This is a genomic window from Pseudomonas akapageensis, from assembly GCF_011355085.1.
In the GTDB taxonomy this organism is placed as follows: Bacteria; Pseudomonadota; Gammaproteobacteria; order Pseudomonadales; family Pseudomonadaceae; genus Aquipseudomonas; species Aquipseudomonas akapageensis.
Window position 1 is genome coordinate 114414 of record NZ_VXCP01000014.1, and the last position, 55832, is coordinate 170245.

At 60.6% G+C, this 55832-nt stretch carries 55 protein-coding genes (2 of these 55 cut by a window edge); 27 read left to right on the top strand and 28 right to left on the bottom strand.

The window, feature by feature from the left end; all coding sequences use genetic code 11:
* The 8 genes from F2S13_RS11340 to F2S13_RS11375 form a co-directional block, all read right to left on the bottom strand.
* Positions 1 to 789, bottom strand: partial view of a helix-turn-helix domain-containing protein gene (locus tag F2S13_RS11340; protein WP_166360721.1) — the 5' portion only. The gene continues 21 nt to the left of window position 1, outside the view; only the first 789 of its 810 coding nucleotides appear in the window; its start codon is at positions 787 to 789; its stop codon lies beyond the left edge, outside the window.
* A 190-nt stretch (positions 790 to 979) separates the two neighbouring features.
* Entirely contained in the window at positions 980 to 1948 is a 969-nt protein-coding gene (locus tag F2S13_RS11345) for a peptide ABC transporter ATP-binding protein (protein ID WP_166360723.1), read from the bottom strand.
* Positions 1948 to 2916 carry an ABC transporter ATP-binding protein gene (locus F2S13_RS11350; RefSeq protein ID WP_166360726.1) on the bottom strand — a complete coding sequence of 323 codons (969 nt, stop codon included), beginning with the start codon at positions 2914 to 2916 and terminating at the stop codon, positions 1948 to 1950. The genes F2S13_RS11345 and F2S13_RS11350 overlap by 1 nt, the downstream gene beginning before the upstream one ends.
* 10 nt (positions 2917 to 2926) lie before the next feature.
* Positions 2927 to 3838 (bottom strand): ABC transporter permease subunit, encoded by a 912-nt coding sequence (locus F2S13_RS11355; protein ID WP_166360728.1) that lies wholly within the window; start codon positions 3836 to 3838, stop codon positions 2927 to 2929.
* 9 nt (positions 3839 to 3847) lie between these two features.
* Positions 3848 to 4858 (bottom strand): ABC transporter permease subunit, encoded by a 1011-nt coding sequence (locus F2S13_RS11360; RefSeq protein ID WP_166360730.1) that lies wholly within the window; start codon positions 4856 to 4858, stop codon positions 3848 to 3850.
* Between the two features lie 38 nt (positions 4859 to 4896).
* The gene (locus tag F2S13_RS11365; RefSeq protein ID WP_166360732.1) at positions 4897 to 6492 is read right to left on the bottom strand and encodes an ABC transporter substrate-binding protein; all 1596 of its coding nucleotides are present in this window, start codon (positions 6490 to 6492) and stop codon (positions 4897 to 4899) included.
* A gap of 264 nt (positions 6493 to 6756) precedes the next feature.
* Positions 6757 to 8382 (bottom strand): ABC transporter substrate-binding protein, encoded by a 1626-nt coding sequence (locus tag F2S13_RS11370; RefSeq protein WP_166360734.1) that lies wholly within the window; start codon positions 8380 to 8382, stop codon positions 6757 to 6759.
* Between the two features lie 252 nt (positions 8383 to 8634).
* Positions 8635 to 9342 carry an SIMPL domain-containing protein gene (locus F2S13_RS11375; protein ID WP_166360736.1) on the bottom strand — a complete coding sequence of 236 codons (708 nt, stop codon included), beginning with the start codon at positions 9340 to 9342 and terminating at the stop codon, positions 8635 to 8637.
* 201 nt (positions 9343 to 9543) lie between these two features.
* Here F2S13_RS11375 and F2S13_RS11380 point away from each other — a divergent pair, with 201 nt between their 5' ends.
* The 5 genes from F2S13_RS11380 to F2S13_RS11400 all read left to right on the top strand — a co-directional run bounded on the left by F2S13_RS11380 (position 9544) and on the right by F2S13_RS11400 (position 15722).
* Complete coding sequence (locus F2S13_RS11380; protein ID WP_166360738.1) at positions 9544 to 10806, top strand: ATP-binding protein; 1263 nt, start codon at positions 9544 to 9546, stop codon at positions 10804 to 10806.
* Positions 10799 to 11359, top strand: coding sequence for a response regulator transcription factor (locus F2S13_RS11385; protein ID WP_166360740.1), 561 nt, complete (start codon positions 10799 to 10801; stop codon positions 11357 to 11359). The genes F2S13_RS11380 and F2S13_RS11385 overlap by 8 nt, the downstream gene beginning before the upstream one ends.
* A 72-nt stretch (positions 11360 to 11431) precedes the next feature.
* Positions 11432 to 13171: an ABC transporter ATP-binding protein/permease gene (locus F2S13_RS11390; RefSeq protein ID WP_166360742.1), complete on the top strand. Its 1740-nt coding sequence runs from the start codon at positions 11432 to 11434 to the stop codon at positions 13169 to 13171.
* A 174-nt stretch (positions 13172 to 13345) separates the two neighbouring features.
* A complete protein-coding gene (locus F2S13_RS11395) occupies positions 13346 to 14287 on the top strand; it encodes an AEC family transporter (protein WP_166360744.1) in 942 nt (313 codons plus the stop codon).
* Positions 14288 to 14339: 52 nt separating this feature from the next.
* Positions 14340 to 15722, top strand: a complete 1383-nt coding sequence (locus F2S13_RS11400) for an amino acid permease (RefSeq protein WP_166360746.1) — start codon at positions 14340 to 14342, stop codon at positions 15720 to 15722.
* A 21-nt stretch (positions 15723 to 15743) separates the two neighbouring features.
* Here F2S13_RS11400 and F2S13_RS11405 read toward each other — a convergent pair whose 3' ends face one another.
* From F2S13_RS11405 to gatC, 6 genes are all read right to left on the bottom strand, one after another.
* The gene (locus F2S13_RS11405) at positions 15744 to 16124 is read right to left on the bottom strand and encodes a carboxymuconolactone decarboxylase family protein (RefSeq protein WP_166360748.1); all 381 of its coding nucleotides are present in this window, start codon (positions 16122 to 16124) and stop codon (positions 15744 to 15746) included.
* A 10-nt stretch (positions 16125 to 16134) separates the two neighbouring features.
* On the bottom strand, positions 16135 to 17187 hold the full coding sequence (locus tag F2S13_RS11410; RefSeq protein ID WP_166360862.1) for a calcium/sodium antiporter: 1053 nt from the start codon (positions 17185 to 17187) through the stop codon (positions 16135 to 16137).
* A gap of 53 nt (positions 17188 to 17240) precedes the next feature.
* Positions 17241 to 17612, bottom strand: a complete 372-nt coding sequence (locus tag F2S13_RS11415) for a septal ring lytic transglycosylase RlpA family protein (RefSeq protein ID WP_166360750.1) — start codon at positions 17610 to 17612, stop codon at positions 17241 to 17243.
* A gap of 182 nt (positions 17613 to 17794) precedes the next feature.
* On the bottom strand, positions 17795 to 19240 hold the full coding sequence (gatB, locus tag F2S13_RS11420; RefSeq protein ID WP_166360752.1) for an Asp-tRNA(Asn)/Glu-tRNA(Gln) amidotransferase subunit GatB: 1446 nt from the start codon (positions 19238 to 19240) through the stop codon (positions 17795 to 17797).
* Positions 19241 to 19251: 11 nt separating this feature from the next.
* Complete coding sequence (gatA, locus tag F2S13_RS11425) at positions 19252 to 20703, bottom strand: Asp-tRNA(Asn)/Glu-tRNA(Gln) amidotransferase subunit GatA (protein WP_166360754.1); 1452 nt, start codon at positions 20701 to 20703, stop codon at positions 19252 to 19254.
* Positions 20704 to 20719: 16 nt separating this feature from the next.
* Entirely contained in the window at positions 20720 to 21007 is a 288-nt protein-coding gene (gene gatC, locus F2S13_RS11430; protein ID WP_166360756.1) for an Asp-tRNA(Asn)/Glu-tRNA(Gln) amidotransferase subunit GatC, read from the bottom strand.
* A 212-nt stretch (positions 21008 to 21219) separates the two neighbouring features.
* Here gatC and mreB point away from each other — a divergent pair, with 212 nt between their 5' ends.
* From mreB to tldD, 8 genes are all read left to right on the top strand, one after another.
* Positions 21220 to 22257, top strand: a complete 1038-nt coding sequence (gene mreB, locus F2S13_RS11435; RefSeq protein ID WP_008371426.1) for a rod shape-determining protein MreB — start codon at positions 21220 to 21222, stop codon at positions 22255 to 22257.
* A 200-nt stretch (positions 22258 to 22457) separates the two neighbouring features.
* Positions 22458 to 23561, top strand: a complete 1104-nt coding sequence (gene mreC, locus F2S13_RS11440; protein ID WP_425500225.1) for a rod shape-determining protein MreC — start codon at positions 22458 to 22460, stop codon at positions 23559 to 23561.
* Complete coding sequence (mreD, locus tag F2S13_RS11445) at positions 23561 to 24049, top strand: rod shape-determining protein MreD (RefSeq protein ID WP_166360758.1); 489 nt, start codon at positions 23561 to 23563, stop codon at positions 24047 to 24049. The genes mreC and mreD overlap by 1 nt, the downstream gene beginning before the upstream one ends.
* A 48-nt stretch (positions 24050 to 24097) precedes the next feature.
* Positions 24098 to 24709 (top strand): Maf family protein, encoded by a 612-nt coding sequence (locus tag F2S13_RS11450; RefSeq protein ID WP_166360760.1) that lies wholly within the window; start codon positions 24098 to 24100, stop codon positions 24707 to 24709.
* Positions 24710 to 24801: 92 nt separating this feature from the next.
* Positions 24802 to 26259 (top strand): ribonuclease G, encoded by a 1458-nt coding sequence (gene rng / locus F2S13_RS11455; protein WP_166360762.1) that lies wholly within the window; start codon positions 24802 to 24804, stop codon positions 26257 to 26259.
* A 105-nt stretch (positions 26260 to 26364) separates the two neighbouring features.
* The gene (locus F2S13_RS11460) at positions 26365 to 30174 is read left to right on the top strand and encodes a YhdP family protein (RefSeq protein ID WP_166360764.1); all 3810 of its coding nucleotides are present in this window, start codon (positions 26365 to 26367) and stop codon (positions 30172 to 30174) included.
* A 16-nt stretch (positions 30175 to 30190) separates the two neighbouring features.
* Positions 30191 to 31042: a carbon-nitrogen hydrolase family protein gene (locus tag F2S13_RS11465; RefSeq protein WP_166360765.1), complete on the top strand. Its 852-nt coding sequence runs from the start codon at positions 30191 to 30193 to the stop codon at positions 31040 to 31042.
* 2 nt (positions 31043 to 31044) lie between these two features.
* Entirely contained in the window at positions 31045 to 32487 is a 1443-nt protein-coding gene (tldD, locus tag F2S13_RS11470; RefSeq protein WP_166360766.1) for a metalloprotease TldD, read from the top strand.
* Positions 32488 to 32535: 48 nt separating this feature from the next.
* Here the strand turns inward: tldD and yjgA are convergent, their stop codons facing one another.
* Positions 32536 to 33060 carry a ribosome biogenesis factor YjgA gene (yjgA, locus tag F2S13_RS11475; RefSeq protein ID WP_166360767.1) on the bottom strand — a complete coding sequence of 175 codons (525 nt, stop codon included), beginning with the start codon at positions 33058 to 33060 and terminating at the stop codon, positions 32536 to 32538.
* Positions 33061 to 33168: 108 nt separating this feature from the next.
* On the opposite strand from yjgA, the gene pmbA reads away from it, so the two are divergent.
* The gene (gene pmbA, locus F2S13_RS11480) at positions 33169 to 34515 is read left to right on the top strand and encodes a metalloprotease PmbA (protein ID WP_166360768.1); all 1347 of its coding nucleotides are present in this window, start codon (positions 33169 to 33171) and stop codon (positions 34513 to 34515) included.
* A 210-nt stretch (positions 34516 to 34725) separates the two neighbouring features.
* Here pmbA and F2S13_RS11485 read toward each other — a convergent pair whose 3' ends face one another.
* The 10 genes from F2S13_RS11485 to F2S13_RS11530 form a co-directional block, all read right to left on the bottom strand.
* Positions 34726 to 34998, bottom strand: a complete 273-nt coding sequence (locus F2S13_RS11485) for an HPr family phosphocarrier protein (RefSeq protein WP_166360769.1) — start codon at positions 34996 to 34998, stop codon at positions 34726 to 34728.
* Between the two features lie 20 nt (positions 34999 to 35018).
* On the bottom strand, positions 35019 to 35873 hold the full coding sequence (gene rapZ, locus F2S13_RS11490) for an RNase adapter RapZ (RefSeq protein ID WP_166360770.1): 855 nt from the start codon (positions 35871 to 35873) through the stop codon (positions 35019 to 35021).
* A gap of 2 nt (positions 35874 to 35875) precedes the next feature.
* Positions 35876 to 36340, bottom strand: coding sequence for a PTS IIA-like nitrogen regulatory protein PtsN (ptsN, locus tag F2S13_RS11495; RefSeq protein WP_166360772.1), 465 nt, complete (start codon positions 36338 to 36340; stop codon positions 35876 to 35878).
* Between the two features lie 11 nt (positions 36341 to 36351).
* Positions 36352 to 36660, bottom strand: coding sequence for a ribosome hibernation-promoting factor, HPF/YfiA family (hpf, locus tag F2S13_RS11500; protein ID WP_166360774.1), 309 nt, complete (start codon positions 36658 to 36660; stop codon positions 36352 to 36354).
* Between the two features lie 91 nt (positions 36661 to 36751).
* Positions 36752 to 38245, bottom strand: a complete 1494-nt coding sequence (locus F2S13_RS11505; protein ID WP_166360776.1) for an RNA polymerase factor sigma-54 — start codon at positions 38243 to 38245, stop codon at positions 36752 to 36754.
* Between the two features lie 184 nt (positions 38246 to 38429).
* Positions 38430 to 39155, bottom strand: coding sequence for an LPS export ABC transporter ATP-binding protein (lptB, locus tag F2S13_RS11510; RefSeq protein ID WP_166360778.1), 726 nt, complete (start codon positions 39153 to 39155; stop codon positions 38430 to 38432).
* Positions 39156 to 39683, bottom strand: a complete 528-nt coding sequence (gene lptA, locus F2S13_RS11515) for a lipopolysaccharide transport periplasmic protein LptA (RefSeq protein ID WP_166360780.1) — start codon at positions 39681 to 39683, stop codon at positions 39156 to 39158.
* Positions 39670 to 40242, bottom strand: coding sequence for an LPS export ABC transporter periplasmic protein LptC (lptC, locus tag F2S13_RS11520; RefSeq protein WP_166360782.1), 573 nt, complete (start codon positions 40240 to 40242; stop codon positions 39670 to 39672). Before lptC ends, lptA begins: the two co-directional genes overlap by 14 nt.
* Positions 40243 to 40250: 8 nt before the next feature.
* Positions 40251 to 40775, bottom strand: a complete 525-nt coding sequence (locus F2S13_RS11525; protein ID WP_166360784.1) for a KdsC family phosphatase — start codon at positions 40773 to 40775, stop codon at positions 40251 to 40253.
* Positions 40775 to 41749 (bottom strand): KpsF/GutQ family sugar-phosphate isomerase, encoded by a 975-nt coding sequence (locus tag F2S13_RS11530; protein ID WP_166360786.1) that lies wholly within the window; start codon positions 41747 to 41749, stop codon positions 40775 to 40777. Before F2S13_RS11530 ends, F2S13_RS11525 begins: the two co-directional genes overlap by 1 nt.
* A 231-nt stretch (positions 41750 to 41980) precedes the next feature.
* On the opposite strand from F2S13_RS11530, the gene F2S13_RS11535 reads away from it, so the two are divergent.
* From F2S13_RS11535 to hisC, 10 genes are all read left to right on the top strand, one after another.
* Positions 41981 to 42790, top strand: a complete 810-nt coding sequence (locus F2S13_RS11535; protein WP_166360788.1) for an ATP-binding cassette domain-containing protein — start codon at positions 41981 to 41983, stop codon at positions 42788 to 42790.
* Complete coding sequence (gene mlaE, locus F2S13_RS11540; protein WP_166360790.1) at positions 42790 to 43587, top strand: lipid asymmetry maintenance ABC transporter permease subunit MlaE; 798 nt, start codon at positions 42790 to 42792, stop codon at positions 43585 to 43587. Before F2S13_RS11535 ends, mlaE begins: the two co-directional genes overlap by 1 nt.
* Entirely contained in the window at positions 43587 to 44054 is a 468-nt protein-coding gene (mlaD, locus tag F2S13_RS11545; protein WP_166360792.1) for an outer membrane lipid asymmetry maintenance protein MlaD, read from the top strand. Before mlaE ends, mlaD begins: the two co-directional genes overlap by 1 nt.
* A gap of 11 nt (positions 44055 to 44065) precedes the next feature.
* A complete protein-coding gene (locus tag F2S13_RS11550; RefSeq protein WP_166360794.1) occupies positions 44066 to 44713 on the top strand; it encodes an MlaC/ttg2D family ABC transporter substrate-binding protein in 648 nt (215 codons plus the stop codon).
* On the top strand, positions 44710 to 45015 hold the full coding sequence (locus tag F2S13_RS11555) for an STAS domain-containing protein (RefSeq protein WP_166360796.1): 306 nt from the start codon (positions 44710 to 44712) through the stop codon (positions 45013 to 45015). Before F2S13_RS11550 ends, F2S13_RS11555 begins: the two co-directional genes overlap by 4 nt.
* A 118-nt stretch (positions 45016 to 45133) precedes the next feature.
* Entirely contained in the window at positions 45134 to 45385 is a 252-nt protein-coding gene (locus F2S13_RS11560) for a BolA family protein (protein ID WP_166360798.1), read from the top strand.
* A gap of 23 nt (positions 45386 to 45408) precedes the next feature.
* Positions 45409 to 46674, top strand: a complete 1266-nt coding sequence (gene murA / locus F2S13_RS11565; RefSeq protein WP_166360800.1) for a UDP-N-acetylglucosamine 1-carboxyvinyltransferase — start codon at positions 45409 to 45411, stop codon at positions 46672 to 46674.
* 110 nt (positions 46675 to 46784) lie between these two features.
* On the top strand, positions 46785 to 47420 hold the full coding sequence (gene hisG / locus F2S13_RS11570) for an ATP phosphoribosyltransferase (RefSeq protein WP_166360802.1): 636 nt from the start codon (positions 46785 to 46787) through the stop codon (positions 47418 to 47420).
* 297 nt (positions 47421 to 47717) lie between these two features.
* A complete protein-coding gene (gene hisD / locus F2S13_RS11575) occupies positions 47718 to 49043 on the top strand; it encodes a histidinol dehydrogenase (RefSeq protein WP_166360804.1) in 1326 nt (441 codons plus the stop codon).
* A gap of 2 nt (positions 49044 to 49045) precedes the next feature.
* Complete coding sequence (hisC, locus tag F2S13_RS11580; RefSeq protein ID WP_166360806.1) at positions 49046 to 50089, top strand: histidinol-phosphate transaminase; 1044 nt, start codon at positions 49046 to 49048, stop codon at positions 50087 to 50089.
* Between the two features lie 73 nt (positions 50090 to 50162).
* On the opposite strand, the gene F2S13_RS11585 is transcribed toward hisC, so the two are convergent.
* The 3 genes from F2S13_RS11585 to algW form a co-directional block, all read right to left on the bottom strand.
* Positions 50163 to 50966, bottom strand: a complete 804-nt coding sequence (locus tag F2S13_RS11585) for a carbohydrate binding domain-containing protein (protein WP_166360808.1) — start codon at positions 50964 to 50966, stop codon at positions 50163 to 50165.
* Positions 50967 to 51147: 181 nt separating this feature from the next.
* The gene (locus F2S13_RS11590; RefSeq protein ID WP_166360810.1) at positions 51148 to 51441 is read right to left on the bottom strand and encodes a DUF6124 family protein; all 294 of its coding nucleotides are present in this window, start codon (positions 51439 to 51441) and stop codon (positions 51148 to 51150) included.
* A 453-nt stretch (positions 51442 to 51894) separates the two neighbouring features.
* Positions 51895 to 53055 carry a Do family serine endopeptidase AlgW gene (algW, locus tag F2S13_RS11595; protein WP_166360812.1) on the bottom strand — a complete coding sequence of 387 codons (1161 nt, stop codon included), beginning with the start codon at positions 53053 to 53055 and terminating at the stop codon, positions 51895 to 51897.
* Between the two features lie 233 nt (positions 53056 to 53288).
* On the opposite strand from algW, the gene F2S13_RS11600 reads away from it, so the two are divergent.
* From F2S13_RS11600 to cysN, 3 genes are all read left to right on the top strand, one after another.
* Complete coding sequence (locus tag F2S13_RS11600) at positions 53289 to 54047, top strand: Nif3-like dinuclear metal center hexameric protein (RefSeq protein ID WP_166360814.1); 759 nt, start codon at positions 53289 to 53291, stop codon at positions 54045 to 54047.
* A gap of 137 nt (positions 54048 to 54184) precedes the next feature.
* A complete protein-coding gene (gene cysD, locus F2S13_RS11605) occupies positions 54185 to 55102 on the top strand; it encodes a sulfate adenylyltransferase subunit CysD (RefSeq protein ID WP_166360816.1) in 918 nt (305 codons plus the stop codon).
* Between the two features lie 14 nt (positions 55103 to 55116).
* Positions 55117 to 55832: the start of a sulfate adenylyltransferase subunit CysN gene (gene cysN, locus F2S13_RS11610; protein ID WP_166360818.1), read on the top strand. 1186 nt of this gene lie beyond the right edge of the window; only the first 716 of its 1902 coding nucleotides appear in the window; its start codon is at positions 55117 to 55119; the stop codon falls past the right edge of the window.

The following is a 55832-nucleotide window of genomic DNA, read 5'->3' on the forward strand; positions in this document are numbered from 1 at the left end:
AATCTGTTTCAGGTAAGCACTGGGCGAGAGGCCGGTGTGCTGACGGAAACATTTGTAGAAGGCCGACAACGAGTTGAAGCCGGCGGCAAAGGCCATGTCGTCGATGCGCACGGCGGGGCCGGCGTGTTCCAGGGCGTTGAGCAGGTGCTGCAGGCGGGCCTGGTTCACATAACGGTAGAAGCTCTGGCCGAGCACTTGATTGAGCAGGTAGGAAATCTGGTTGCGGCTGTAACCACATTCTCGGGCCACTTGTTGCAGGTCCAGATCGGCATTCAAGTAGGGCTGTTGGCGCTGGAAGTACTGTTGCAGGTCCTCGGCCATGAAACTGAGCTGGCGGGGCGACAGACCCAGCCGGCTGACTGTCGGACGCAGGTTGGCGCTGGCCTTGTTGTCAGCGTTCTCGCGCACCAGCGAGGCATATTCATTGACGCGCCAGATCAAGCCGTCACGGACCGTGATCGCCTCGCTTGCGCGAAACGAAACCAGCCCCTGGCCGCCGCGCAGGGTGACCTGGTACTGGATAAAGGCGGTGTTGCCGTCGATGCGGATGCGGTCGCTGTGTTCCAGGGCTTCATCGGGATCGCGGGGCATGCTGACGCGCACGTACTCACGCAACTCATCGAGGTGCAGCACGCGGTTCTGGAAGAAGTCGTTGTACTGGATGTCCGGGTGGTAGAGCGCCATGACCCCGTCCAGGTCGCGGTGTTTCCAGCACAGGTGGTAGCGCATTACGGTGGCGGCGGTTGCCGGGGTCTGGGCCGGGCCGTCATCGTCGGGGAGTGAAGCCATGGTGGTGCTCGGGGGCGGGTGGAGAGTAGAGAGTGCCGTAAGCCGGTTCCGCCTTCAACGACCTCGTTCCCACGCTCTGCGTGGGAACGCAGTGGTAGACGCTCTGCGTCGAGCAGTCCGCGATGTGACGCGGAGCGTCTGGGGAGGCATTCCCACGCGGAGCGTGGGAACGAGGGGGAAGGCGGGCGAGTTAGAGAAACTGCTCCGCGTAATGGCAAGCCACCAACCGCGTATCCACCTTGCGAAACTCCGGCACTTCAGCCGCACAGCGCTCGGTCGCATACGGGCAGCGCTTGTGAAACGCGCAGCCGCTTGGCGGGTTGAGCGGGTTGGGCAGCTCGCCGACGATCTTGATCTTCGGCTTGAGCGGATCCTGGTGGATGGTCGGGGTCGCCGACAGCAGTGCGCGGGTGTAAGGGTGCAGCGGACGGGTGTAGATGTCCTCCTTGGGGCCCATTTCTGCCGGGCGGCCCAGGTACATCACCAACACATCGTCGGCCACGTGCCGCACCACCGCCAGGTTGTGCGAGATGAATACGTAGGCGGTGTGGTACTGCTGCTGCAGGTCCATGAACAGGTTCAGTACCTGGGCCTGGATCGACACGTCCAGCGCCGAGGTCGGTTCGTCCGCCACCAGCACTTTCGGTTGCAGCATCATGGCCCGGGCCAGGGCGATACGCTGGCGCTGACCGCCGGAGAACATGTGCGGATAACGCTGGTAGTGCTCGGGGCGCAGGCCGACTTGCTGCATCATCGCCTGGACTTTCTCGCGACGTTCGGCGCGGGAAAGGTTGGTGTTGATCAGCAAGGGTTCGCCCAGTTGGTCGCCGATCTTCTGCCGAGGGTTGAGCGAGGCGTAAGGGCTCTGGAACACCATTTGCACGTCCTGGCGCATTTGCTTGCGCTGGCTCTTGCTGGCGCCGGTGACTTCATGGCCGGCGATTTTCAGCGAGCCGGAAGACGGTTCTTCGATCAGCGTCAGGGCACGGGCCAGGGTGGACTTGCCGCAGCCCGATTCGCCGACCACGGCCAGGGTCTTGCCGGCTTCCAGTTCGAACGAAACGCCATTGAGGGCGCGCACCAGTGCATGGCCCTTGAACATGCCACGGGACACTTCGTAGTGACGGGTAAGGTCGCGGGCGGTAAGAACGACGGCCATCACGCCACCTCCTGATTCAACGGGTAGAAACAGCGCGCAAGGCTGTGGGCTTTGGGATCGAGGCCGGGGCGTTGTTGCCGGCAGCTTTCCTGCACGTAAGGGCAGCGTGGCGACAACAGGCAGCCTTGCGGCCGGTCATAGCGGCCGGGAACGATGCCCGGCAGGGTGGCCAGACGCTCTGCGCCTTCACTGTGCTCGGGGATCGCCGCCAGCAGCGCTTCGGTATACGGATGCGCAGGAATGTCGAACAGTTGCGGCACGTGACCGACTTCCACCGCTTGCCCGGCGTACATCACGCAGACGCGCTGGGCGGTTTCGGCGACCACGGCCAGGTCGTGGGTGATCAGGATCAGCGCCATGTTCTGTTCTTTTTGCAGGTGCAGCAGCAGCTCCATGATCTGCGCCTGGATGGTCACGTCCAGGGCGGTGGTCGGTTCGTCGGCGATCAGCAGTTTGGGTTCGCCGGCAATGGCCATGGCAATCGCCACCCGCTGGCTCATGCCGCCGGACAATTGGTGCGGATAAGCGTTGAGGCGGCTTTCCGGTGCGGGAATCTCGACCTTTTTCAGCAGTTCAAGTGCGCGCTGGCGCGCCGCCTTGCCGGACAGGCCTAGGTGCTGGCGCAGCACTTCCTCGATCTGAAAGCCGACGGTGTAGCTCGGGTTCAACGCGGTCATCGGGTCCTGAAAGACCATGGCCAGGTCCTTGCCGACGATCTTGCGGCGCTGGCTCGCGCTGAGCTTGAGCATGTCCTTGCCATCGAAGTTGAGCGAGTCGGCGGTGATGATGCCGGGCGCATCGATCAGGCCCATCAGCGCCATCATGGTCACCGATTTGCCCGAGCCGGACTCGCCGACGATTGCCAGCACTTCGCCTTTTTCCACCGAGAGGTCGAGGCCATCGACCACCGGGACAGCCTTGGGGTCGCCAAAGCGGACGTTGAGATTCTTGATTTGCAGCAGTGACATGGGAATCTCCTCAGGCGGCGTTCTTGAGTTTCGGGTCGAGCGCATCGCGCAGCCCGTCGCCCATCAGGTTGATTGCCAGCACGCTGAGCAAAATGGTCAAGCCAGGCAGGCTCACTACCCACCAGGCGCGTTCGATGTAGTCGCGGGCCGAGGCCAGCATGGTGCCCCACTCAGGCGTCGGCGGTTGTACGCCCAGGCCGAGGAAGCCCAGGGCGGCGGCATCAAGGATGGCCGAGGAGAAGCTCAGGGTTGCCTGCACGATCAGCGGCGCCATGCAGTTGGGCAGCACAGTGATGAACATCAGGCGTGGCAGGCCGGCTCCGGCCAGGCGCGCGGCGGTCACGTAGTCGCGGTTCAATTCGCCCATCACCGCGGCACGGGTCAGACGCACGTAGGACGGCAACGAGACCACGGCAATGGCGATCACGGTGTTGATCAGGCCTGGGCCGAGGATGGCGACGATCGCCACGGCCAGCAGCAGCGAGGGCAGAGCCAGCATGATGTCCATCAGGCGCATGATCGAAGGCCCGAGCACGCGCGGGAAGAACCCGCCCAGCAGACCCAGCAGGATGCCCGGGATCAGCGACATCACCACCGAGGACAAGCCGATCATCAGCGACAGGCGCGAACCTGTGATCAAGCGCGAGAGCAGGTCGCGGCCCAGTTCGTCGGTACCCAGGATGAACCGGCTCTGGCCGCCTTCGAGCCAGACCGGTGGGGTCAGCAGGGCGTCGCGAAATTGCTCGCTGGGGTCATGGGGGGCAACCCAGGGCGCAAAAATTGCGCAGAAAATGATCAGGAGCATGAACAATAGGCCGGCGACGGCGCCCTTGTTCCTGGAAAAGGCTTGCCAGAATTCTTTGTACGGGGACGGGTAAAGCAGGCTTTGGTCGACTGCTACCGCTGGAGTATTCGTAGTCATGGGAGTCTCTCAGCGCTGATGACGGATGCGTGGGTTGACCAGGCCGTAGAGGATATCCACAGCGAAGTTGACCATGATCACCAGGCACGCAATTAGCAGGATGCCGTTCTGTACCACCGGGTAGTCGCGGGCACCGATGGCTTCGATCAGCCATTTGCCGATGCCGGGCCAGGAGAAGATGGTCTCGGTCAGTACCGCGCCGGAGAGCAGGGTGCCGACTTGCAGGCCGAACACGGTCAGTACCGGGATCAGTGCGTTGCGCAGGCCGTGGACGAACACCACGCGCGACGGCGACAGGCCTTTGGCCCGGGCAGTGCGGATGTAGTCTTCGCGCAGCACTTCGAGCATCGAGGAGCGGGTCATCCGGGCGATCACCGCCAGCGGAATGGTGCCCAGGACGATGGACGGCAGAATCAGGTGCATGAGGGCGTCCTTGAATGCGCCTTCTTCATCGCTGAGCAGCGTGTCGATGAGCATGAAGCCGGTTTTCGGCTGGATGTCATAGAGCAGGTCGACCCGTCCGGACACCGGGGTCCAGCCCAGGTGAACCGAGAAGAACATGATCAGGATCAGGCCCCACCAGAAGATCGGCATCGAGTACCCCGCCAGGGAGATGCCCATCACCCCGTGGTCGAACAGCGACCCTCGCTTGAGCGCCGCGATCACTCCGGCCAGCAGGCCCAGTATGCCGGCGAAGATCAGCGCGCAGATGGCCAGTTCCAATGTGGCGGGGAACAGCGACGTAAATTCGTGCCAGACGCTTTCCCGTGTGCGCAGCGATTCACCCAGGTCGCCGTGAGCCAGCTTGCCGACATAGTCGAGGTACTGGGCGTACAGGGGTTTGTTCAGGCCCAGCCGTTCCATGGCCTGGGCGTGCATTTCGGGGTCGACCCGGCGTTCGCCCATCATGACTTCCACTGGGTCGCCAGGGATCAGGCGTATCAGCGCGAAGGTCAGCAAGGTGATGCCGAAGAAGGTCGGGATTAATAATCCCAGGCGTCGGGCAATAAAACTAAACATCTTCTGTGGTACCTCATCAGCCGGTAAGGCGTCTCGATCTACTTCGCTCGGGTGGTCGCGAAGTTATTATTGGTCAGGGGACTAATGTGATAGCCCTCGACATTCTTGCTTACAGCGGTAAACAGTTTCGGATGCGCCAGGCTGATCCAGGGTTGTTCGTCATGGAAGACCTGTTGGGCTTGCTCATAGAGTGCAGCACGTTCGGCCGGATCTGTCCTGGCGCGGGCCTCGGTTATTGCTTCATTGAAGGCCTTATTGCACCAGCGGGCATAATTTTCGCCGCTGATGGTCGCGTCGCAGCTCAGGTTCGGGCCGAGGAAGTTGTCCGGGTCGCCGTTGTCGCCGGCCCAACCGGCAAAGACCATGTCGTGTTCGCCGCGCTTGGCGCGCTTGAGCAATTCGCCCCATTCGAGCACGCGGATGTCCAGCTTGATACCCACCTTCGCCAGATCGGCCTGCAGCATCTGGGCGCCGAGCAGCGGGTTGGGATTGGTCGGGCCGCCGCCGTTGCGCACGAACAGGGTCAACACCTGGCCGTCCGGTACACCGGCTGCCTTGATCAGGCTGCGGGCCTTGGCCGGGTCGTAGGGCAAGTCCTTGATGGCGCTGTTGAAGCCCAGCAGGGTCGGCGGATAGGGATTGATCCCGGGTGTCGCCTTGCCTGCGCCAAATAGCGCCTTGATATAGGCCTGCTTGTCGAACGCCATGTTGATTGCCTGGCGTACGCGCACGTCGCCGAGGTATTGGTGCGTGGTGTTCATGGCCACATAACTGGTCATCAGGGCTTCCATTTCATCGACCCGCAGGTTCGGATCGGCCTGGATGCTTTCGATATCGTCGGGTTTCGGATACAGCGCGATCTGGCATTCGTCCGCCTTGAGCTTCTGCAGGCGCACGTTGCTGTCGGTGGTGATGGCGAAGACCAGCACATCGCTTGGCGGCTTGCCCTTGTAGTAATCCGGGTTGGCCTTGTAGCGGACCTGAGCGTCCTTGTTGTAGCGGGTCAGGATGAACGGGCCGGTGCCGATCGGCTTGCTGTTGATGTCGGCGGTCTTGCCGGCCTTGAGCAGCTGGTCGCCATACTCGGCCGAGTAGATGGAAGCGAAGCCCATGGCCATGTCGCGCAGGAAGGGCGACTCAGGCCGGGTCAGGGTGAAGCTGACCGTCATGTCATCGACTTTGTCGATGCGCTTGAGCAAATCCTTGAAGCCCATGGCTTCGAAATAGGGGAAGCCCACGGAGGTTTTGTCATGCCAGGGATGCTTGGGGTCGAACTGGCGCTCGAAGCTCCAGAGCACATCGTCGGCATTGAATTCACGGCTGGGCTTGAAGTAGTCGGTGGTCTGGAACTTGACCCCGGGGCGCAGGTGAAAGGTGTAGGTCAGGCCATCGGGGCTGATGTCCCAGCGCTCGGCCAGGCCTGGCTGGATGTCGGTGGTGCCGGGCTTGAAGTCCACCAGCCGATTGAACAGGGTTTCAGAAGAGGCGTCGGCAGTCGTCGCCGCTGTGTACTGGACGATATCGAAGCCTTCTGGGCTGGCCTCGGTGCAGACCACCAGCGGTTTGGCCGAGATGCCAGCGGCGACGCTCAGCAGTGCGGCTGTCAGGACAGCCTGTAGCGATAGCAGGTTCATGTAACCCTCTGCGGTCAATAGCCAGATTAGCTTCTGCGGCTGATTCGTCGAATCACCTTCAGCGGCATGGCTCACAGAATGTTGAGCGCGAGCAACCCTTCGACGGTAAGGCCGTGAAAGGATTGGATACAGGCGCAAAGGCTTTAGGGTCTAAAGGAAATTTCCGACAGGATTGAGGATTTTTCCGAAGCAGTTGTTTTTTTGTCCGTACAAAAAGGCAAAGCCCCCGGTTGCGCCGTCAGGCACAACCGGGGGCCAGGACCCTTACTTGCTGATGCTGACGCCGTAGAAGGAGTTCAAGCCGAAAGGGCTGATCTTGAAGTCTTCCACGTTTTTACGCATCGGCTGGAACACCGTCGAGTGGGCGATCGGGGTGATCGGCACCTGTTCCTTGAGGATGTGTTGCGCCTGTTTGTACAGCTCGGTGCGCTTGGCCTGGTCCGGGGTGCGCTTGGCTTGCTGGATCAGGTCGTCGTAGGGCTTGTAGCACCACTTGGAGAAGTTGTTGCCATTCATGGCGTCGCAACCGTACAGGGTGCCCAGCCAGTTGTCCGGGTCACCGTTGTCGCCGCTCCAGCCAATCAGCATGGCCTGTTGCTCGCCACCCTTGGAGCGCTTGATGTACTCACCCCATTCGTAGCTGACGATCTTGGCCTTGATGCCGATTTTGGCCCAGTCGGACTGCAGCATTTCTGCCATCAGCTTGGCGTTGGGGTTGTACGGGCGTTGCACCGGCATGGCCCAGAGGGTGATCTCGGTGCCTTCCTTGATGCCGGCTTCCTTGAGCAGCGCCTTGGCTTTCTCGGGGTCGTAGGCCGGATCCTTGATGGACGTGTCATAGGACCACTCGGTCGGCGGCATGCCATTGACGGCCAGCTGGCCGGCGCCCTGGTACACGGAGTCGATGATCTGCTGCTTGTTGATCGCCATGTCCAGTGCTTCGCGCACCTTCAACTGGGACAGAGGGTTAGGCTGGTCGCTGTCCTTGATCTTGTCCATCACGTTGTAGGCGATGTAGCCGAGGTTGAAGCCGGCCTGGTCAGGCATCTTCAGGGTGGTGTCTTCCTTCAGCGGCTTGATGTCGGCCGGGCGCGGGAAGAGGGTGATCTGGCATTCGTTCTTCTTGAGCTTCTGCATGCGCACCGAGGCGTCGGTGGTGATGGCGAAGATCAGGTTGTCGATCTTGACGTCTTCGGGCTTCCAGTAGTCCTTGTTGCCGGTGTAGCGGATGTTGGAGTCTTTCTGGTAGCTCTTGAAGACGAAAGGACCGGTGCCGATCGGCTTCTGGTTGATGTCCTGAGGCTTGCCTTCCTTGAGCAGCTTGTCGGCGTATTCGGCCGACTGGATCGAGGCGAAGCTCATGGCCATGTTCTGGATGAACGCGGCGTCGACATCCTTGAGGGTGAACTTGACGGTCTTGTCGTCAACCTTCTCGACCTTGGTGATGTTGGCGTCCATCCCCATGTCGGTGAAGTACGGGAATTCGGTTGGATACGCCTTGCGGAACGGCATGTCCTTGTCGAGCATGCGGGTGAAGGTGAACACCACGTCGTCGGCGTTGAAGTCGCGCGTCGGCTTGAAGTAATCGGTGGTGTGGAACTTGACCCCGTCACGCAGATGGAAGGTGTAGGTCTTGCCGTCTTCGGAAATGTCCCAGCTGGTGGCCAGGCCCGGAATCACGGCGGTGCCGCCACGCTCGAACTGGCTGAGCCGATTGAACATGGTTTCGGCGGAGGCGTCGAAGTCGGTTCCGGTTGTGTACTGGCCTGGGTCGAAGCCTGCAGGGCTGCCTTCGGAGCAAAACACCAGGTTGGTCGCCGCAGAGGCGAAGGGGGCGCTGGCAAGCAGGCTGGCGCCAACTAGAAACGGAATGACCGCGTTTTTGAGCATGGTGGCCTCATTGTTGTCATTTTTTAAGTGAGGGCAGCCTTGTGGGCCGACCTGACGATACTTATGCAGGCCCCATACCCAATGCAACTCTTTCGGAGGGGCGAGCACCAAAAGAGTGGGACGTTCGTACACTTTTGTCGCATAGGTATAATTTTCAAGAAGTTGAACGTTTGCTCCTGTGTTTTCCCTGCGTTGGAACGGTGCGACGTCAATATGTGTCGCACCAAAATGGGGCTGATGTCCGTCAGGCCGTCAAGGCATCAAGACTTCGATGGTGCCATCGACATTGACGCGGACCTCGCTGGTACCCGCCTCGACCTGGGGCGTGACCGCTTCGGTATCCATGGCAGCTTTCATCATCATAGGCGCACGCACGTAAGGTTGTGGGTACCCGCTGCTGTTCAGGTTCAGGCTGACCACCTTGTAGCCTTTGCCACCGAGCGCTTCGGTGGCCATTTGCGCACGCTCCTTGAATGCCGCCACGGCTTCCTTGAGCAAGGCATCCTCGCTGGCCTTGCGGGTCGGCGTGGCGATGGTGAAGTCCATGCCGCCCAGCGTCAGGTTCTGCAGCATCTCTCCGGTCAGCTTGGACAAGGCGGCGAAATCGCTGCTTTCCATCCGCAGTTCGGCGCGTTCACGCCAGCCAATGATCTTGCGGCCCTTTTCTTCGTAAACAGGGTAGCTGTTGCGACTGCCCTGGCTGAGCTTTATGTCCTTGACCTGGCGCGCCTGCTCCAGCGCCTTGTTCATGGTCGTGGTGATTTCAGCGGCGAGTTTGGCCGGGTCGGTGTTTTGCGCTTCGGTATAGAGGGTGACCAGCATCAGGTCGCGCGGCACTTCCTGGCTGACTTCGGCACGCAGGGAAACCTGGTTGAAGCGTGGCTCATCGGCCAGGGCGGGCAGGCTGGTGAGCAGGCCGGCAGCCATGACAAGGGCGGCGCTGCGACTGAGGTTTTGCATGTAAAGCTCCTTGAGAACGAGGGCGCCCAATGTCTCATGCACTGCGCGCGGTCTCTTCAGACTCTAGCTCCTGAGAGAGGGTTCACAACGAGGTCGAGGCCATGTATGACAAAGTGTGGCCGTTTGCCGCAGTTTCCCAGTCATGGCCATGCCTTGGTTATACTCAGCGCGATCCGCCTGGAGCGCTCATCAGGAGAGCTCATGCTCGCCCCCGTACAAATGCTGTCCGCTACGCGTCAGAACCTCTGGCGCCTGACCTTCATCCGCATCCTGGTGCTGGCCGCTCAAGCGGGCTCGGTGGGCGTCGCCTACTGGACCGAACTGCTGCCGCTGCCGTGGCTGGCGCTGTGCATCACCCTGGGTTGCTCCATGGTGCTGTGCCTGCTGACCGCCGTGCGCTTGCGCACCTCGTGGCCCGTGACCGAACTGGAATACGCGGTGCAGCTGGCCTGCGACCTGCTTATCCACAGTGCCTTGCTGTATTTTTCCGGGGGCTCGACCAACCCCTTCGTCTCGTATTACCTGGTGCCCCTGACGATCGCCGCGGTGACCTTGCCGTGGCTGTACTCGCTGATCCTCACCGGCATTGCCCTGACCGCCTATACCTTGCTGCTGGTGCAGTTCTACCCGTTGGAAACCTTTCCGATGTCGCGGGAGAAGATGCAGATCTACGGCATGTGGCTGAGTTTTGCCCTGGCCGCGGCGGTCATCACCTTCTTCGCCGCGAAAATGGCCGAAGAGTTGCGCCGTCAGGAGCAATTGCGCGCAGAACGGCGCGAAGAAGGCCTGCGCGACCAGCAATTGCTGGCGGTAGCGACCGAAGCGGCCGGGGCTGCCCATGAGCTGGGCACGCCATTGGCGACCATGAGCGTGCTGATCAAGGAAATGCGCCAGGACCACTCCGATCCGGCCCTGCAGGACGACCTTTCAGTGCTTCAGGACCAGGTCAAGTTGTGCAAGGACACCTTGCAGCAGTTGGTCCGGGCAGCCGAGGCCAATCGTCGGCTGGCAGTCGAGGAACAGGATGTGACCTTCTGGATCGACGCGGCGCTCAATCGCTGGCACCTGATGCGCCCCGAAGCCAGTTACCGCTTCCAGCAACTGGGCCAGGGCAGTGTTCCTCGCCTGGCACCACCGCCGGACTTGACCCAGGCCCTGCTCAATTTGCTCAACAATGCCGCCGATGCCTGCGCGGAAGGCCTGGAAGTTCACCTGAACTGGGATTTCCAGGACATTGTCATCAGCATTCGCGACCATGGCCCCGGCGTTCCGCTGGCGATTGCCGAGCAGATCGGCAAGCCATTCTTTACCACCAAGGGCAAAGGTTTCGGCCTGGGCCTGTTTCTGAGCAAGGCCAGCGTGACACGCGCCGGCGGCTCGGTGAAACTCTATAGTCATGAGGAAGGTGGCACGCTCACCGAGCTGCGCCTGCCTCGCGACGCCCGAGGAGACCAACATGAGTGACGAAACCCAGATCGAAGGCGAAGAGCTGCCGCATCTGTTGCTGGTGGACGATGACGCCACCTTTACCCGGGTCATGGCCAGGGCCATGAGCCGTCGCGGTTTCCGGGTCAGCACCGCAAGTTCAGCCGAAGAAGGTCTGATCCTGGCGCAACAGGACCTGCCGGATTACGCGGCGCTGGACCTGAAAATGGACGGTGATTCAGGCCTGGTGTTGCTGCCCAAGCTGCTCGAACTGGACCCGGAGATGCGCGTATTGATCCTGACCGGCTACTCGAGCATCGCCACGGCGGTCGAAGCCATCAAGCGCGGCGCTTGCAATTACCTGTGCAAACCGGCGGACGCCGATGACGTGCTGGCCGCCTTGCTCTCCGAGCACGCCGACCTGGATACGCTGGTGCCGGAAAACCCCATGTCGGTGGACCGCCTGCAATGGGAGCATATCCAGCGCGTGCTGACTGAACACGAAGGCAATATCTCTGCCACCGCAAGGGCATTGGGGATGCACCGACGGACATTGCAGCGAAAGTTGCAGAAACGCCCCGTACGGCGCTAAAAAGGGTTCCTGAATTCCGGGGGATCGGCATCGATCCACCCGGAGCCGCGTCCACTCTGTCGAGTTTGAACCATGGAACTGAACGCTGAATACTCTGCGGTCAACGATGAGGTGCGCGGACATTTCTGGCGCCGTGTCTGGAGTCTGGTCACGCCCTACTGGCGTAGTGAAGAGAAGGGCAAGGCCTGGCTGCTGCTGATTGTGGTGATTGCCCTGTCGCTGTTCGATGTCGCCATCTCGGTGGTCATCAACAGCTGGTACAAAGACTTCTACAACGCCCTGCAAAACAAGGACCTCGCGGCCTTTACCCACTTGATGCTGTTTTTCTGCGGCATTGCTGCGGTGGCGATTCTGGCGGCGGTCTATCGACTTTATCTGACCCAGATGCTGACCATCCGCTGGCGGCGCTGGTTGACCGAGCAGCACTTCGCGCGCTGGCTGCACCACAAGAACTACTACCAGCTGGAGCAGGGCGGCTACACCGACAACCCGGACCAGCGCCTGAGCGAAGACCTCCACGCCTTTACCACCGATACCCTTAGCCTGACGCTGGGGCTGCTGAGCAATATCGTCAGCCTGGTGTCATTCTCGATCATTCTCTGGGGCGTGTCGGGCAGCCTGGAAGTTTTTGGCCTGACGATTCCCGGCTATATGTTCTGGTGCGCACTGGTGTACGCCGGTGTCGGCAGTTGGCTGGCGCACTTGATCGGCCGGCGCTTGATCGGTCTGAACAATAACCAACAGCGCTTTGAAGCCGACCTGCGTTTCGCCATGGTGCGCGTTCGCGAAAACGCCGAAAGCATTGCGTTGTATGACGGCGAGTCGGTCGAAAACCAACGGCTCAGTGCCCGTTTCGGCAAGGTGTGGAGCAATTTCTGGAGCATCATGGGCGTGCAGAAGCGCCTGAAGTTCTTCACCACGGGCTATGGGCAGATCGCGATCATCTTTCCCTTTGTCGTCGCGGCACCGCGGTATTTTTCCGGCAAGATCGAGCTGGGTGAGCTGATGCAGATCAACTCGGCGTTTGGCAACGTTCAGGAGAGCTTCAGCTGGTTCATCGATGCCTACGTCACCCTGGCCAGTTGGCGGGCGACCTGTGACCGGTTGCTCAGCTTCCGCCAGGCCATGAGCGATAACGAAGAGCGGGTCAGCGCGGTCAATGTCCGTCATCAGGGTCAGGCGCTGAAGATAGAAGGCTTGAACCTGGATCTGGCCAATGGCCGGCAATTGTTGAACGGTGCCAACCTGGTCGTGGCGCCGGGCGAGCGACTGATGCTCAGCGGGCGTTCGGGCAGTGGCAAGAGTTCGCTGCTGCGAGCCATGGGTAACCTCTGGCCCAATGGCAAGGGGCGCATCGACATGCCCGCCGGCCGCTCGCTGTTTCTGCCGCAAAAACCCTACCTGCCAATCGGCACTCTGCGCGAAGCCTTGAGTTATCCACAGCCGGCACAGGCATATACCGCGCAGCGCTACGCCGAGGTGCTGGAGACCTGTCGTCTACCGCACTTGATTCCGCGACTGGATGAAAGCAATCACTGGCAGCGCATGCTTTCGCCGGGTGAGCAGCAACGCCTGAGCTTCGCCCGCGCCTTGCTGTTCGCGCCGCAATGGCTGTACCTGGATGAAGCCACTGCGGCCATGGATGAAGAAGACGAAGCGTCGATGTATCAGGCGCTGATCGATGAGCTGCCGGGGGTGAGTATTGTCAGTGTCGGCCATCGCAGCAGCCTCAAGCGGTTCCATCCAAGGCATGTGCGCATCGAGGGTGGGCATCTGGTGGCGCAGCCGGCGAGTGAGCCTTCGGCCGTATAACCACCTCGTTCCCACGCTCCGCGTGGGAATGCCGTGCAAGACGCTCCCGCGTCGACCCGCCACGACGCGGAGCGTCGCCTGATGCATTCCCACGCGGAGCGTGGGAACGAGGTCGCGCTGTGTATTCCAGCCCGCCGTGGCTTATCATTAGGGACCTAACGACGGTTCCTCGGCATGCTCGCACTCTTCATACAAACCCTCAACATCACCGCCCCCGTCTTTGCGATGCTGTTCATGGGGGTGTTTCTCAAGCGTATTCACTGGATCAACGACGGCTTCATCCAGACCGCCTCTTCGCTGGTGTTCAATGTCTGCATGCCCGCGTTATTGTTTCTCGGGATCTACCATGCTGACCTGAGCACGGCGGCCAAGCCGCAAGTGCTGATCTACTTTACTCTGGCCACGCTCATCGGTTTTGCCGGCTGCTGGCTTGTTGCTATCTGGCGTTGTCCGCGTGAAGACCGGGGTATCTATACCCAGGGGGCGTTTCGCGGTAATAACGGCGTGATCGGCCTGGCGCTGGCCGCGAGCATGTACGGCGACCAGGGCATTTCCATCGGGGCAATCCTGGCGGGGCTGGTCATCCTGCTCTACAACTCATTGGCGGCGGTGGTGCTGGCGATTTACAGCCCGAGCATCAAGTCCGACCCCTGGAGCATCTTCAAGAGCATTTTATGCAACCCGTTGATTATCAGTGTGCTGTCGGCAGCGCCCTTGGCCTACTGGCAGATCGGCCTGCCGAACTGGTTGCTGACCTCGGCGGATTACCTGGCGCAAATGACCTTGCCGCTGGCCTTGATCTGCATCGGCGGGACCTTGTCTCTGGCGTCCCTGCGTGCCAGCGGCAAGCTTGCAATCAGCGCCAGCCTGATGAAAGTGATCTGGCTGCCGCTGCTGGGTACGCTGGGTGCCTGGTTGTGGGGATTTCGCGGTGCCGAGCTGGGCATCCTGTTTCTCTATATCGGCAGTCCGACGGCCGCCGCCAGTTATGTCATGGCCCGGGCGGCCAATGGCAACCATGAACTGGCCGCCGCGATTATCGTGATCACCACCCTGGCAGCGGCAGTGACGACAAACATCGGGATCTTCCTCTTGCAGTGGGGCGGCTGGATCTAGATCCTTGTCACAAAGAACGAATACTGCGGTCCGCAGAACCTGAGGAATTCCAATGTCAGAACAACCCGCACCCGAGCGCTTGCGCCGGGGCCTTAAAAACCGCCACATCCAGTTGATCGCCTTGGGCGGCGCCATCGGTACCGGGCTTTTCCTCGGGATCGCCCAGACCATACAACTGGCCGGACCTTCGGTGCTGCTGGGCTATGCCATTGCCGGTGTGATCGCCTTCTTCATCATGCGCCAGCTTGGCGAAATGGTGGTCGAAGAGCCGGTATCGGGCACCTTCAGCCATTTCGCCCACCGTTACTGGAGCGAGTTCGCCGGCTTCATGTCCGGCTGGAACTACTGGGTGCTATACGTCCTGGTGGGGATGGCCGAACTGACCGCGGTAGGTATCTACATCCAGTACTGGTGGCCGGGTTTCCCGACCTGGGCTTCGGCGGCGGTGTTTTTCGTGATCATCAACCTGATCAACCTCACTCAGGTGAAGGTGTTCGGCGAGATGGAGTTCTGGTTCGCCCTGATCAAGGTGGTCGCGATTGTCAGCATGATTGCCTTCGGCACCTGGATGCTGGTGACAGGTACCGGCGGCCCGGATGCGAGCGTGGCCAACCTGTGGCAACACGGCGGCTTTTTCCCCAATGGGGTCAGCGGTCTGATGATGGCCATGGCCGTGATCATGTTTTCTTTCGGCGGGCTGGAGCTGGTGGGCATCACCGCGGCCGAAGCGGACGATCCCAGGCACAGCATCCCGCGCGCCACCAATCAGGTGATCTACCGCATCCTGCTGTTCTACGTGGGTGCGCTGGCGATTTTGCTGTCGCTGTACCCATGGCAGAAAGTCGCCCTGGGCGGCAGTCCGTTCGTGATGATCTTCCATGCCCTCGATAGCAATGTGGTGGCGACGGTACTGAACCTGGTGGTGCTGACTGCTGCACTGTCGGTCTACAACAGCTGCGTGTACTGCAACAGCCGCATGCTCTTCGGCCTGGCCGAGCAGGGCGATGCGCCACGGCGCTTGCTGCGGGTCAATCGTCGCGGCGTGCCGCTGGCGGCACTGGGCGTCTCGGCCACGGCGACCGGCTTGTGCGTGCTGATCAACTACCTGATGCCGGGTGAAGCTTTCGCTTTGTTAATGGCGCTGGTGGTTTCGTCGCTGGTAATCAACTGGGGCATCATCAGCATCACCCACCTGAAATTCCGCCGGGCCAAGCAGCTGGAAGGGGAGACGACCTTCTACCAGAGCCTGGGCTACCCGTTCACCAATTACCTGTGCCTGGCGTTCCTGGCGGTGATTCTGGTGATCATGTACCTGACCCCGGGCATCCGTATTTCGGTGCTGTTGATTCCGGTCTGGTTGCTGGTGCTGGGCGCTGCCTATTGGGTCAAGAAGCGCAACCGGAAGGCTGGCAAAGCCCCGGCCATTGCTGACTGAGGCTTGCACGAAGGTGATCGATCAGCTGTTCTGGTAGCTGTCGATCACCTCCTGGGCGGCGCGAAAGGCATCGATCGCCGCAGGTACGCCGGCGTACACGGCGCAATGCAACAAGGCCTCGCGAATTTCCTCGACCGTGCAACCGTTGTTCAAGGCGCCGCGTACGTGGCCCTTGAGCTCCTGTGGGCACTTGAGTGCGGTCAGCGCGGCGAGGGTGATCAGGCTGCGGGTCTTGAGCGGCAGCCCTTCGCGGTTCCAGACGCCGCCCCAGGCGTGTTCGTTGACGAAGTCCTGCAGCGGTTGGGTGAACTCGGTGGCATTGCCCAGGGCGCGGTCGACAAAGGCGTCGCCCATGACCTGACGACGTACGCTTTCACCCGATTTGCTCTTGTTATCGCTCATCTGCATTTTCCTAGTGTTGGCGGCGCCAGGCGCTCAGCGTGGTGTACAGCAATACCGCGGCGAGCACCGGCAGGATATAAAACATCATCAAGTGTTCGAGCCTGGTGGCCAGCGGCATGCCGGTGGTGAAGGACACCACGTGCAGGCCGTAGGCCAGATACAGGCACAGCAACAGAAAGCCTTCGGAGCGTGTCACTCGATAACCGGAATAGAACACCGGCAGGGTCAGGAAGGCCACGCCGAGCATCACCGGCAAATCGAAATCCAGGGCATTGGGTGAAACCGATAACGGCTGCGGTGCGATGACGGCGGTCAGGCCGAGCACGCCCAGCAAGTTGAACAGGTTGCTGCCGATCACGTTGCCCACGGCGATGTCGCGCTCGCCCCTGATCGCGGCGATCAGCGAGGTGGCCAGCTCCGGAAGAGAGGTGCAGACCGCGACGACGGTCAAGCCGATTACCCGTTCGGACAGGCCCAGGTCGACAGCGACTTCGACGGCTGCGTCCAGCAGCAAGTGGCCGGCCAGAATCAGCAGTCCGAGACCGCAGAGCATCAATACCAGGCTGCTCAGCCAGGGGGCTGGACCATGCCTGACGCCTTCTATGACCGCCGGGTAGGTGCGGCCATGGTGGCGCGACTGGTGCAGTACCAGGCTGAGGTAGACGGCCAGCATGACCAGCAGCAGCACCCCTTCCAGGCGCCCCAGTTCTTCGTTGAATGCCAGGACGAACACCAGGAGGCTGGCGCCGATCATCAGCGGAATGTCCAGGCGCACCACCTGACTCGATACGCGCAGGGGGATAATCAGTGCGCACAGGCCGAGCGTGACCAGTACGTTGAAAATATTGCTGCCAATGACGCTACTGACAGCGATGTCCGGTGCGCCGTTGATAGCGGCTTGAACACTCACCGCCAGTTGTGGGGCGCTGCTGCCGAACGCGACCACGGTCAGGCCGATGATCAGCGGGCGGACTTTCAGACTGGCAGCCAGGCGTAGCGAGGCACGCACCAGCAACTCGGCACCGCAGATGAGCAGCAGCAAGCCGACTGCCAATTGCAGCAGGCTGAAGGTGGGTAATGTGGCGAGGTCGAAAATGGTTCGGGCTCCGCAAGAGATCAGTCGCTGAGACTTTGTACCCGGACTCGCGCCGTTCCGCTACCGAGCATGCCCAATTGTGCGGCAGCCGCGTGGGACAGGTCGATCAACCGGCCACGGGTATGCGGGCCGCGATCGTTGATGCGGACCACGACGGATTTGTCATTCTTGAGGTTGGTGACTTTCACCCGGGTGCCGAAGGGGAGCTGGCGGTGGGCGGCGGTCAGGGCATTCTTGTTGAAGCGTTCACCGCTGGCAGTGCGTTTGCCGTGGTGCCTGGAGCCGTAATAGGAAGCCGTGCCTTTTTCGTCATAACCGTGGGGGTCGATGTCGTGGCTGGCGCAGCCGGCCAGGAAAGTGAAAAGCGCGAGAGCGCAAGTTTGACGCAACATAACGGTGAATCTCCAAGTTTGCGACCGCTACGCGCCCGATCGCTGGCAAGCCAGCTCCCACAGGAATTCAGTAATTCCACCATTTTGTGAACACTGAAGATCCCCTGTGGGAGCGGCGGTTCGACGCCTCGACTTGCCCGCGAAAGGGTCCCTGATCAGGGACCCTCTATGACGCCAGCACCTCAGCCTTCGAGTTTGCTTTTGAGCAATTCGTTCACTTGCTGCGGGTTGGCTTTGCCTTTTGACGCTTTCATCGCCTGGCCGACGAAGAAGCCGAACATCTTGCCGCGCTTGGCTTCGTCTGCCGCACGGTACTGCTCGACCTGCTCGGCGTTGGCCGCCAGCACTTCATCGAGTACCTTCTCGATTGCGCCGCTGTCGGTTACTTGCTTCAGGCCGCGGGTCTCGATGATCTGGTCGGCAGTGCCTTCGCCTGCGGCCATCGCTTCGAAGACCATCTTGGCGATCTTGCCGCTGATAGTGTTGTCACGAATGCGCAGCAGCATGCCGCCGAGCAGCTCGGCGCTGACCGGTGCCTGGTCGATTTCCAGGCCCAGCTTGTTGAGCAGGCTGCCCAGTTCGACCATGACCCAGTTGGCCGCCAGCTTGGCGTCGCCGCTGATGCTCACGACCTTCTCGAAGTAATCGGCCTGTTCACGGCTCGAAGCCAGCACGCTGGCGTCGTAGGCCGACAGGCCGAACTGCGCCTGGAAGCGCTCGCGCTTCTGCGGTGGCAGTTCCGGCAGGGTGGCGCGAGTGGCATCCAGGAACGAATTCTCGATGACCACTGGCAGCAGGTCCGGGTCGGGGAAGTAACGGTAGTCGTTGGCTTCCTCCTTGCTGCGCATGGCGCGGGTTTCGTCCTTGTTCGGGTCGTACAGGCGCGTCTGCTGGATGACTTTGCCGCCGTCTTCGATCAGTTCGATCTGACGCTGGACTTCGCTGTTGATCGCGCGCTCGATGAAGCGGAACGAGTTGACGTTCTTGATCTCGCAGCGGGTGCCGAACTCGGCCTGGCCTTTCGGGCGGACCGAAACGTTGCAGTCGCAGCGCAGCGAGCCTTCGGCCATGTTGCCGTCGCAGATGCCCAGGTAACGCACCAGCGCATGGATCGCCTTGACGTAGGCCACGGCTTCCTTGGCACTGCGCATGTCCGGTTCGGACACGATTTCCAGCAGCGGGGTACCAGCGCGGTTCAGGTCGATCCCGGTCGAGCCGCTGAAGTCTTCATGCAGGCTCTTGCCGGCATCTTCTTCCAGGTGCGCGCGGGTCACGCCGATGCGTTTGACCGTGCCGTCTTCCAGGGTGATGTCCAGGTGGCCCTTGCCGACGATCGGCAGCTCCATCTGGCTGATCTGGTAGCCCTTGGGCAGGTCGGGGTAGAAGTAGTTCTTGCGCGCGAACACGTTGTGCTGGCCGATCTCGGCATCGATCGCCAGGCCGAACATGACCGCCATGCGCACCGCTTCCTGGTTCAGCACCGGCAACACGCCGGGCATGCCCAGGTCGACCAGGCTGGCCTGCGTGTTCGGCTCGGAGCCGAACGTGGTGGCGCTGCCGGAGAAAATCTTCGACTGGGTGGCAAGCTGGGTATGAATCTCCAGCCCGATGACAACTTCCCATTGCATGTGTTTTCTCCTTAGAAGCCTGCAGGGGCGCGGGTATGCCAATCAGTCACTTGCTGATAGCGGTGCGCGACGTTGAGCAGGCGGCCTTCCTGGAAGTACGGGGCGAGCAGTTGCACGCCAACCGGCAGGCCTTCGACGAAACCGGCCGGCATGGACAAGCCAGGCAGGCCCGCGAGGTTGGCGGTGATGGTGTAGACGTCTTCCAGGTAGGCGGCGACCGGGTCGTTGTTCTTGGCGCCGATTTTCCAAGCCGGGTTCGGCGTGGTCGGGCCGAGGATCACGTCGACATCGTTGAAGGCTGCCATGAAGTCGTTCTTGATCAGGCGACGGATTTTCTGTGCCTGCAGGTAGTAGGCATCGTAGTAACCGGCCGACAGGGCGTAGGCCCCGACCATGATCCGGCGCTGCACTTCGGCACCGAAGCCTTCGGCGCGGGAACGTTCGTACAGGTCGGTCAGGTCTTTCGGGTTCTCGCAGCGATAGCCAAAGCGTACACCGTCGAAACGCGACAGGTTGGAGGAGGCTTCGGCCGGTGCGATCACGTAGTACGCAGGGATGGCGTGCTGCATGTTCGGCAGGCTGATTTCCTTGATCACCGCGCCGAGCTTTTCCAGTTCCTTGACGCTCTGGTGAATCAGCTCGGCGATGCGTGGGTCCAGGCCAGCACCGAAGTACTCCTTCGGCAGGCCGATGCGCAGGCCTTCGATCGAACCGTTGAGCAAGGCGCTGTAGTCGGGCACCGGCTCATCGATGCTGGTCGAATCCTGCGGGTCGAAGCCGGCCATGCCTTGCAGCAGCAGGGCGCAGTCTTCGGCGGTGCGGGCCAGCGGGCCACCCTGGTCCAGGCTCGAGGCGTAGGCGATCATGCCCCAGCGCGAAACACGACCGTACGTCGGTTTCAGGCCGGTCAGGTTGGTCAGTGCGGCTGGCTGGCGAATCGAGCCACCGGTGTCGGTACCGGTCGCGGCCGGCAACAGACGAGCGGCAACCGCCGCGGCCGAACCACCGGACGAGCCGCCGGGGACGTGTTCGAGGTTCCACGGGTTCTTCACGGCGCCGTAGTAGCTCGATTCGTTGGCCGAGCCCATGGCGAATTCGTCCATGTTGGTCTTGCCCAGGCTCACGGCGCCAGCGGCGGCGAGGCGGGCGACGACCGTGGCATCATAGGGAGCCTTGAAGTTGTCGAGCATCTTCGAGCCGCAGCTGGTGCGCACGCCCTGGGTGCAGAACAGGTCCTTGTGGGCCAGCGGTGCGCCGAGCAGGGCGCCGGTTTCGCCGGCGGCGCGGCGGGCATCGGCAGCCCGGGCCTGGGCGATGGCCAGCTCCTCGGTCACGCTGATGAAGCTGTTGAGCTGAGGGTCGAGCTGGGCAATACGCGCCAGCAGGACGCGAGTCAGCTCCTCGGAGGAAAACTTCTTGTCGGCGAGTCCGCGGGCGATCTCGGCCAGAGTCAGTTGATGCATGGCAGGCTCTATTCCCTTACTCGATGACTTTCGGTACCAGATACAGGCCGTTTTCCACCGCAGGGGCGATGGCCTGATAGGCTTCACGATTGTTGCGCTCGGTTACAATGTCAGCGCGAAGGCGCTGGCTGGCTTCCAGCGGGTGAGCGAGCGGCTCGATGCCGGTGGTGTCGACCGCCTGCATCAGGTCGACCAGCCCGAGAATGCTGTTCAGGGCATCGGTGGTGCGTGGGAGATCGGCTTCATTGAGGCCCAGTCGGGCCAAATGAGCGATTTTTTCCACGTCGGAGCGTTCTAGCGCCATGGGGGGATCTCCAGTGGAAACAAAACGGAATCAAATCCGTGTGTTAAATTGTCGGAACACAAATGCAATTCTACGGTCATAAGGCCGCGATTGTGCGGAGGCGTGCTCGGAAAAACTGCCAATTTAACATATTGGCGCCTTGCCCAAAATCCCCGCCGTTGTTAGAGTTTGCCGCACTTTTTTACCCACGCGTTGCCTAGGGTCACTTTCCCATGTTCAAGAAACTGCGTGGCATGTTTTCCAGCGATCTGTCTATCGACCTGGGCACTGCCAACACCCTTATTTACGTGCGTGAGCGCGGTATCGTCCTGAATGAGCCATCGGTTGTGGCCATTCGCACCCACGGCAATCAGAAAAGTGTCGTCGCTGTCGGTACCGAAGCGAAGCGCATGCTTGGCCGTACTCCTGGCAATATTGCTGCCATTCGTCCGATGAAGGACGGCGTGATCGCCGACTTCAGCGTCTGCGAAAAAATGTTGCAATACTTTATCAACAAGGTTCACGAGAACAGCTTCCTGCAGCCCAGCCCTCGTGTGCTGATCTGCGTGCCGTGCAAGTCCACCCAGGTGGAGCGTCGGGCCATTCGTGAATCGGCCCTCGGTGCCGGTGCGCGTGAAGTGTTCCTGATCGAAGAGCCGATGGCTGCTGCGATCGGCGCCGGTCTGCCGGTTGAAGAAGCGCGCGGTTCGATGGTCGTCGATATCGGTGGTGGTACCACCGAAATCGCACTGATCTCCTTGAATGGTGTCGTCTACGCCGAGTCCGTACGTGTCGGTGGCGACCGTTTCGACGAAGCGATCGTGACCTACGTTCGCCGCAACTACGGCAGCCTCATCGGTGAGTCCACCGCCGAGCGCATCAAGCAGGAAATCGGCACCGCCTATCCGGGTGGCGAAGTCCGCGAAGTCGATGTGCGCGGTCGCAACCTGGCCGAAGGCGTACCACGTGCTTTCACCCTGAACTCCAACGAAGTGCTTGAAGCACTGCAGGAGTCCCTGGCGACTATCGTCCAGGCCGTGAAAAGCGCGCTGGAGCAGTCGCCGCCGGAACTGGCTTCCGACATCGCCGAGCGTGGCCTGGTCTTGACCGGTGGTGGCGCCTTGCTGCGCGACCTGGACAAGCTGCTGGCCCAGGAAACCGGGCTGCCGGTGATCGTCGCCGAAGACCCGCTGACCTGCGTGGCGCGTGGCGGTGGCCGTGCGCTGGAAATGATGGACAAGCACACCATGGATCTGCTCTCCAGCGAGTAATCGTTGCCGAGTCGATACCCTGCCGCCCCGTTTACAGGTTGCGCCAACGGTGCTACCTGTATGCGTCGGGTTGACGCCTGCCGGGCGTTGTTTACTGTCTATCTGCATCCAGGCCGGTTGCCGTATGAATGACCAATTGATCCATAGCCTCAGAGGAGCGGCTTATTAAACCGCTTTTCGCAAAAGGCCCCTCATTGGGCGTGCGCCTGCTGGTGCTGGTCGTGCTGTCGGTTGCCCTGATGGTGGTCGACTCCCAGTTCACGGTGCTCAAACCCGTGCGCAGCCAGATGTCGCTGGTGTTGATGCAATCCTACTGGATCACCGATCTGCCGCAGCGCTTGTGGCAGGGCGTGGCCAGTCAGTTTGGCAGCCGCACCGAGCTTGTGGCCGAGAACGAGAAACTCAAGACCGAAGCCTTGCTGCTGCAAGGTCGCCTGCAAAAACTGGCGGCCCTGACCGAGCAGAACGTACGGCTGCGCGAGTTGCTCAACTCCTCGGCGCTGGTCAACGAGAAGGTCGAGGTGGCCGAGCTGATCGGCATGGACCCGAACCCCTTCACCCATCGCATCCTGATCAACAAGGGCGAGCGTGATGGTGTCGTGCTGGGCCAGCCCGTGCTCGATGCCCGTGGCCTGATGGGCCAGGTGGTCGAGCTGATGCCTTACACCTCGCGGGTCCTGTTGCTCACCGATACCACCCACAGCATTCCGGTGCAGGTCAACCGCAACGGCCTGCGCGCGATCGCCAGTGGCACCGGTAATCCGGAGCGCCTGGAACTGCGGCACGTGGCCGATACCGCTGACATCAAGGAAGGCGATTTGCTGGTCAGCTCCGGCCTGGGGCAGCGCTTCCCGGCAGGCTACCCGGTGGCGACGGTCAAGGAAGTGATTCATGACTCGGGCCAACCCTTTGCCATTGTTCGCGCCGTCCCCACGGCGGCGTTGAACCGTAGCCGTTACCTGTTGCTGGTGTTTACCGACAGCCGCTCGCCCGAACAGCGTGCCAGCGATGCCGCCCAGGCGCAGGAAGCGGCGGATCGCCAGGGGCTGACACCTGCCATCGATGCCGCTGCACCGGCCAACCCGGCCGCCGTGGTCAGCCCGATCCCGACTGCAACTTTCCCGATTGGCGCACCGGTTACCGGTACACCATCGGCGCCGGTGCACGCACCGAAGCCCCCCGCAGCTCCCGCGCCCGCTGCAGCACCTGCACCTTCTGCACCTTCTGCACCTGCGGCATCCGTACCGGCGGCCCAGGCCGGCGGTCGTGGTGCTGCATCGACCACCCATAGGGAGAGGCACTGATGGTCGGTACTCGCGCCAAGAATGGCTGGGTTGTCTGGCTGACATTCGCGATCGGATTGCTGCTCAGCGTATCGCCACTGCCCCAGTTCATGGAAATCCTGCGTCCGCTCTGGCTGGCTCTGCTGCTGGCCTTCTGGGCGTTGGCGCTGCCACACAAGATCGGCATGACCACTGCCTGGGTCCTGGGTCTGGCCGAAGATGTACTGTATGGCACATTGCTGGGGCAGAATGCCCTGATCCTCACGCTGATCACCTTCCTGGTGTTGTCGTTGCAACAGCGCATGCGTATGTTCCCCATGTGGCAGCAATGCCTGGTGATCCTGGTCATTTTCGGGCTGGCGCAATTGGTCCAGCTCTGGCTCAGTGCCTTGACCGGCAATCGTCAGCCAACCCTCGCCCTGGTCTTGCCGGCATTGGTCAGCGCTTTGCTCTGGCCCTGGGTCAATTACGGCCTGCGGGGCTTGCGACGCCGTCTGAGAATCAATTGACCGGAGCTGAGCCGCTTGCCAAGTGCTCGGCTCCGACAGGGAGATGTCATGAACAATCCGCTCTACCTGGCCTCTGGTTCGCCACGGCGGCGTGAACTGCTGACCCAGATCGGTGTACCGTTCACGGTCGTCATCGCCGATATCGATGAAACCCCTCTGCCTGATGAAAGCCCCGAGGCCTATGTCGAGCGTCTTGCACGCGGCAAGGCCGAGGCCGGCTTTGCCGTGCTTGCCGCGACTCAGGCCCAGGCCCCCCTGGTGGTATTAGGCGCTGACACGGCGGTGATCCTCGATGGCCGTATCCTCGGCAAACCGCTTGATGCAGCCGACGCTCTGGCCATGCTTGCCGCACTGTCCGGCCGTGAACATGAAGTGCTCACGGCGGTGGCCGTGCTCGATGGCCAACGTTGCGAAACGCGCAGTGTCAGCAGCCGGGTCCGTTTCCGTCCAGTCAGCACGCAAGAGGCTCAGGCCTATTGGGATACTGGCGAACCCCGGGACAAGGCCGGCAGTTATGCCATCCAGGGGCTGGCGGCTATCTTCGTGGAAGGCCTGCAGGGCAGTTATTCGGCGGTGGTCGGCCTGCCCCTGAGCGAAACCGCAGAACTGCTGGGCAGTTTCGGCATACCCTGTTGGCAGGGAATCGCGCAGCAAGGCTGAACGGTTACGTCGGCTGTCCCTCGATCGAAGTCTTCGACGGCAGCCAATACGCGATCCAAGATTATCGTGAACACCTTTGACGAGACCGAGCCATGAGTGAAGAGATCCTGATCAATATCACGCCGATGGAATCGCGCGTGGCAGTGGTAGAAAACGGTGTTCTGCAAGAGGTGCATGTCGAACGGACCCAGCGTCGCGGGATCGTCGGCAATATCTACAAGGGCAAGGTGGTGCGGGTGCTGCCGGGCATGCAGGCGGCCTTCATCGACATCGGCCTGGAGCGCGCGGCATTCATCCATGCCTCGGAAATTTCCATGCGCGAGGGGCCGGCGGTCGAAACCATCAGCGCCCTTGTGCATGAAGGGCAAAGCCTGGTGGTCCAGGTCACCAAGGACCCGATCGGCTCCAAGGGCGCCCGACTGACCACCCAGCTTTCGATTCCGTCGCGCTACCTGGTGTACATGCCGCGGACCAGTCATGTCGGCATTTCCCTGAAAATCGAAGATGAAGCCGAACGCGACCGTCTCAAGCAGGTGGTCAGCGATTGCGTGGCCCAGGAGGGCATCGTCGAAGCCGGCGGTTTTATCCTGCGTACGGCGGCGGAAGGGGCGGGTGCCGATGAAATCCTCATGGATATCCGCTATCTGCGTCGCCTATGGGACCAGATTGGCGCGCAAATCAAGACCGTCGGCGCGCCCAGCGAAATCTACGAAGATCTGGGCCTGGCCCTGCGTACCTTGCGCGACCTGGTCAGTCCGAAGATCGAGAAAATTCGTATCGATTCGCGGGAAACCTTCCAGAAGACCACGCAGTTCGTCGCCGAATTGATGCCGGAGATTGCCGATCGTCTGGAACATTATCCAGGTGAGCGGCCGATTTTCGACCTGTATGGTGTCGAAGACGAAATCCAGCGCGCCCTGGATCGCAAGGTGCCGCTCAAGTCCGGTGGCTACCTGGTGGTCGATCCGGCGGAAGCGATGACCACCATCGACGTCAATACCGGAGCGTTTGTCGGCCATCGCAACCTCGAAGAGACCATCTTCAAGACCAACCTGGAAGCCGCAACCGCGATTGCCCGGCAACTGCGCCTGCGCAATATCGGTGGGATCATCATCATCGACTTCATCGACATGGAAGATGAAGAGCACCAGCGCCAGGTGCTGCGTACCCTGGAAAAGCAACTGGAACGCGATCACGCCAAGACCAACATCATCGGTATCACCGAGTTGGGACTGGTGCAGATGACCCGCAAGCGCACCCGTGAAAGTCTCGAGCAAGTGCTGTGCGAACCCTGCAACAGCTGTCAGGGGCGCGGCAAATTGAAGACCCCCGAGACGATCTGTTACGAGATTTTCCGGGAAATTCTGCGCGAGGCCCGTGCTTATCAGGCCGAAGGCTATAGAGTGTTGGCCAATCAAAAGGTGGTCGACCGTCTGCTGGACGAAGAGTCGGGCAACGTCGCCGAACTCGAAGCCTTTATCGGACGAACCATCCGCTTTCAGGTCGAATCCATGTACTCCCAGGAACAATACGACGTGGTGTTGCTCTGAATCATTGCATTGGACAGCACAAGGTCGCCGGGACCGCTGCATCGACTCTGGCAAATGTCCGGTGTCGGGCCATAGTTATTCCAGCACAACTCGGGGACCTCTGACATGGAGCGTCTGACTCGCATTCTGGCCGCTACGACCCGATGGGGCCTGGAATTGTGTGCGCTACTGGTGGTGCTGGTGGCGCTATACGTCAGTCTCGGCCGTGAATTGGTACCGTTGGTCGCCGAATACCGTGACGAAGTCCAGAGCAAGGCTGAGAAGGCCTTGGGCATACCTTTGAGCATCGGCAGCCTGGAGGGGCGCTGGAGTGGCCTGGCGCCCATACTGCTGGTCCACGACGTGATGGTCGGCGAAGGTGCCAGTGCGCTGCGTCTTGACCAGGTGCGGCTGGTGCCGGACCTGTGGGCCAGCCTCACCGAGCGTGAACTGCGTATTGCCCACCTGGAAGTCAATGGGCTGCAGGTGAGCCTGAAGGAAGACCGGGACGGGAATTGGGCGCTCAAGGGGCTGCCGGTTCAGGAAGGGCCCATCGATCCCGAACAGTTACTGACCCGAATGCGCGCTGTTACACGCCTGTCGGTGCTTAACAGCCAGGTCACACTGGAGCCTTTTGACCGCGACCCCATGACGCTGACCTACGTTGGCCTCGGCTTGCAGACGGGCAGCGTGCGGCAACGGTTGGACGTACGCCTGACCTTGCCCGATGGGCAGCCGTTGGCCATGAGTGTGCGCAGCCGGATTCGCGCCACGAAATGGCGCGAGGCCGAGGTCCAGGCTTACCTGAGCCTGCCCCAGAGCGATTGGGCGCGTTGGCTGCCCTCGCGCCTGACCCGTGAATGGAAGATCGAGCAGTTACAGGCCGGCGGAGAATTCTGGCTGGAGTGGGGCAATGGCACCGTTCAGAGCGCAGTGGCGCGATTGAATGCACCGCAGTTTCGCGGTGCCTATGCCGATCGCAAGGCAACTGATATCAAGGACCTGGCGCTCAGTGCCTGGTTCCAGCGCAACGAGCAAGGCTTCGATGTGTCGGTCGACTCGCTCGCCATGAGCCTGGGCGAGACCCGCTGGGAGTCGCATCTGCAGCTCAAGCAGCTGGCTGCGACCGACAAGGCCGAGGAAACCTGGCATGTGCAGGCCGACCGGCTGGACCTGACGCCTGTGACGCCCTTGCTCGATGCCCTGGTGCCGCTGCCGGAAAAAGTCGCGGCGGTCGTCGATGGCCTGAAGGTCACCGGCGGTTTGCGCAATGTCTTGCTCGACTACCGGCCCAAGGCAACGGGCGACCAGCGCCTGAGCTTCGCTGCCAACCTGGAAAGGGTCGGCTTCAACGCCTACCACGGGGCTCCGGCTGCAGGAAACGTCAGTGGCAGCATCAGCGGTGATCTAGGTCAGGGCGAGCTGCGCCTGGATACCGATAAATTCATGCTGCACCTGGACCCGATATTCGCCAAACCCTGGCACTACCTCAAGGCCAACGCCCGCCTGACCTGGCGCCTGGACGACGAAAGCTTCACCCTGATTGCACCCTACCTCAAGGTCCTGGGCGAAGAAGGCAAGATCGCCGGCGACTTCCTGATCCGCCTGCTGTTCGATGAAAGCCGCGAAGACTACATGGACCTGCGCGTCGGCCTGGTCGATGGCGACGGGACCTATACCCCCAAGTACCTTCCGCAGATGTTGAGTCCGGCGGTGGACGAATGGCTGCGCAAGGCCATCCTCAAGGGCGCTGTCGATGAAGGCTACTTCCAGTACCAGGGCTCGCTGAATCACGGCGCGCCGGATCATGCCCGCAGTATCAGCCTGTTCTTCAAGGTCCACGACGTCACCCTGGACTTCCAGCCCGGCTGGCCGCCGGTGCAGAAGGTCGATGGCGATGTCTTTATCGAAGATGGCGGCGTGCGGATCAACGCCAGCAAGGGCCAGTTGCTCGACACCCAGGTGCGCAATGTCAACGTCAATATTCCCCATGTGCCGGCGGGCGAGCAAACCCACCTGTTCCTGGACGGCGAATTCGATGGCGGGCTGGGTGACGGTCTGAAGATCCTGCAGGAGGCACCGATAGGCACCGGCCCCACCTTTGCCGGTTGGGAAGGCGAAGGCAGTCTCAATGGCAAGTTGAAGCTGGATATTCCATTGGCCAAAGGCGAACGGCCGAAAGTGCTGGTGGATTTCAACACGGATCGCGCGCGCCTGAAAATCCCTGAGCCGGAACTCGAGTTGACCCGGCTCAAGGGCAACTTCCGTTTCGATTTCGACAAGGGCCTGAGCGGGCAGGGCATTACTGCACAGGCATTCGACAAGCCGATCACTGCGCAGATTTTCGCCGAAGGCAAGCCTGGCGAGCCGCGTACACGAGTGACTGCCAAAGGCCAGGTAGCGGTGAAGAAGCTTACCGACTGGTTGCATGTGAATCAGACGCTGCCGTTGTCGGGCGAGCTGCCGTATCAACTGCAACTGGTCCTGGGTGGTGCCGACAGCTATTTGAATGTCGACTCAAGCCTCAAAGGACTGGCCATCGACGTGCCGGCCCCTTTCGGCAAGCTGGCGGGCGATTCGCGTGACACCAGCTTTCGCATGACCTTGCAGGGCGACGAACGCCGTTACGATGCGAGTTATGCAGGCCTTGCCAATCTCGCCTATGCGGCGCCTGTCGGCAAGCCCGGACAAGGTCGTGGCGAGCTGGTGTTGGGCCAGGGCAATGCGCAATTGCTGCCGGGGCAAGGCGTGCGGGTTCGCGGCGAGCTCGCGGCGTTGGACCTGGATGACTGGCAGCAGCAGGCCGGGCGCTATGCCAGCGAAGGTACGGGCGACAGCGCCAGGCAGATGTTGCGCAGTCTCGACCTCAAGGTCGGGAAGCTCAAGGGCATGGGCATGACTCTGGACCAGGCAGCCTTGCAACTGCGCCGCAATGGCGATGGCTGGCTGCTGCGGGTCGATAGCCAGCAGGTCACTGGCGATGTTCGTCAGTCCGATGCCAAGGGCGTGCCCATAGCGATCAATTTGCAGACAGTGCGTCTGCCGCCGGGTGATCCTGGCGCCGTGGTGGTGGAAAATCCACCCGATCCACTGGCCAAGGTCGATCCAAGAAAAATCCCGGCCATGGACGTCAAGATCAGCAAGCTGTACCAGGGCAATGACCTGGTGGGTGCATGGTCGGTGAAGATGCGTCCGACCGACAAGGGGGTTGCCTTCAATAGTCTGGACCTGGGCCTCAAGGGCATGCTCCTGCAGGGCAGTGCAGTCTGGGAGGGGGCTCCAGGGGCCAGCAGCAGCTGGTTCAAGGGGCGGTTGCAGGGCAAGAACCTGGCGGACGTACTCAAGGCCTGGAATTTTGCACCTTCGGTCACCAGCAAGAATTTTCGCATGGACGTGGATGGCCGCTGGCCTGGCTCGCCGGCCTGGCTCGGGCTCAAGCGTTTTTCGGGCACCCTCGATGCAAGCCTGCGCGAAGGCCAGTTCGTCGGGGTGGAAGGCGGCGCCCAGGCGTTGCGGGTGTTCGGTCTGCTCAACTTCAACTCGATCGGTCGCAGGTTGCGCCTGGACTTCTCCGACCTCTTCGACAAGGGCTTGAGCTATGATCGGGTCAAAGGCTTGCTGGTGGCCAGCAACGGTGTCTACGTGACCCGCGAGCCGATTACCCTTACCGGCCCATCGAGCAACCTTGAGCTGGACGGGACCCTGGACATGCTCCGCGACAGGATCGATGCGAAGTTGCTGTTGACCTTGCCCGTGACCAATAACCTGCCACTCGCCGCATTGATTGTGGGTGCGCCGGCAGTCGGCGGGGCGCTGTTCCTGGTCGATCGCCTGTTGGGCGACCGGATCGCTCGCTTCGCCAGCGTGCAATACCGCATCGTCGGGCCCTTGAAAGAGCCTAAGATTACCTTTATCAAACCTTTTGAAAAGAACTGACAGGCCGGAGCCCAGCATGTCGTTAGCGGTGATTCAAATGGTCAGCCAGAGCGATGTGCTGGCCAATCTTGCCCAGGCGCGCAACTTGCTCGAACAGGCGGCCGAGGGTGGTGCGCAGCTGGCGGTGCTGCCGGAAAACTTCGCGGCGATGGGGCGTAGCGACAGTGCTGCCATCGGCCGCGCCGAAGCTCTGGGCCAGGGGCCGATCCTGCCCTGGTTGAAACAGACTGCCCGCGACCTCAAGTTATGGATAGTGGCCGGAACCCTGCCCTTGCCACCCAGTGGCCAGGCCGATGCCAAGGCACATGCGTGCTCGCTGCTGGTCGATGATCGCGGCGAACAGGTTGCGCGCTACGACAAGCTGCACCTGTTCGATGTGGACGTGGCCGATAATCGTGGGCGTTACCGTGAGTCCGATGACTATGCCCATGGTCATAATGTCGTGGTGGCCGACACGCCAGTCGGCCGACTGGGCCTGACGGTGTGTTATGACTTGCGCTTCCCGGAGCTCTACAGTGCACTGCGCGAGGCCGGAGCGGAACTGATTACGGCACCGGCAGCCTTTACCGCGGTCACCGGCGCTGCGCATTGGGAGGTGCTGATCCGCGCCAGGGCCATCGAGACTCAGTGTTATATCCTGGCAGCTGCCCAGGGCGGCATTCATCCCGGGCCGCGTGAAACATTCGGGCATGCGGCCATTGTCGATCCCTGGGGGCGTATCCTTGCCGAACAGGATCGAGGCCCGGCCGTGCTGCTGGCCGAACGTGACAGCAGCGAACAGGCGTCCATTCGGGCGCGGATGCCGGTGTCCACTCACCGGCGCTTTTTCTCGCAGGGCGCCTTGCGGCCTGCGCATACCTCGGAGTGACTATGAGCGAGTTGTTATCCACTGTCAGCGACCATCTGCTAGCGCCGGGTGGCCTGACGATCGAAAGCCTGCAGTCGGTGCTGGGTGAACTGGCCGGCCCGGGCATCGATGCAGCCGACTTGTACTTCCAGGGGCAGATTTCCGAGTCCTGGGCGCTGGAAGACGGCATCGTCAAAGAAGGCAGCTTCAATCTCGACCAAGGCGTGGGCGTACGTGCCCAGTCCGGCGAGAAGACCGGTTTCGCCTACAGCAACGCCATCACCCTGGATGCACTGCAACAGGCTGCGCGCGCGGCGCGCTCGATTTCCCGTGCTGGCCAGAACGGCAAGGTGCAGGTGTTCTCACACTCCGATGTGACACGCCTGTATGGTTCGGACAATCCGCTTGAAGTCATCGGTCGTGCGGAAAAGGTCGAACTGTTGAAACGCATCGATGCGGCTACCCGGGCCCTGGATCCGCGCATCCAGCAGGTCACGGTGAGCATGGCCGGGGTCTGGGAGCGCATCCTGATCGCCGCGGCCGATGGTAGCCTGGCGGCTGATGTGCGTCCCCTGGTGCGATTCAATGTCAGCGTAATCGTCGAGCAGAATGGTCGCCGCGAACGTGGTGGTCATGGTGGCGGCGGCCGGACCGATTACCGTTATTTCCTCAATGAAGACCGGGCCATGGGCTACGCTCGCGAAGCATTGCGCCAGGCCTTGGTCAATCTTGAGGCCGTTGCGGCACCGGCGGGCACTCTACCGGTGGTGCTGGGCTCCGGCTGGTCCGGCGTGTTGCTGCACGAAGCGGTCGGCCACGGGCTGGAAGGCGATTTCAATCGCAAGGGCGCTTCGGCCTTCAGCGGGCGCATGGGCGAGCTGGTGGCGTCGAAGCTGTGCACCATCGTCGATGATGGCACCTTGGCTGGCCGGCGTGGTTCGCTGAGCGTCGATGACGAGGGTACGCCGACCGAGTGCACGACGCTGATCGAGAACGGTGTGCTCAAGGGCTATATGCAGGACAAGCTGAACGCCCGGCTGATGGGCCAGGCCTGTACCGGTAACGGGCGGCGTGAGTCCTATGCGCACTTGCCGATGCCGCGCATGACCAACACCTACATGCTGGCAGGTCAGAGCGATCCGGCAGAAATCATTGCATCGGTGAAGAAGGGTATCTACTGCGCCAACCTCGGTGGTGGTCAGGTCGACATCACCAGCGGCAAGTTCGTGTTCTCCACCAGCGAGGCTTATTTGATCGAAGACGGCAAGATTACCGCGCCGGTCAAGGGGGCAACCCTGATCGGAAACGGGCCTGAAGCCATGGGCAGGGTGTCGATGGTCGGCAACGACCTGTCCCTGGACAGTGGCGTCGGCACTTGCGGCAAGGATGGTCAGTCGGTTCCGGTGGGGGTTGGCCAGCCGACCTTGAAGATCGATGCGATGACCGTGGGTGGCACGGGCGCGTGATGCACGCGAGCCTGGGTGGGCTGCAGGGCGGCCCACCCGGTTCGAAGACTAACGCAGACCGCGTTGTGTCTCGTCCAGCTCGCGGATGTACTTGAAGATTTTGCGGCTCGAAGCCGGTGGCTTGTTATGCGCAAGCTCATGCTGGGCCTGACGGATCAGGGAGCGCAGTTGTTGGCGATCCGCTTGCGGGTATTCGCCGACAAACTTTTCCAACACGTCGTCGGCGCCGCTGATCAGGCGATCACGCCAGCGTTCGAGGCCGTGGAAGCGTTCGTTGTACTGCCGCGTGGAGGCATCGAGTTGATCGAGCAGAACCAGAATGGCGTCAGTGTCCTGATCGCGCATCAATTTGCCGATGAACTGGATATGCCGTTTACGCGCGATGTGCGCGGTGTGCTTGGGCGCATCGGCCAGGGCCCGGCGCAAGGCGTCGGTCAATGGCAGCTTTGCGACCAGGTCCGGCTTGAGTGTTGTAAGGCGCTCGCCAAGGTCTACCAGAGCATGCAGCTCGCGTTTGACCTGGGATTTGCTTTTTTCGCCCTCGTCGAGGGAGTCGTCGTAAGAATCAACCATGGGGGCAGTCCGCTAATAAACGCCGCCATGATAACCAGTCAGGGGCCGCTTGTCCGGCCCAGTCGTAGGTTGACCCCTGCACAAAGCAGATTTTGAGTGGAGAAAACTATGAGCGCAGTCCAAAGCGTCGGTCCGCAGGCCTTGCCGGCACTGCAAGAGCAGGTCGAGCAGATTATCGCCGAGGCCAGGCGTCAGGGGGCCAGCGCCTGCGAAGTGGCTGTTTCGCTGGAGCAAGGCTTGTCGACGACGGTTCGCCAACGCGAAGTGGAAACCGTTGAGTTCAATCGTGACCAGGGTTTCGGCATTACCCTGTATGTAGGGCAGCGCAAAGGCTCGGCCAGCACCTCGGCCAGCGGCAGCGATGCCATTCGCGAAACGGTCGCTGCTGCATTGGCAATCGCCAAGCATACTTCCGAGGATGAGTGTTCGGGGTTGGCTGATCCGGCCCTGATGGCGCGCGACCTGCCGGATTTCGATCTCTATCACGCCTGGAACATCAGTCCCGAACAGGCCATCGAGAAGGCCCTGGCCTGCGAAGCGGCGGCGTTCGCGGCCGATGCGCGGATCAAGAACGCCGACGGCACTACCTTGAATACTCATCAGGGTTGCCGTGTTTATGGCAACAGCCACGGTTTTATCGGGGGATATGCGTCAACCCGGCATAGCCTGAGCTGCGTGATGATCGCCGAAGGCGACGGGCAGATGCAGCGCGACTACTGGTATGACGTGAACCGCCAGGGTGAGCTGCTGGCCGACCCGGTCAGCATCGGCGTTCGTGCTGCGCAACGTGCCGCAAGCCGTCTGGGCGCGCGCCCGGTGCCAACCTGCGAAGTGCCGGTGCTGTTCTCGGCGGAGTTGGCCGGCGGCCTGTTCGGCAGTTTCCTTTCGGCGATTTCCGGCGGCAACCTGTATCGCAAGTCGTCGTTCCTCGAGGGGGCCATGGGGCAGCGCTTGTTTCCCGGGTGGCTGACCCTCGATGAGCGTCCTCATCTGCAGCGCGCACTGGGCAGTTCGGCGTTCGATGGTGATGGTCTGGCGACTTACGCCAAGCCGTTCGTCGAAAATGGTCAGTTGGTGTCCTATGTGCTGGGCACCTATTCGGGACGCAAGCTGGGCTTGCCGAGTACCGCCAATGCCGGCGGCGTGCACAATCTGTTCGTTACCCACGGCATCGAAGACCAGGCGGCGCTGCTGCGCAGAATGGGTCGGGGCTTGCTGGTGACCGAGTTGATGGGGCAGGGTTTGAACATGGTGACCGGCGACTATTCGCGCGGTGCCGCAGGTTTCTGGGTCGAGAACGGGGAGATTCAGTTCGCGGTTCAGGAAGTGACCATCGCCGGCAACATGAAGGATATGTTCCAGCAAATTGTCGCGATCGGTAACGATCTGGAGACGCGGAGCAATATTCACACGGGTTCGGTGCTGATCGAGCGGATGATGGTGGCGGGTAGCTAACCCCTGATTTTGGGGGCATGCGGCGGCCCATGTAGCCGCTGCCGCATGGCTGCGCTCGCGCGCGAAGCGGGCGCAAGATCTCAAGATCGCCGGGGAACCCCTGCGGGACTCCAGCGCAGCCTGCGGCAGCGGCTACAGGAATTCGGCCCACAAAAAAGGCGTGTCGCCCTTGAACGACACGCCTTTTTTGTAGGCGGGTTTTACCGGCGCTTACTCGCCTTCGTCGAAGAAGTTGTTGATCAATGCAACCAGCGCTTCCAGCGCTTCCTGCTCTTTCTCGCCTTCGGTTTTCAAATGGATCTTGGTGCCTTTGCCGGCAGCCAGCATCATCATGGCCATGATGCTTTTACCATCGACCATGGATTCGGGGGTGCGCCCGGCTTTTATCTGGCAGGGAAACTGGCCTGCGACGCCAACGAATTTAGCCGACGCTCGTGCATGCAAGCCGAGCTTGTTGATGATTTCGATTTCAAGAGCGGGCATCGCGGGTGGAGTCCTTTGGGCTAAAGGTCGCGGTGGCGGACCTGAACATTCTTGAGCGATGACTGCAGTGCCTGGCCCAGGCGTTCGGTCAGGTAGACCGAGCGGTGGTGGCCTCCGGTGCAGCCAATGGCAATTGTGACATAGGCGCGGTTGCTTGCGGCGAAGCGCGGGAGCCATTTGAGCAGGTAGCTGGAGATGTCCTGATACATTTCTTCGACATCAGGTTGGGCTGCCAGGTAATCGGCAACCGGCTGGTCGAGGCCGGACAGCTCTCGCAGCTCCGGTTTCCAATACGGGTTGGGTAGGCAGCGGACATCGAAGACCAGATCGGCATCGACCGGCATCCCGCGCTTGAAGCCGAAGGATTCGACCAGAAATGCCGTGCCGGGTTCAGGGGCATTGAGCAGGCGCAGCTTGATGGTATCGCGCAGCTGATACAGGTTCAGGCTGGTCGTGTTGATCTTGAGGTCGGCCAGGTCCGCAATGGGGCCCAGCAGCTCGCTTTCCACGCGGATGGCTTCGGCCAGCGAACGATTGGCGCTGCTCAGCGGATGGCGGCGACGGGTTTCGGAGAAGCGTTTGAGCAGCGTCTCTTCATCGGCATCCAGATACACGACATCGCACTGGATATGCCGGCTGCGGGCTTCTTCGAGCAACTGGGGGAAGCGCGACAGATGGCTTGGCAGGTTGCGCGCATCGATGGACACCGCCACCATCGGCTGCATCAGCTCGGTATTGATCAGCGCGCTTTCGGCAAGCTGGGGCAGCAGGCCGGCCGGCAGGTTGTCGATGCAATAGAAGCCGCTGTCCTCCAGTACTGCGAGGGCAGTGCTCTTGCCTGAGCCGGAACGACCGCTGACGATGATCAAGCGCATGTTTAGTTACCGTTCTGCTCGTCCAGGACGACCTGATACAGGGCTGCGTTGCTCGATGCCGAGCGCAGCTTCTCCCGCACTTCCTTGCGATCGAGCATGCTGGCGATCTGGCGCAGCAGTTCCAGGTGAGCATCGGTGGCGGCCTGCGGGACCAGCAGCACGAACAGCAGGTCGACCGGCGCACCATCGATGGCGTCGAAGTCTACCGGGGCGTCCAGATGCAGCAGGGCGCTGACCGGTGACTCACAGTTCTTTAATCGGCAGTGGGGAATGGCAATGCCATTGCCAAAACCTGTAGACCCGAGTTTTTCACGGGCGACCAGGCTTTCGAATACATCTTGCATCGCCAGGCCCGGAAGATCCTGGCTGATGAGGTTTGCAATTTGTTCGAGTACGCGTTTTTTACTGCCTCCCGGCACGTTCACGAGTGAACGGCCGGGGGTCAGGATGTTTTCAAGTCGAATCATGGGGGGGGGTATCAGCGAGCCGTCGCACCTTGCAGGAGGCTCTGCTGCTTTTCCTTGTGTTTTTTCAGTTGGCGGTCGAGCTTGTCGGTGAGCAGGTCGATCGCAGCGTACATGTCGTCATGTTCCGCATTGGCGACGACCTCGCCGCCGGGAATGCGCAGGGTGGCCTCGATTTTCTGTTTCAGCTTCTCGACCTCCATGATGACCTGCACATTGGTGATCTTGTCGAAATGGCGCTCCAATCGATCGAGTTTCTCGCCGATGTAAGTGCGCATGGCGTCGGTCACAACCAGTTGATGTCCACTGATGTTGACTTGCATACCGCTTCTCCTTATTGCCATTGCATAAAGAGGCAGGCCTTGTAGCCTGCCGCTGGAACGCTGCGGCGCATTGCAGGTGACTGCCGGTCGATTACATCAATCGCTTGCGCTCACTCGACGGTGCGATGCCAAGTGACTCGCGGTACTTGGCGACGGTTCGACGTGCTACCTGGATGCCTTGTGCCTCCAGTAAACCAGCGATCTTGCTGTCACTCAATGGCTTTTTCTGATTTTCCGCTGCAACCAGTTTTTTGATGATTGCGCGGATGGCCGTGGACGAGCATTCGCCGCCCTCGGAGGTGCTGACGTGGCTCGAAAAAAAGTACTTCAGCTCGTAGATGCCACGCGGGGTGTGCATGTATTTCTGCGTGGTGACCCGGGAAATGGTCGACTCATGCATGCCCACTGCTTCGGCGATGTCATGCAGCACCAACGGCTTCATGGCCTCGTCACCGAAGTCGAGGAACCCGCGCTGGTGTTCGACGATCTGGGTGGCCACCTTCATCAGTGTTTCGTTGCGGCTCTGCAGGCTCTTGATGAACCAGCGGGCTTCCTGCAACTGGTTGCGCATGAAGGTGTTGTCCGCACTGGTGTCGGCGCGGCGCACGAAACCTGCGTATTGCGGATTGACGCGCAAACGCGGAACCGATTCCTGATTGAGCTCGACCAGCCAGCGTTCGTTGTCCTTGCGCACGATCACGTCCGGCACGACGTATTCGGCTTCGGTGGACTCGATTTGCGAGCCGGGACGAGGATTCAGACTCTGGACCAGTTCGATGACCTGGCGCAGTTCGTCTTCCTTGAGCTTCATGCGGCGCATCAGCTGGCTGTAGTCGCGGCTGCCGAGCAAGTCGATGAAGTCGGTGACCAGGCGCTGGGCCTCGGCCAGCCAAGGGGTCTTGGCGTGCATCTGGCGCAGTTGCAGCAGCAGGCATTCACCCAGGTTGCGGGCGCCGACGCCGGCCGGTTCGAATTGCTGGATGCGGTGCAGGACGGCTTCGACTTCGTCGAGCTCCACGTCCAGTTCCGGATCGAAGGCTTCGCAGATCTCTTCGAGGGTTTCGTCGAGGTAGCCCTGATTGTTGATGCAGTCGATCAGGGTCACGGCGATGAGCCGATCGGTATCGGACATCGGCGCCAGGTTCAATTGCCAGAGCAGATGGCTTTGCAGGCTCTCGCCCGCCGACGTGCGGGTGGTGAAGTCCCACTCGTCGTCATCGTTGCTGGGCAGGCTGCTGGCGCTGGTCTGGTAGATGTCTTCCCAGGCCGTGTCGACGGGCAATTCGTTGGGAATGCGTTCGTTCCACTCGCCCTCTTCAAGGTTGTCTACCGTGGGGGTGGACTCCTGGTAACTGGGTTCCTGGATTTCAGGTGTGGCTTTTTGCTCGACGTTGTCGGCCAGCGGATCGCTGTTGTCGAAATCGTCGCCATCTTCCTGGCGTTCGAGCATGGGATTGGATTCCAGGGCCTCCTGGATTTCCTGCTGGAGGTCCAGGGTCGACAACTGGAGCAGTCGGATGGCCTGTTGCAACTGCGGTGTCATCGTCAGTTGCTGGCCCATTCTTAGGACGAGCGATGGTTTCATGGCAGGGGCTAAACACCTTATTCGCCGGCGCACATGCGCCATCCACTACAGGGCACCGAAGCGCCAAACATAAGCAAATTATATGCCTGAAATTAGAGTGTTTGCCTAGGGCGCTGTAACAATTAAGCAGGGAAAAATGCCAATTGGTAGCAGTGCCCCGACGACGTGCCAAACACCACGGTCTTTACAGGCGGAACTCGTGGCCGAGGTACACCTCTTTTACCAGTTGATTGGCCAGGATGGTTTCTGCGTCGCCTTCGGCAATCAGTTGACCATCGTTGACGATATAAGCGGTCTCGCAGATGTCCAGGGTCTCGCGGACGTTGTGGTCGGTGATCAACACACCGATGCCCTTGGCCTTGAGGTGATGGATGATCTGCTTGATGTCGCCAACCGAAATCGGATCCACGCCGGCGAACGGTTCATCGAGAAGGATGAACTTCGGTGCGGTGGCCAGGGCTCGGGCAATCTCGACACGGCGGCGTTCGCCACCGGACAGGCTCATGCCGAGGCTATCGCGGATGTGACTGATGTGGAACTCCTGCAGCAGGCTTTCGAGCTCCTTGCGCCGACCCGCGCTGTCGAGCTCCTTGCGGGTCTCGAGGATGGCCATGATGTTGTCGGCCACGGTCAGTTTGCGAAAGATCGAGGCTTCCTGCGGCAGATAACCGATGCCGGAGCGGGCGCGGCCATGCATCGGCTGATGGCTGACGTCCAGGTCGTCGATCAGAACCCGCCCCTGATCGGCCTGGACCAGGCCTACGATCATGTAGAAGCAGGTGGTCTTGCCGGCGCCGTTGGGGCCGAGCAGTCCGACGATTTGCCCGCTGTCGATGGACAGGCTGACGTCGCGCACGACTTGCCGGCTCTTGTAGCTTTTGGCCAGGTGCTGGGCCTTGAGAGTCGCCATTTACTCGGCCTTCTTCTTCGGCTGGATCACCATGTCGATCCGTGGGCGCGGGGTGGAAATCCCCGATCCGCCCTTACCGGCGCTGGCCACCTGGGTCTTGGTGTTGTAGACGATTTTCTCACCTTCGGTGGTGTTGCCGCCGTTGATCACTTTCGCCTGGTCGGTCAGGATCACCAGGTCTTTCTGGGCCTGGTACTGGATCTGCTTGCCGTAGCCCTGCATTTTTTCCGGCTTTTCAGCGCTCTGCTGTTGCTCGAAGTACGCGAGGTTGCCCACCGAAGTGACGACATCGATGTCGCCACCGGGGGCGCGGGTGATGGTCACGGTGCTGCCTTTGATCATCATCGAGCCCTGGGTGATGATCACATCGCCCTTGTAGGTGGCAATGCCTTGTTTGTCGTCCAGTTGGGCGTCATCAGCCTGGACGCGGATTGGCTGGTCGCGGTCAGTCGGCAGGGCCCAGGCGCTCACGCTTCCCAGTGCTGCGCTCAGGCCGAGCAAAAAAGGGAGGGTTTTAACGAGCCTCATACTGTCCTCTTACGTTGGACAGCAAGTTGATCTTGCTGTCTTTCAAATATGCTTTCATGCCTACGCCCGTCGACCATCCGCCACCGCCTTCGATTCTAACGGCTTGCTGGGTCTGAGCAAATTCCTGCTGCGGGAATACGGTCATGCGTGAACTGGTGATAATGGTCGCACGGTTCTTCTGGTCGGTACGGGCAACGCGTACCGAATCGATCAGCTCGACCTCGGTACCGTCCGGGTTGACCTCGCCGCGTTCGCTCTGCACGTGCCAGGGATAGGCCGTGCCGCGGTACATCTGCAGGTCGGGCTTGGTCAGCAGGGTGACCTGGCTGGCCATCAAGTGCTCGACCTTGTCGGCGGTCATCTCGTACTGAAGCTTGCCGTCAGGCAGGAACTGAACGCTATGGGCGTTGATTGCATAGTAATCGATTGCGTTTTCGTCGACGCTGGCCACCGGCTGCTCGAGAAAGCGCTCCGGGCTGATGTTCCAGTAGCCGACGGCTGCCAGCAGCGTGGCAATCACGCTGAACAGGGCAATGTTACGGATCTTTTTACTGAACATGTATCGCTCTACAAATAATGGGCATTGGCCGCGTCGAGGTTGCCCTGGGCTTGCAGGATGAGTTCGCAGAACTCTCTGGCGGCGCCTTCGCCTCCGCGTGCCAGGGTAACGCCATGGGCGTGCTCGCGCACGAAGCTGGCGGCATTGGCTACGGCCATGCCCAGGCCGACGCGGCGGATCACCGGCAGGTCGGGCAGGTCGTCGCCCAGATAGGCAACTTGTTCATAGCTTAGGTTGAGTTGGCCGAGAAGCTCGTCCAGTACGACCAATTTATCTTCACGGCCCTGATAAAGGTGCGGGATGCCCAGGTTCTTTGCCCGCCGCTCGACCACGGGGGTCTTGCGCCCGCTGATGATCGCAGTGGTCACGCCGCTGGCCATCAGCATCTTGATGCCTTGGCCGTCCAGGGTGTTGAAGGTCTTGAATTCGCTGCCATCTTCAAGGAAGTACAGGCGGCCGTCGGTCAGGACGCCATCGACATCGAAAACAGCCAGCTTGATGTTCTTGCCACGTTGCAACAGATCGTTACTCATTACATGACTCCCGCACGCAGCAGGTCGTGCATGTTCAGGGCACCGACCGGGTGGTCTTGCTTGTCGACCACCACCAGCGCGTTGATCTTGTGGTCTTCCATGATTTTCAGGGCTTCGGCGGCAAGCATGTCGGCGCGTGCGGTCTTGCCGTGGGGTGTCATGACGTCTTCGATTTTTGCCGTGTGAAGGTCGATGCTGCGATCCAGGGTGCGGCGCAGATCACCGTCGGTAAAGATCCCGGCCAGGCGACCATCGGCTTCGACGATAACCGTCATGCCAAGGCCCTTGCGGGTCATTTCCATCAGTGCTTCCTTGAGCAGGGTGCCGCGCTGCACGCGGGGCAGCTCGTCGCCGGCGTGCATGACGTTTTCCACTTTCAGCAACAGTCGGCGACCCAGTGCTCCGCCGGGGTGGGAAAAGGCAAAGTCTTCGGCGGTGAAGCCCCGCGCTTCGAGCAGGGCAATGGCCAGGGCATCGCCCAGTACCAGGGCTGCGGTGGTCGAAGAAGTCGGGGCCAGGTTGAGTGGGCAGGCTTCCTGGGCGACGCGTGCGTCGAGGTTGACTTCGGCCGCCTTGGCCAGCGGGGAATCCGGGTTGCCGGTCATGCTGATGAGCTTGATGCCCAGGCGCTTGATCAGCGGCAGCAGGGTGACGATTTCCGAGGTCGAGCCGGAATTGGACAGGGCCAGGATGATGTCATCGCGGGTGATCATGCCCATGTCGCCATGGCTGGCTTCGGCCGGATGCACGAAAAAAGCCGTGGTGCCGGTGCTGGCCAGAGTTGCGGCAATCTTGTTGCCGATGTGCCCTGACTTGCCCATGCCGACCACGACGACGCGGCCCTTGCAGGCCAGGATCATCTCGCAGGCGCGGACGAAATCGGCGTCGATATGGGCCAGCAAACCTTCTACAGCCTCGATTTCGAAGCGAATGGTGCGCTGTGCGGATTGGATCAGGTCGCTGGATTGGCTCATGTCGGGAATCGGATTGCCTGATGAAAAGCCGGGGATTATAGCCGCATTGATGGAAAGCCTCACGCGCGATTGTCGTTCGAACCTGTACTGACGCTGAACAAGCATGCCAATGCCCTTGGGGCGCCAGTGTCAGCAGTGATATAGTTCGCCGCCAGTTCGGCCCGTCCAGAACGCGTGTCTCCACGAAGGAGGCAGACGTCAGATTGAAAGGCTGCATCGCAAGGAGTTTAGATGAGTGCCGAAAACGCCTACGCGGTCGAGTTGAAGGGTGTGTCCTTCAAACGCGGTACGCGCAGCATCTTCAATAATGTCGATATACGTATCCCACGCGGCAAGGTCACCGGCATCATGGGGCCTTCCGGTTGCGGCAAGACTACGCTGCTGCGCCTGATGGGCGCACAGTTGCGCCCCAGCAGTGGCGAAGTCTGGGTGGCCGGGCAAAACCTGCCCCAACTGTCGCGCAGCGATCTTTTCGACGCCCGCAAGCAGATGGGCGTGCTGTTCCAGAGTGGTGCGTTGTTCACCGACCTGGACGTCTTCGAAAACGTCGCGTTTCCGCTGCGGGTGCATACCCAGTTGCCGGAAGAAATGATCCGCGACATCGTCCTCATGAAACTGCAGGCCGTAGGGTTGCGCGGTGCCATCGAGCTGATGCCCGACGAATTGTCCGGTGGCATGAAGCGGAGGGTGGCCCTGGCGCGCGCTATCGCCCTGGATCCACAAATCCTGATGTACGACGAGCCCTTCGTGGGGCAGGACCCGATCGCCATGGGCGTGTTGGTGCGCCTGATCCGCTTGCTCAACGATGCCCTGGGCATCACCAGTATCGTGGTTTCCCATGATCTGGCCGAAACCGCCAGCATTGCCGACTACATCTATGTCGTTGGTGATGGTCAGGTATTGGGGCAGGGTACGCCGGATGAACTGATGGACTCCGACAACCCGCGAATTCGTCAATTCATGAAAGGTGATCCGGACGGTCCGGTGCCGTTCCACTTTCCAGCGCCTGATTACCGCGCCGATCTTCTGGGGAAGCGCTGATGCGCAGAAAATCTTTACTGGAACGTATTCGCCTGTTTGGCCGCTCGGCCATTGACGTATTGGCGGTGCTTGGTCGCTCCAGCCTGTTCCTTGTCCATGCAATGGTTGGGCGCGGGGGTATTGGTGGCGGCTTTCAATTGCTGGTCAAGCAACTGTATTCGATCGGGGTGATGTCCCTGGCCATTATCATCGTGTCCGGTATCTTTATCGGCATGGTGTTGTCGCTGCAAGGGTTCAATATTCTCGCTAAGTACGGTTCCGAACAGGCCGTCGGGCAGATGATTGCCCTGACCCTGTTGCGCGAACTGGGGCCGGTTGTGACGGCGCTGCTGTTCGCCGGCCGTGCAGGTTCTGCGCTGACCGCCGAAATCGGTAACATGAAATCCACCGAGCAATTGTCGAGCCTGGAAATGATCGGCGTCGATCCGCTCAAGTACATTGTCGCCCCGCGCCTGTGGGCTGGATTCATTTCCCTGCCGTTGCTGGCGATGATTTTCAGCGTGGTCGGTATCTGGGGCGGATCCTGGGTCGCAGTCGACTGGCTGGGTGTCTACGAGGGCTCATTCTGGTCGAACATGCAGAACAGTGTTTCGTTTGTCGATGATGTGCTCAATGGCGTGGTCAAGAGTGTGGTATTTGCTTTTGTCGTCACGTGGATTGCCGTATTCCAAGGGTATGACTGCGAACCGACTTCGGAAGGGATCAGTCGTGCTACTACCAAGACCGTGGTATATGCCTCATTGGCAGTGCTGGGTCTGGACTTTATTCTGACCGCCTTGATGTTTGGAGATTTCTGATGCAAAACCGCACCCTGGAAATCGGTGTCGGCCTGTTCCTCCTGGCCGGGATACTGGCGTTGATCCTGCTGGCCCTGCGCGTCAGTGGCCTGTCTGCCAGCCCGAGCAGCGATACCTATAAACTTTATGCTTATTTCGACAATATCGCCGGTTTGACGGTCAGAGCTAAAGTGACCATGGCCGGTGTGACCATCGGCAAGGTCACGGCAATCGATCTGGACCGCGACACGTTCACAGGCAGAGTGACCCTGCAACTGGAAAAACGCGTGGATAATCTCCCTGTGGACTCCACCGCGTCTATCCTCACCGCTGGGCTGCTGGGCGAGAAGTACATCGGCATCAGCGTGGGGGGCGAGGAAGCCCTGCTCAAGGATGGTGGAACCATCCATGACACCCAGTCGTCGCTCGTGCTCGAGGACCTGATCGGTAAATTCCTGCTCAATACCGTTAGCAAAGAAGCTAAATGAGGAGTTTTTTCATGATGTCTATTCTGCGACGTGGCCTGTTGGTGCTGCTGGCGTGCCTACCGATGCTGGCCAATGCTGTCGCCGCGCCTTCGGCACACGATATAGTCCAGGACACCACCAATCGCTTGCTGGCTGATTTGGCAGCCAACAAGGAAAAGTACAAGCAGAGTCCGAATGACTTTTACAATGCGTTGAACGGTATTGTCGGCCCGGTCATCGATGCCGACGGTATTTCGCGCAGCATCATGACTGTGAAGTACTCGAAAAAAGCCACCCCGGAGCAAATGACGCGCTTCCAGGAGAACTTCAAGCGCAGCCTGATGCAGTTCTACGGCAATGCCTTGCTCGAATACAACAACCAGGGCATCACCGTCGGCCCGGCCAAGGATGAAAGCGGCACTCGCACCAGCGTCGACATGCAGGTCAAGGGCAGCAGCGGCTCCATCTATCCGGTCACCTACACCATGGAGAAGCTGAACGGCGAGTGGAAGGTGCGTAACGTGATCATCAACGGCATCAACATCGGCAAGCTGTTCCGTGATCAGTTCGCTGACGCCATGCAGCGTAATGGCAACGATCTGGACAAGACCATCAATGGCTGGGCGGGTGAAGTGGCCAAGGCCAAGGAAGCCGCCAAAAAAGAGGAAACCCAGCAATGAGTGAGGCTGCTGTCAGCCTCGGCTCTGCGGGTGAGCTGAACCTGTCTGGAGTACTCGACTTTCGTTCCGGGCCAGCCCTGCGCAAGGAGGGTCAGGCCCTGATCAAGGGTTGGAGTGGTCCGAGCCTGGTGGTCGACTGCTCGGCGGTAGGGAAGTCCAGCAGCGTTGGTCTGTCGTTGCTGCTGGCTTTTATGCGCGATGCGAAAGCCGCAGGCAAGTCATTGAAAATCAGAGCCTTGACCGACGACATGCGCGAAATCGCCGAAGTCTACGGCGTTGTCGAGCTGCTTGAGGCAGGTTGAGTTGCTAAGGTGAAGAAAGCCCCCTCCGTCAGAGTCCTCAAATCCGGGGTTCGCAGGCGGGGGGCTTTTTTTGTATGATGGCCGACCCGCGCGCGTAGGGCGCCGATTGAGGTTAAGCATGCAGGCCAACGAAGTTAAGAGCTTCCTCGAAGCGAAGCTGTCCGAGACTCTCCCATCAGTGCAGGTAGAAGTTGAAGGCGAAGGCTGCAACTTCCAGCTCAATGTGATTAGCGACGAACTGGTGGCTTTGAGCCCGGTCAAGCGTCAGCAGAGCATTTATGCCCATTTGAACCCATGGATCGCCGATGGCAGCATCCATGCGGTCACCATGAAATTTTTCAGCAGCGCGGCCTGGGCCGAGCGCACCTGAGCCCTTTTGGCGTCGAGATTCTTATGGACAAACTGATTATTACTGGCGGCGTTCGTCTTGATGGCGAAATCCGCATTTCCGGGGCAAAGAACTCTGCCCTGCCGATTCTCGCTGCTACCTTGCTGGCCGATGGCCCGGTAACGGTCGCCAACCTGCCGCACCTGCACGACATCACCACCATGATCGAGCTGTTCGGTCGCATGGGCATCGAGCCTGTGATCGACGAAAAGCTCGCCGTGGAAATCGACCCCCGTACCATCAAGACCCTGGTCGCGCCGTACGAGCTGGTGAAAACCATGCGCGCCTCGATCCTGGTGCTGGGCCCGATGGTCGCCCGTTTCGGCGAGGCCGAAGTGGCACTGCCGGGTGGTTGCGCCATTGGTTCGCGTCCAGTCGACCTGCACATCCGCGGCCTTGAAGCCATGGGCGCCATGATCGAAGTCGAAGGTGGCTACATCAAGGCCAAGGCGCCGGAAGGCGGCCTGCGCGGTGCGCATTTCTTCTTCGATACCGTCAGTGTGACCGGTACCGAGAACATCATGATGGCAGCTGCCCTGGCCAAAGGCCGCAGCGTGCTGCAGAACGCCGCTCGCGAGCCTGAAGTGGTCGACCTGGCCAACTTCATCAACGCCATGGGCGGCAAGGTCCAGGGCGCCGGTACCGATACCATCACCATCGATGGCGTCGAGCGTCTGCACTCGGCAACCTACAAGGTCATGCCCGACCGCATCGAAACCGGTACCTACCTGGTGGCCGCTGCTGCCACCGGTGGCCGCGTAAAGGTCAAGGACACCGATCCGACCATCCTTGAAGCCGTGCTGGAAAAACTCAAGGAAGCCGGTGCCGAGATCACCACCGGTGAAGACTGGATCGAACTGAACATGCACGGCAAGCGTCCGAAGGCCGTGAACATTCGTACGGCGCCGTACCCGGCGTTCCCGACCGATATGCAGGCGCAGTTCATCTCCCTCAACGCAATTGCCGAAGGGACCGGTGCGGTCATCGAGACCATCTTCGAAAACCGCTTCATGCACGTGTATGAAATGCACCGCATGGGCGCGCATATCCAGGTCGAAGGCAACACCGCGATCGTCACTGGTACCCTGAAGCTCAAGGGCGCGCCAGTGATGGCGACCGACCTGCGGGCTTCGGCCAGCCTGGTGATTTCTGCGCTGGTCGCCGAAGGCGACACGTTGATCGATCGCATCTACCACATCGACCGTGGTTATGAATGCATTGAAGAAAAACTGCAGATGCTGGGCGCCAGGATTCGCCGCGTTCCGGGCTAGTTTTTCCGTGGTGGGCGCAGGGACGCGCTACTAGCTGGACTGATTTGATTCGCCTCGAACCTGCTGGCTGGGTTCGATGAGCAGTATCCTGATAAGGACCGACGTTTCCCATGTTGACCATCGCACTGTCCAAGGGCCGTATTCTCGACGATACCCTGCCGTTACTGGCGGAAGCGGGCATCGTACCGACCGAGAACCCGGATAAAAGCCGCAAGCTGATCATCCCCACCACACAGGCCGATGTGCGCCTGCTCATCGTGCGTGCTACAGACGTGCCGACCTATGTCGAGCATGGCGCTGCCGACCTTGGCGTCGCCGGTAAAGACGTGCTGATGGAATATGGTGGCCAGGGACTGTATGAGCCACTGGATCTGCAGATTGCCAAGTGCAAGCTGATGACAGCTGGTGCTATCGGTGTTCCCGAGCCCAAGGGGCGTCTGCGGGTTGCGACCAAATTCGTCAATGTCGCCAAGCGCTACTATGCCGAGCAGGGGCGTCAGGTCGATATCATCAAGCTGTACGGCTCGATGGAACTGGCCCCGCTGATTGGCCTGGCCGACAAGATCATCGACGTGGTCGACACCGGCAACACCTTGCGCGCCAATGGCCTGGAACCCCAGGAAATGATCGCGACCATCAGCTCTCGCCTGGTGGTCAACAAGGCTTCGATGAAAATGCAACACGCCCGCATCCAGTCGTTGATCGACACCCTGCGCAAGGCAGTGGAGTCACGACACCGCGGCTGACTTCAATGCGCGACCTTGAGTCGCGCCCGTCTATCCGTGTCATAGCCAAATTTCTCAGGTGCCCGCGCGGATCGACTGTTAGTGTAGGGCGCCTCGACATCTGTTTACTGGCTCGCGCGAGCCCTTCGGGTTGCGCCTGACCGCAGGCCATGCGGCGTTGCAGCCCTTGCCAATGGGATGACCATTGGCTGCGGACTGCGCCTTGCCTGGCCTGCGCTCAAGCACAACGCAAGCCAGGAAACAGATGACGAAGCGCCCTGGGTACCTGAGTTTCCGCCAATTATTGAGGCCCTCGCTATGACAACGTCCACCGCAATTCGCCGACTCAATGCTGCTGACCCGGATTTCGCACATCATCTGGATCATCTGCTGAGCTGGGAAAGTGTGTCCGACGATTCGGTCAACCAGCGGGTGCTCGATATCATCAAGGCTGTGCGCGAGCGCGGCGATGCGGCGCTGGTGGAGTTCACCCAGCGTTTCGACGGGCTGGAGGTTGCCTCCATGGCTGACCTGATCCTGCCACGCGAGCGTCTGGAACAAGCACTCACCCGGATCACCCCGGCCCAGCGCGAGGCTCTGGAAAAGGCTGCGGCGCGGGTGCGCAGCTATCACGAGAAACAGAAACAGGACTCCTGGAGCTATACCGAGGCCGACGGCACGGTACTGGGCCAGAAAGTCACGCCACTGGACCGTGCCGGCCTCTATGTGCCGGGCGGCAAGGCTTCCTATCCGTCGTCGGTGTTGATGAACGCCATCCCGGCCAAGGTTGCCGGCGTGGCCGAAGTGGTCATGGTCGTGCCGACCCCGCGCGGCGAAATCAATGAACTGGTCCTGGCTGCTGCCTGCATCGCCGGTGTCGATCGGGTATTCACCATCGGCGGCGCCCAGGCCGTTGCGGCGTTGGCCTATGGCACCGAGAGCGTGCCGCAGGTGGACAAGGTGGTCGGTCCGGGCAACATCTACGTGGCCACGGCCAAGCGCCACGTGTTCGGCCAGGTCGGTATCGACATGATCGCCGGACCCTCCGAGATTCTCGTGGTGTGCGACGGTCTGACCGATCCGGACTGGATCGCCATGGACCTGTTCTCCCAGGCCGAACACGATGAAGATGCCCAGGCCATTCTGGTCAGCCCTGATGCCGCCTTCCTCGACAAGGTTGCGGCGAGCATTGCCAAGTTGCTGCCGACCATGGACCGCGCCGAGATCATCAATACCTCGATCAACGGCCGTGGTGCCCTGATCCAGGTGCGTGACATGCAGCAGGCGATGGAAGTGGCCAACCGGATTGCGCCCGAGCACCTGGAGTTGTCGGTCGCCGACCCGCAAGCCTGGCTGCCGCACATTCGCCACGCCGGCGCAATCTTCATGGGGCGTCACACCTCCGAAGCGCTGGGCGACTACTGCGCAGGCCCCAACCACGTCCTGCCGACCTCCGGCACCGCGCGTTTTTCATCGCCGTTGGGGGTTTATGACTTCCAGAAGCGGTCGTCGATCATTTTCTGCTCCGAGCAGGGCGCGTCCGAACTGGGCAAGACCGCTTCGGTGCTGGCGCGTGGCGAATCGCTGAGCGCGCACGCCCGCAGCGCCGAATATCGAATCATTGCCGACGAGAAGGGGGAGTAAGCATGAGCAAGTTCTGGAGCCCTTTCGTCAAGAATCTGGTGCCCTACGTGCCGGGCGAGCAGCCGAAAATGGCCAAATTGGTCAAGCTCAATACCAACGAAAATCCCTACGGTCCTTCGCCCAAGGCCCTGGAGGCCATGCGCGCCGAGCTGAGCGATAACCTGCGCCTGTACCCGGACCCCAACAGCGATCGCCTCAAGCAGGCGGTAGCCGATTACTACGGGGTGAAAACCAGCCAGGTATTCGTCGGCAACGGTTCCGACGAAGTGCTGGCCCACGCTTTCCACGGTTTGTTCCAGCATGGCAAGCCGCTGCTGTTCCCGGATATCAGCTACAGCTTCTATCCGGTTTACTGCGGCTTGTATGGCATTCCCTTCGAGGCTGTGCCGCTCGACGATCAGTTCCAGATCCGCGTCGAGGATTACGCGCGCGCCAATGGCGGGATCATCTTCCCCAACCCGAACGCACCGACCGGTTGCCTGCTGGCGCTGGACGCGATCGAGCAGATTCTCAAGGGCAGCCCCGACACGGTCGTGGTGGTCGATGAGGCCTATATCGATTTCGGCGGGCAGACGGCGATCGGCCTGGTGGATCGCTATCCGAACCTGCTGGTTACCCAAACCTTGTCCAAGTCGCGTTCGCTGGCCGGCTTGCGGGTTGGCCTGGCCGTCGGTCATCCGGACCTGATCGAGGCGCTGGAGCGTATCAAGAACAGCTTCAACTCCTATCCGATCGACCGGATGGCGAACGTAGGCGCGGCGGTGGCATTTGAAGATCGTGCTTACTTCGAGCAGACCTGCAAGGCGGTCATCGATAGTCGAGAAAGTCTGGTTGCAGAACTGAAGCAGCGTGGTTTTGAAGTCCTGCCATCGGCAGCCAACTTCATCTTCGCCCGTCATCCGCAACAGGATGCGGCAGTGCTGGCAGCGCGTTTGCGTGAGCAGGGCGTGATCGTACGGCACTTCAAGCAGGAGCGGATTGCGCAGTTCCTGCGGATCAGCATCGGAACGCCGGAGCAAAACCAGGCGCTGCTGGACGCTCTGTAAGGGTGCTGCGAGCGACCTCCTTGCTCATGTCATGCATGAGCAAGGAGCGCTGTGATATCTATTGCAGCTTTTCTTAGTGAGGCTTTTTCGCTAGGAGTTGCTTCATCGAGACGTTGTCGAAGCGAATTTCGCCGCTGGCGCCGAACAGTTTTACAGTGACACTGTGGGTACTGGGGGATGTTTCAAACACCAACTCCAAGTTTTCCCAAGTAGAGCTTGTGACCGCAGCACTCCTTGAGCCAACTTGAAGACTTCCCCTTCCGCTATAGGTTTGCTTGGCCTTGCAGGTGAGGACATAAGTTGATGAAGGGGAGACCTTTACATCCTGCCAGGCATATCCATTGTTGGATGTCATGCATTCCTGATTATCAAATGAAACGACAGCGCCGGTATTGGGTCTCTCTGCTGTCCAGTGAGCGCCGCCGGGGATTGAAAAATCGCCATTCTTGATCAGCTCCTCAGGTTGTACATCTACGGCTCTTAGCTCTACATCGTCAAAGCGAATCTCGCCATTGGCTCCGAACAGTTTGACAACTACTTTGCGGGCCTCGGGTGGCGTTTCAAAGCTCAGCGCCAGATTTTCCCAGTTATTGCTTGTGACATTGACGAATTTGCTCAGGCCGGTTGAGCTGACTTGAAGGCTGCCCCTCCCGCTGTAGGATTGCTTGGCCCTGCAAGTGAGCAGGTAGGTTGCTGAGGGGACAACTTCGGGATGCTGCCAGGCATTCCCATTGTTGGATGTCATGCATTCCTGATTATCAAACGAAACGACAGCACCGTCATTTGGCCTTTCTGTCCACCAATGAGCACCGTTGGGAGTCGAGAAATCACCATTTTTGATCAGGTTATCCGTCTCGACCGCTTTTCCATTTTTCATTCGTGTTCCTCCTCAATATGAATGCAGCGCAATGCGCAGGCATTTCAGGAGCAACAACTGCCAGCGCCAAAGCACCATATGAGACGTAGATAGGCGTTACTAGCTATCAGATCTGCTAGGTCCGGTGGCGCTGGATGCGGTATTCCGTTGCCGTGCGTGGGAACGAATGGTTGAGGTTGCGTCAGGTTTTCACGCTTTCGAGCAAAGCCTCAACCAGCGCCCGCGCTGACCCGACGCTTTGAATCATCGCAAACGCCAGGGCCTTGTCGTTGAGTTCGAGATGTTCGGCAGCATCCCATCCGGTGGCTTCCGCGCAGTTGAGCAACATGACCGCAGTGACGAGTGCATCTTCGATGGCGATGCCTTTGCGGACGGTGAAGACTGGGCGGTTGTTGCAGTCGAGAGGACCGAAGAGTTTTTCGACGGTATGGGTGATAGTGCGGTCCTGGGGCGGATCGGGGGTGATTTTAACCATGGTTCAGCTCCTGGAGAAATGGAACTGCCACGACCCGCTGTCAAACAGGTTGGGTGGCAGCTGTACGCGGGTTGACAGACCGGTCTCCAGGATCCCGGCGCACCCGAGGGTGCCCCACGCACAGCCGCCATTGCACGAGCTGCGGGCGCAAAAAAAGCGTCTGCTGTTCGAGGGGCGGGACGCTATGCGTCTGGAGATTCGGTCTGTCAAAACCGGCCGCTGAATTGGCAGCGACGGTCAAAGGGTACTGGCATGATGTGTTTGGTGCAACACCATTAGCGGCCGTCTTGAGGGCCTCATCGCTGGCAAGCCAGCTCCCACAGGTTCTGTGCCGAATAGAGATTTTGTGAACGCAGATGTCTATTTTGGGAGCTGGCTTGCCAGCGATCGACCGTGCAGCGGTCGCAGGTTTGAGTTCGCGACAAACAAAAGCCCGCGCGAGCGGGCTTTTGATCAATCCTGAGCAGTAGCCGGCGCAGGCGCCGGAGGCGGGCGCAGGCCCACTTCGGCGGTGAACTTGAGTTCCTTGCCGTTACGCACGACCTCGATGGCGACCTTGTCGTTGGGCTTGGTCCGCGCCACCTGGTTCATCGAGCGGCGGCCATCGCCAGCGGGCTCGCCGTTGATGCTGAGAATCACGTCACCCAATTGCAGGCCGGCCTTCTGCGCCGGGCCGTCGCGAAAGACGCCCGCCACGACGATGCCAGGGCGATTCTGCAGGCCGTAGGACTCCGCCAGCTCCTGCGACAGCGGCTGCACTTCGATCCCCAGCCAGCCGCGTATGACCTGGCCGTGTTCGATGATGGACTTCATCACTTCCAGCGCCAGCTTGATCGGTATGGCAAAGCCGATCCCCTGGGAGCCGCCGGACTTGGAGAAAATCGCAGTGTTGATACCGGTCAGGTTACCGTTGGCATCGACCAGCGCGCCACCGGAGTTGCCGGGGTTGATCGCCGCATCGGTCTGAATGAAGTCTTCGTAGGTATTGAGCCCCAGCTGATTGCGCCCGGTTGCGCTGATAATACCCATGGTCACCGTCTGGCCGACACCGAACGGGTTGCCGATGGCCAGGGCAACGTCACCGATATGAATGTTGTCGGAACGGCCGACGGTGATCGAGGGCAGGTTCTTGAGGTCGATCTTCAGGACCGCCAGATCGGTTTCCGGGTCGCTGCCGATTACCCGTGCCAGCGTTTCGCGACCATCCTTGAGGGCTACCACGATCTGGTCGGCGCCGGAGGTCACGTGGTTGTTGGTCAGCAGGTAGCCTTCCGGGCTCATGATCACGGCTGAACCCAGGCTCGATTCCCAGCGACGCTGCTTGGGCAGGTTGTCGCCGAAGAAACGGCGGAACTGCGGGTCTTCGAACAGTGGATGGCTGGTCTTGTTCACCACCTTGGTGGTGTACAGGTTGGCTACCGCAGGTGCGGCAGTGGTGACGGCATCGGCATAGGAAACCGGTCCCTGCATGGCGCTGGTGGTTTGCGGCGCTTGTTGCAAGTTGACATCCTGGCTGGGCAGGCCGACCCATTGTGGAAATCGCTGGATCACCAACAGGGCGACGAGCAGGCCGGTGAGCAGCGGCCAGCCAAGGTAACGCAGAGCCTTGAACATTGAACGAATCCCGGATTTGGCAGGAGGCCTGAAGACTGTAAGGGAAAAAGAGCGCGCGATCATACTTCGGCAAGGCTCGTGCAGGAATATGCAATTGGCCCTGGCGGCTACGAAATCAGGCAAGTTTTCCCGGAAGTTGCCGTCGGTTTCCCCTATTCCCTGCGACGGCTCATAATGACGGCCATTATAAGAGGGCTTGCGCCGCTCTGAACGGTCTTTCTGGAGTCTTTTTTATGGCAGTCGCATTAAGAACCCTGGTTGAAGAAGCTGACCGCTATTTGAACAGTGCCCGGGTCCAGGACTATTGCCCCAATGGTCTGCAAGTCGAGGGGCGCCCGCAGGTCATGCGTATCGTCAGCGGTGTCACCGCCAGCCAGGCGTTGCTCGACGCCGCCGTCGAAGCCGGCGCCGACCTGGTGCTGGTGCATCACGGTTACTTCTGGAAGGGTGAAGACCCTTGCGTGACCGGCATGAAGCAGCGGCGCCTGAAAACCCTGTTGAGTAACGACATCAGCCTGCTCGCCTATCACCTGCCACTGGATCTGCACCCGGAAGTCGGCAACAACGTGCAATTGGCCCGGCAACTGGACATCACCGTCGAAGGGCCACTGGACCCTGATAACGCGCGCGTGGTTGGCCTGGTCGGCTCTCTGGCCGAACCGACCACTGCCCGTGACTTTGCCCGCCGGGTACGGGAAGTAATGGGGCGCGAGCCGTTGCTGATCGAAGGCAGCGAAATGATTCGCCGCGTCGGCTGGTGCACCGGTGGTGGCCAGGGTTACATCGATCAGGCCATTGCCGCCGGTGTCGACCTGTTCATCAGTGGTGAAGCGTCTGAGCAGACGTTCCACAGTACCCGCGAGAACAACATCAGCTTCATTGCTGCCGGTCACCACGCCACGGAGCGCTACGGCGTGCAGGCGCTGGGCGATTACCTGGCGCGACGCTTTGCCCTGGAGCACTTGTTCATCGATTGTCCCAACCCGATCTGACCGGTAAAACGCCCAGGCATATTCTTATACTGTTTCGATCTAGTTGGCGCGCTCAATAGAATAGGACGCTGTGCTAGAGTGGCCAGCGCGAACACGGCCCGCTGGCCGTCCATAAGATCGATTTTCCGTGAGTAGCCATGGTCGACAAACTGACGCATTTGAAACAGTTGGAGGCGGAGAGCATCCACATCATTCGTGAGGTGGCCGCCGAGTTCGATAACCCGGTGATGCTGTACTCCATCGGCAAGGACTCCGCCGTGATGCTGCACCTGGCGCGCAAGGCGTTCTTCCCGGGCAAGCTGCCGTTTCCGGTGATGCACGTCGACACCCAGTGGAAATTCCAGGAGATGTACAGCTTCCGCGACAAGATGGTCGAGGAGCTGGGCCTGGACCTGATCACTCACGTGAACCCCGAGGGCGTGGCACAAGGGATCAACCCCTTCACCCACGGCAGCGCCAAGCACACCGACATCATGAAGACCGAAGGCCTGAAACAGGCCCTGGACAAGTACGGCTTCGATGCAGCCTTCGGTGGCGCGCGCCGCGACGAAGAGAAATCCCGCGCCAAGGAGCGCGTGTACTCCTTCCGCGACAGCAAGCACCGCTGGGATCCGAAGAACCAGCGTCCGGAGCTGTGGAACGTCTACAACGGCAAGGTCAACAAGGGCGAGTCGATCCGGGTATTCCCGCTGTCGAACTGGACCGAGCTGGACATCTGGCAATACATCTACCTTGAAGGCATCCCGATCGTGCCGCTGTACTTCGCCGCCGAGCGTGATGTCATCGAGAAGAATGGCACCCTGATCATGATCGACGACGAGCGCATCCTCGAGCACCTATCCGACGAGGAAAAGGCTCGTATCGTCAAGAAGAAGGTGCGTTTCCGTACCCTTGGCTGCTACCCGTTGACGGGCGCGGTGGAGTCCGAGGCGACCAGCCTGACGGACATCATTCAGGAAATGCTCCTGACGCGCACTTCCGAGCGCCAGGGCCGGGTCATCGACCACGATGGCGCAGGCTCGATGGAAGACAAGAAACGTCAGGGTTATTTCTAAGTTAGGGTCAACTCATGTCGCACCAATCCGAATTGATTAGCGAGGATATCCTCGCCTACCTGGCCCAGCATGAACGCAAGGAACTGCTGCGCTTTTTGACTTGTGGCAACGTCGACGACGGCAAGAGCACCCTGATCGGGCGCCTGCTGCACGACTCCAAGATGATCTACGAAGACCATCTGGAAGCCATTACCCGCGACTCGAAGAAAGTCGGCACCACCGGTGACGATATCGACCTGGCACTGCTGGTCGATGGCCTGCAGGCCGAGCGCGAGCAAGGCATCACCATCGATGTGGCCTACCGTTACTTCTCCACGGCCAAGCGCAAGTTCATCATTGCCGATACCCCGGGCCACGAGCAGTACACCCGCAACATGGCCACCGGTGCTTCGACCTGTGACCTGGCGATCATCCTGGTCGACGCCCGTTATGGTGTGCAGACCCAGACCCGTCGCCACAGCTTCATCGCGTCCCTGCTGGGCATCAAGCATATCGTCGTCGCCATCAACAAGATGGACCTCAAGGGCTTCGATGAGCAGGTGTTCGAGTCGATCAAGGCCGACTACCTGCAATTTGCCGAAGGCATCAAGCTCAAGCCAAGCAGCCTGCACTTCGTGCCGATGTCTGCGCTCAAGGGCGACAACGTGGTCAACCGCAGCGAGCGTTCGCCGTGGTACACCGGCCAGTCGCTGATGGAAATCCTCGAGACCGTGGAAGTGGCGGGTGATCG

Bases quoted from the DNA above. Each gene is read 5' to 3' on its own strand.
- F2S13_RS11365 (WP_166360732.1), bottom strand. From the start codon at position 6,492: ATGAACCTGCTATCGCTACAGGCTGTCCTGACAGCCGCACTGCTGAGC.
- F2S13_RS11415 (WP_166360750.1), bottom strand. From the start codon at position 17,612: ATGTTGCGTCAAACTTGCGCTCTCGCGCTTTTCACTTTCCTGGCCGGC.
- pmbA (WP_166360768.1), top strand. From the start codon at position 33,169: ATGAGCGCAGTCCAAAGCGTCGGTCCGCAGGCCTTGCCGGCACTGCAA.
- yjgA (WP_166360767.1), bottom strand. From the start codon at position 33,060: ATGGTTGATTCTTACGACGACTCCCTCGACGAGGGCGAAAAAAGCAAA.
- tldD (WP_166360766.1), top strand. From the start codon at position 31,045: ATGAGCGAGTTGTTATCCACTGTCAGCGACCATCTGCTAGCGCCGGGT.
- cysD (WP_166360816.1), top strand. From the start codon at position 54,185: ATGGTCGACAAACTGACGCATTTGAAACAGTTGGAGGCGGAGAGCATC.
- F2S13_RS11465 (WP_166360765.1), top strand. From the start codon at position 30,191: ATGTCGTTAGCGGTGATTCAAATGGTCAGCCAGAGCGATGTGCTGGCC.
- hisC (WP_166360806.1), top strand. From the start codon at position 49,046: ATGAGCAAGTTCTGGAGCCCTTTCGTCAAGAATCTGGTGCCCTACGTG.
- hisG (WP_166360802.1), top strand. From the start codon at position 46,785: ATGTTGACCATCGCACTGTCCAAGGGCCGTATTCTCGACGATACCCTG.
- F2S13_RS11585 (WP_166360808.1), bottom strand. From the start codon at position 50,966: ATGAAAAATGGAAAAGCGGTCGAGACGGATAACCTGATCAAAAATGGT.
- gatB (WP_166360752.1), bottom strand. From the start codon at position 19,240: ATGCAATGGGAAGTTGTCATCGGGCTGGAGATTCATACCCAGCTTGCC.
- mreD (WP_166360758.1), top strand. From the start codon at position 23,561: ATGGTCGGTACTCGCGCCAAGAATGGCTGGGTTGTCTGGCTGACATTC.
- lptC (WP_166360782.1), bottom strand. From the start codon at position 40,242: ATGTTCAGTAAAAAGATCCGTAACATTGCCCTGTTCAGCGTGATTGCC.
- F2S13_RS11555 (WP_166360796.1), top strand. From the start codon at position 44,710: ATGAGTGAGGCTGCTGTCAGCCTCGGCTCTGCGGGTGAGCTGAACCTG.
- F2S13_RS11590 (WP_166360810.1), bottom strand. From the start codon at position 51,441: ATGGTTAAAATCACCCCCGATCCGCCCCAGGACCGCACTATCACCCAT.
- F2S13_RS11355 (WP_166360728.1), bottom strand. From the start codon at position 3,838: ATGACTACGAATACTCCAGCGGTAGCAGTCGACCAAAGCCTGCTTTAC.
- F2S13_RS11395 (WP_166360744.1), top strand. From the start codon at position 13,346: ATGCTCGCACTCTTCATACAAACCCTCAACATCACCGCCCCCGTCTTT.
- gatA (WP_166360754.1), bottom strand. From the start codon at position 20,703: ATGCATCAACTGACTCTGGCCGAGATCGCCCGCGGACTCGCCGACAAG.
- F2S13_RS11390 (WP_166360742.1), top strand. From the start codon at position 11,432: ATGGAACTGAACGCTGAATACTCTGCGGTCAACGATGAGGTGCGCGGA.
- F2S13_RS11370 (WP_166360734.1), bottom strand. From the start codon at position 8,382: ATGCTCAAAAACGCGGTCATTCCGTTTCTAGTTGGCGCCAGCCTGCTT.
- lptB (WP_166360778.1), bottom strand. From the start codon at position 39,155: ATGGCGACTCTCAAGGCCCAGCACCTGGCCAAAAGCTACAAGAGCCGG.
- F2S13_RS11535 (WP_166360788.1), top strand. From the start codon at position 41,981: ATGAGTGCCGAAAACGCCTACGCGGTCGAGTTGAAGGGTGTGTCCTTC.
- F2S13_RS11350 (WP_166360726.1), bottom strand. From the start codon at position 2,916: ATGTCACTGCTGCAAATCAAGAATCTCAACGTCCGCTTTGGCGACCCC.
- F2S13_RS11380 (WP_166360738.1), top strand. From the start codon at position 9,544: ATGCTCGCCCCCGTACAAATGCTGTCCGCTACGCGTCAGAACCTCTGG.
- F2S13_RS11345 (WP_166360723.1), bottom strand. From the start codon at position 1,948: ATGGCCGTCGTTCTTACCGCCCGCGACCTTACCCGTCACTACGAAGTG.
- mlaD (WP_166360792.1), top strand. From the start codon at position 43,587: ATGCAAAACCGCACCCTGGAAATCGGTGTCGGCCTGTTCCTCCTGGCC.
- F2S13_RS11400 (WP_166360746.1), top strand. From the start codon at position 14,340: ATGTCAGAACAACCCGCACCCGAGCGCTTGCGCCGGGGCCTTAAAAAC.
- hpf (WP_166360774.1), bottom strand. From the start codon at position 36,660: ATGCAAGTCAACATCAGTGGACATCAACTGGTTGTGACCGACGCCATG.
- F2S13_RS11485 (WP_166360769.1), bottom strand. From the start codon at position 34,998: ATGCCCGCTCTTGAAATCGAAATCATCAACAAGCTCGGCTTGCATGCA.
- F2S13_RS11550 (WP_166360794.1), top strand. From the start codon at position 44,066: ATGATGTCTATTCTGCGACGTGGCCTGTTGGTGCTGCTGGCGTGCCTA.
- mreB (WP_008371426.1), top strand. From the start codon at position 21,220: ATGTTCAAGAAACTGCGTGGCATGTTTTCCAGCGATCTGTCTATCGAC.
- F2S13_RS11385 (WP_166360740.1), top strand. From the start codon at position 10,799: ATGAGTGACGAAACCCAGATCGAAGGCGAAGAGCTGCCGCATCTGTTG.
- hisD (WP_166360804.1), top strand. From the start codon at position 47,718: ATGACAACGTCCACCGCAATTCGCCGACTCAATGCTGCTGACCCGGAT.
- F2S13_RS11530 (WP_166360786.1), bottom strand. From the start codon at position 41,749: ATGAGCCAATCCAGCGACCTGATCCAATCCGCACAGCGCACCATTCGC.
- rng (WP_166360762.1), top strand. From the start codon at position 24,802: ATGAGTGAAGAGATCCTGATCAATATCACGCCGATGGAATCGCGCGTG.
- F2S13_RS11560 (WP_166360798.1), top strand. From the start codon at position 45,134: ATGCAGGCCAACGAAGTTAAGAGCTTCCTCGAAGCGAAGCTGTCCGAG.
- F2S13_RS11525 (WP_166360784.1), bottom strand. From the start codon at position 40,775: ATGAGTAACGATCTGTTGCAACGTGGCAAGAACATCAAGCTGGCTGTT.
- F2S13_RS11450 (WP_166360760.1), top strand. From the start codon at position 24,098: ATGAACAATCCGCTCTACCTGGCCTCTGGTTCGCCACGGCGGCGTGAA.
- murA (WP_166360800.1), top strand. From the start codon at position 45,409: ATGGACAAACTGATTATTACTGGCGGCGTTCGTCTTGATGGCGAAATC.
- F2S13_RS11505 (WP_166360776.1), bottom strand. From the start codon at position 38,245: ATGAAACCATCGCTCGTCCTAAGAATGGGCCAGCAACTGACGATGACA.
- F2S13_RS11375 (WP_166360736.1), bottom strand. From the start codon at position 9,342: ATGCAAAACCTCAGTCGCAGCGCCGCCCTTGTCATGGCTGCCGGCCTG.
- lptA (WP_166360780.1), bottom strand. From the start codon at position 39,683: ATGAGGCTCGTTAAAACCCTCCCTTTTTTGCTCGGCCTGAGCGCAGCA.
- mlaE (WP_166360790.1), top strand. From the start codon at position 42,790: ATGCGCAGAAAATCTTTACTGGAACGTATTCGCCTGTTTGGCCGCTCG.
- F2S13_RS11405 (WP_166360748.1), bottom strand. From the start codon at position 16,124: ATGAGCGATAACAAGAGCAAATCGGGTGAAAGCGTACGTCGTCAGGTC.
- ptsN (WP_166360772.1), bottom strand. From the start codon at position 36,340: ATGATTCGACTTGAAAACATCCTGACCCCCGGCCGTTCACTCGTGAAC.
- rapZ (WP_166360770.1), bottom strand. From the start codon at position 35,873: ATGCGCTTGATCATCGTCAGCGGTCGTTCCGGCTCAGGCAAGAGCACT.
- F2S13_RS11360 (WP_166360730.1), bottom strand. From the start codon at position 4,858: ATGTTTAGTTTTATTGCCCGACGCCTGGGATTATTAATCCCGACCTTC.
- algW (WP_166360812.1), bottom strand. From the start codon at position 53,055: ATGTTCAAGGCTCTGCGTTACCTTGGCTGGCCGCTGCTCACCGGCCTG.
- F2S13_RS11460 (WP_166360764.1), top strand. From the start codon at position 26,365: ATGGAGCGTCTGACTCGCATTCTGGCCGCTACGACCCGATGGGGCCTG.
- gatC (WP_166360756.1), bottom strand. From the start codon at position 21,007: ATGGCGCTAGAACGCTCCGACGTGGAAAAAATCGCTCATTTGGCCCGA.
- F2S13_RS11600 (WP_166360814.1), top strand. From the start codon at position 53,289: ATGGCAGTCGCATTAAGAACCCTGGTTGAAGAAGCTGACCGCTATTTG.